General features: G+C 46.3%; 59 protein-coding genes (2 of these 59 cut by a window edge). 33 read left to right on the forward strand and 26 right to left on the reverse strand.

What is annotated here, in order from left to right:
• Both KNQ02_RS10060 and KNQ02_RS10065 read left to right on the forward strand, forming a co-directional pair.
• A protein-coding gene (locus tag KNQ02_RS10060; RefSeq protein WP_214808367.1) for a GGDEF domain-containing protein crosses the window boundary here: on the forward strand, positions 1–542 show its end. Its footprint begins 1,135 nt before the window's first position; only the last 542 of its 1,677 coding nucleotides appear in the window; the start codon falls outside the window, past its left edge; the stop codon is at positions 540–542.
• A gap of 15 nt (positions 543–557) precedes the next feature.
• Positions 558–1,334, forward strand: coding sequence for an alpha/beta hydrolase (locus KNQ02_RS10065; protein ID WP_088838138.1), 777 nt, complete (start codon positions 558–560; stop codon positions 1,332–1,334).
• 109 nt (positions 1,335–1,443) lie between these two features.
• Here KNQ02_RS10065 and trhO read toward each other — a convergent pair whose 3' ends face one another.
• The gene (gene trhO, locus KNQ02_RS10070) at positions 1,444–2,361 is read right to left on the reverse strand and encodes an oxygen-dependent tRNA uridine(34) hydroxylase TrhO (RefSeq protein ID WP_088838140.1); all 918 of its coding nucleotides are present in this window, start codon (positions 2,359–2,361) and stop codon (positions 1,444–1,446) included.
• A 239-nt stretch (positions 2,362–2,600) separates the two neighbouring features.
• Between trhO and KNQ02_RS10075 the strand changes: the two genes are divergently transcribed.
• Positions 2,601–3,245: a TVP38/TMEM64 family protein gene (locus KNQ02_RS10075; RefSeq protein ID WP_088838142.1), complete on the forward strand. Its 645-nt coding sequence runs from the start codon at positions 2,601–2,603 to the stop codon at positions 3,243–3,245.
• Between the two features lie 633 nt (positions 3,246–3,878).
• Positions 3,879–4,733 (forward strand): sulfite exporter TauE/SafE family protein, encoded by an 855-nt coding sequence (locus KNQ02_RS10080; protein WP_088838144.1) that lies wholly within the window; start codon positions 3,879–3,881, stop codon positions 4,731–4,733.
• A gap of 64 nt (positions 4,734–4,797) precedes the next feature.
• Here the strand turns inward: KNQ02_RS10080 and KNQ02_RS10085 are convergent, their stop codons facing one another.
• Entirely contained in the window at positions 4,798–6,174 is a 1,377-nt protein-coding gene (locus tag KNQ02_RS10085) for an alanine/glycine:cation symporter family protein (protein ID WP_088838145.1), read from the reverse strand.
• 162 nt (positions 6,175–6,336) lie between these two features.
• Here KNQ02_RS10085 and KNQ02_RS10090 point away from each other — a divergent pair, with 162 nt between their 5' ends.
• A complete protein-coding gene (locus KNQ02_RS10090; protein WP_029331984.1) occupies positions 6,337–7,554 on the forward strand; it encodes a PucR family transcriptional regulator in 1,218 nt (405 codons plus the stop codon).
• Between the two features lie 131 nt (positions 7,555–7,685).
• Complete coding sequence (gene ald, locus KNQ02_RS10095; protein ID WP_214808370.1) at positions 7,686–8,810, forward strand: alanine dehydrogenase; 1,125 nt, start codon at positions 7,686–7,688, stop codon at positions 8,808–8,810.
• Positions 8,811–8,922: 112 nt separating this feature from the next.
• On the opposite strand, the gene KNQ02_RS10100 is transcribed toward ald, so the two are convergent.
• Positions 8,923–9,570, reverse strand: coding sequence for a diacylglycerol/polyprenol kinase family protein (locus KNQ02_RS10100; RefSeq protein ID WP_214766390.1), 648 nt, complete (start codon positions 9,568–9,570; stop codon positions 8,923–8,925).
• A gap of 117 nt (positions 9,571–9,687) precedes the next feature.
• Here KNQ02_RS10100 and KNQ02_RS10105 point away from each other — a divergent pair, with 117 nt between their 5' ends.
• Positions 9,688–10,308: a DUF1836 domain-containing protein gene (locus KNQ02_RS10105; protein ID WP_088838149.1), complete on the forward strand. Its 621-nt coding sequence runs from the start codon at positions 9,688–9,690 to the stop codon at positions 10,306–10,308.
• Between the two features lie 43 nt (positions 10,309–10,351).
• On the opposite strand, the gene KNQ02_RS10110 is transcribed toward KNQ02_RS10105, so the two are convergent.
• Both KNQ02_RS10110 and KNQ02_RS10115 read right to left on the reverse strand, forming a co-directional pair.
• Positions 10,352–10,828, reverse strand: a complete 477-nt coding sequence (locus tag KNQ02_RS10110) for an LURP-one-related family protein (protein WP_088838151.1) — start codon at positions 10,826–10,828, stop codon at positions 10,352–10,354.
• Positions 10,829–10,999: 171 nt separating this feature from the next.
• A complete protein-coding gene (locus KNQ02_RS10115) occupies positions 11,000–11,524 on the reverse strand; it encodes a restriction endonuclease (protein ID WP_214808372.1) in 525 nt (174 codons plus the stop codon).
• Positions 11,525–11,715: 191 nt separating this feature from the next.
• Between KNQ02_RS10115 and KNQ02_RS10120 the strand changes: the two genes are divergently transcribed.
• From KNQ02_RS10120 to KNQ02_RS10130, 3 genes are read left to right on the forward strand one after another with little or no spacing between them, the layout of a single operon-like run.
• Complete coding sequence (locus KNQ02_RS10120) at positions 11,716–13,854, forward strand: PAS domain-containing sensor histidine kinase (protein ID WP_088838154.1); 2,139 nt, start codon at positions 11,716–11,718, stop codon at positions 13,852–13,854.
• On the forward strand, positions 13,851–14,936 hold the full coding sequence (locus KNQ02_RS10125) for an SDR family oxidoreductase (RefSeq protein WP_214808374.1): 1,086 nt from the start codon (positions 13,851–13,853) through the stop codon (positions 14,934–14,936). Before KNQ02_RS10120 ends, KNQ02_RS10125 begins: the two co-directional genes overlap by 4 nt.
• Positions 14,933–15,673: a sugar nucleotide-binding protein gene (locus KNQ02_RS10130; protein WP_159172973.1), complete on the forward strand. Its 741-nt coding sequence runs from the start codon at positions 14,933–14,935 to the stop codon at positions 15,671–15,673. The genes KNQ02_RS10125 and KNQ02_RS10130 overlap by 4 nt, the downstream gene beginning before the upstream one ends.
• A gap of 75 nt (positions 15,674–15,748) precedes the next feature.
• Here KNQ02_RS10130 and KNQ02_RS10135 read toward each other — a convergent pair whose 3' ends face one another.
• Positions 15,749–17,140, reverse strand: a complete 1,392-nt coding sequence (locus KNQ02_RS10135) for a TrkH family potassium uptake protein (RefSeq protein ID WP_214808376.1) — start codon at positions 17,138–17,140, stop codon at positions 15,749–15,751.
• 160 nt (positions 17,141–17,300) lie between these two features.
• Here KNQ02_RS10135 and KNQ02_RS10140 point away from each other — a divergent pair, with 160 nt between their 5' ends.
• The 3 genes from KNQ02_RS10140 (at position 17,301) to motB (ending at position 19,174) form a co-directional block, all read left to right on the forward strand.
• Positions 17,301–17,540 (forward strand): hypothetical protein, encoded by a 240-nt coding sequence (locus KNQ02_RS10140; RefSeq protein ID WP_029331998.1) that lies wholly within the window; start codon positions 17,301–17,303, stop codon positions 17,538–17,540.
• 100 nt (positions 17,541–17,640) lie between these two features.
• On the forward strand, positions 17,641–18,426 hold the full coding sequence (gene motA / locus KNQ02_RS10145; RefSeq protein ID WP_088838159.1) for a flagellar motor stator protein MotA: 786 nt from the start codon (positions 17,641–17,643) through the stop codon (positions 18,424–18,426).
• The gene (motB, locus tag KNQ02_RS10150; RefSeq protein WP_088838160.1) at positions 18,401–19,174 is read left to right on the forward strand and encodes a flagellar motor protein MotB; all 774 of its coding nucleotides are present in this window, start codon (positions 18,401–18,403) and stop codon (positions 19,172–19,174) included. The genes motA and motB overlap by 26 nt, the downstream gene beginning before the upstream one ends.
• Positions 19,175–19,767: 593 nt before the next feature.
• Here the strand turns inward: motB and KNQ02_RS10155 are convergent.
• From KNQ02_RS10155 to KNQ02_RS10180, 6 genes are all read right to left on the reverse strand, one after another.
• On the reverse strand, positions 19,768–20,301 hold the full coding sequence (locus KNQ02_RS10155) for a DUF420 domain-containing protein (RefSeq protein ID WP_088838161.1): 534 nt from the start codon (positions 20,299–20,301) through the stop codon (positions 19,768–19,770).
• Positions 20,302–20,304: 3 nt separating this feature from the next.
• Positions 20,305–21,732 (reverse strand): dihydrolipoyl dehydrogenase family protein, encoded by a 1,428-nt coding sequence (locus tag KNQ02_RS10160; RefSeq protein WP_029332004.1) that lies wholly within the window; start codon positions 21,730–21,732, stop codon positions 20,305–20,307.
• Positions 21,729–22,109 (reverse strand): DUF1499 domain-containing protein, encoded by a 381-nt coding sequence (locus KNQ02_RS10165; protein WP_088838162.1) that lies wholly within the window; start codon positions 22,107–22,109, stop codon positions 21,729–21,731. Before KNQ02_RS10165 ends, KNQ02_RS10160 begins: the two co-directional genes overlap by 4 nt.
• Before the next feature lie 99 nt (positions 22,110–22,208).
• Positions 22,209–23,594, reverse strand: coding sequence for a sensor histidine kinase (locus KNQ02_RS10170; protein ID WP_214766385.1), 1,386 nt, complete (start codon positions 23,592–23,594; stop codon positions 22,209–22,211).
• Positions 23,591–24,283 (reverse strand): response regulator transcription factor, encoded by a 693-nt coding sequence (locus KNQ02_RS10175; RefSeq protein WP_088838164.1) that lies wholly within the window; start codon positions 24,281–24,283, stop codon positions 23,591–23,593. The genes KNQ02_RS10170 and KNQ02_RS10175 overlap by 4 nt, the downstream gene beginning before the upstream one ends.
• A gap of 23 nt (positions 24,284–24,306) precedes the next feature.
• Positions 24,307–25,569: a hypothetical protein gene (locus KNQ02_RS10180; protein WP_214808378.1), complete on the reverse strand. Its 1,263-nt coding sequence runs from the start codon at positions 25,567–25,569 to the stop codon at positions 24,307–24,309.
• 126 nt (positions 25,570–25,695) lie between these two features.
• Here KNQ02_RS10180 and KNQ02_RS10185 point away from each other — a divergent pair, with 126 nt between their 5' ends.
• Positions 25,696–26,502 carry a Cof-type HAD-IIB family hydrolase gene (locus tag KNQ02_RS10185; protein ID WP_214808382.1) on the forward strand — a complete coding sequence of 269 codons (807 nt, stop codon included), beginning with the start codon at positions 25,696–25,698 and terminating at the stop codon, positions 26,500–26,502.
• Between the two features lie 156 nt (positions 26,503–26,658).
• On the opposite strand, the gene KNQ02_RS10190 is transcribed toward KNQ02_RS10185, so the two are convergent.
• Entirely contained in the window at positions 26,659–27,318 is a 660-nt protein-coding gene (locus tag KNQ02_RS10190; RefSeq protein ID WP_088838167.1) for a uracil-DNA glycosylase, read from the reverse strand.
• Between the two features lie 81 nt (positions 27,319–27,399).
• Between KNQ02_RS10190 and KNQ02_RS10195 the strand changes: the two genes are divergently transcribed.
• Positions 27,400–28,122, forward strand: coding sequence for a WecB/TagA/CpsF family glycosyltransferase (locus KNQ02_RS10195; protein ID WP_088838168.1), 723 nt, complete (start codon positions 27,400–27,402; stop codon positions 28,120–28,122).
• A 49-nt stretch (positions 28,123–28,171) separates the two neighbouring features.
• Here the strand turns inward: KNQ02_RS10195 and KNQ02_RS10200 are convergent, their stop codons facing one another.
• Both KNQ02_RS10200 and KNQ02_RS10205 read right to left on the reverse strand, forming a co-directional pair.
• A complete protein-coding gene (locus KNQ02_RS10200; protein ID WP_214808385.1) occupies positions 28,172–28,804 on the reverse strand; it encodes an NAD(P)H-dependent oxidoreductase in 633 nt (210 codons plus the stop codon).
• 171 nt (positions 28,805–28,975) lie between these two features.
• Positions 28,976–29,434 carry a MarR family winged helix-turn-helix transcriptional regulator gene (locus tag KNQ02_RS10205; RefSeq protein WP_088838529.1) on the reverse strand — a complete coding sequence of 153 codons (459 nt, stop codon included), beginning with the start codon at positions 29,432–29,434 and terminating at the stop codon, positions 28,976–28,978.
• Positions 29,435–29,604: 170 nt separating this feature from the next.
• Here KNQ02_RS10205 and KNQ02_RS10210 point away from each other — a divergent pair, with 170 nt between their 5' ends.
• Together KNQ02_RS10210 and KNQ02_RS10215 are read left to right on the forward strand one after the other, a co-directional pair.
• The gene (locus KNQ02_RS10210; protein WP_088838169.1) at positions 29,605–29,859 is read left to right on the forward strand and encodes a hypothetical protein; all 255 of its coding nucleotides are present in this window, start codon (positions 29,605–29,607) and stop codon (positions 29,857–29,859) included.
• 18 nt (positions 29,860–29,877) lie between these two features.
• Positions 29,878–30,849: a LacI family DNA-binding transcriptional regulator gene (locus KNQ02_RS10215; RefSeq protein ID WP_214808388.1), complete on the forward strand. Its 972-nt coding sequence runs from the start codon at positions 29,878–29,880 to the stop codon at positions 30,847–30,849.
• A 59-nt stretch (positions 30,850–30,908) separates the two neighbouring features.
• Here the strand turns inward: KNQ02_RS10215 and KNQ02_RS10220 are convergent, their stop codons facing one another.
• The 5 genes from KNQ02_RS10220 to cbpA all read right to left on the reverse strand — a co-directional run bounded on the left by KNQ02_RS10220 (position 30,909) and on the right by cbpA (position 37,191).
• A complete protein-coding gene (locus KNQ02_RS10220; protein WP_214808391.1) occupies positions 30,909–31,571 on the reverse strand; it encodes a C40 family peptidase in 663 nt (220 codons plus the stop codon).
• A gap of 232 nt (positions 31,572–31,803) precedes the next feature.
• The gene (locus tag KNQ02_RS10225) at positions 31,804–34,947 is read right to left on the reverse strand and encodes an efflux RND transporter permease subunit (RefSeq protein WP_088838172.1); all 3,144 of its coding nucleotides are present in this window, start codon (positions 34,945–34,947) and stop codon (positions 31,804–31,806) included.
• Between the two features lie 38 nt (positions 34,948–34,985).
• A complete protein-coding gene (locus tag KNQ02_RS10230; RefSeq protein ID WP_088838173.1) occupies positions 34,986–35,549 on the reverse strand; it encodes a TetR/AcrR family transcriptional regulator in 564 nt (187 codons plus the stop codon).
• 174 nt (positions 35,550–35,723) lie between these two features.
• Positions 35,724–36,488 carry a pyrroline-5-carboxylate reductase family protein gene (locus KNQ02_RS10235; protein WP_088838174.1) on the reverse strand — a complete coding sequence of 255 codons (765 nt, stop codon included), beginning with the start codon at positions 36,486–36,488 and terminating at the stop codon, positions 35,724–35,726.
• 64 nt (positions 36,489–36,552) lie between these two features.
• Complete coding sequence (gene cbpA, locus KNQ02_RS10240; RefSeq protein WP_088838175.1) at positions 36,553–37,191, reverse strand: cyclic di-AMP binding protein CbpA; 639 nt, start codon at positions 37,189–37,191, stop codon at positions 36,553–36,555.
• A gap of 335 nt (positions 37,192–37,526) precedes the next feature.
• Here cbpA and KNQ02_RS10245 point away from each other — a divergent pair, with 335 nt between their 5' ends.
• The 9 genes from KNQ02_RS10245 to queF all read left to right on the forward strand — a co-directional run bounded on the left by KNQ02_RS10245 (position 37,527) and on the right by queF (position 43,780).
• The gene (locus tag KNQ02_RS10245; protein WP_029332023.1) at positions 37,527–38,144 is read left to right on the forward strand and encodes a DUF47 domain-containing protein; all 618 of its coding nucleotides are present in this window, start codon (positions 37,527–37,529) and stop codon (positions 38,142–38,144) included.
• Positions 38,145–38,160: 16 nt separating this feature from the next.
• Positions 38,161–39,165, forward strand: coding sequence for an inorganic phosphate transporter (locus KNQ02_RS10250; RefSeq protein WP_088838176.1), 1,005 nt, complete (start codon positions 38,161–38,163; stop codon positions 39,163–39,165).
• A 132-nt stretch (positions 39,166–39,297) separates the two neighbouring features.
• Complete coding sequence (locus KNQ02_RS10255; protein ID WP_214808395.1) at positions 39,298–40,113, forward strand: bifunctional hydroxymethylpyrimidine kinase/phosphomethylpyrimidine kinase; 816 nt, start codon at positions 39,298–39,300, stop codon at positions 40,111–40,113.
• A 64-nt stretch (positions 40,114–40,177) separates the two neighbouring features.
• Positions 40,178–40,543 carry a YojF family protein gene (locus KNQ02_RS10260; RefSeq protein ID WP_088838178.1) on the forward strand — a complete coding sequence of 122 codons (366 nt, stop codon included), beginning with the start codon at positions 40,178–40,180 and terminating at the stop codon, positions 40,541–40,543.
• The gene (bshB2, locus tag KNQ02_RS10265) at positions 40,543–41,199 is read left to right on the forward strand and encodes a bacillithiol biosynthesis deacetylase BshB2 (protein ID WP_353048339.1); all 657 of its coding nucleotides are present in this window, start codon (positions 40,543–40,545) and stop codon (positions 41,197–41,199) included. The genes KNQ02_RS10260 and bshB2 overlap by 1 nt, the downstream gene beginning before the upstream one ends.
• A gap of 256 nt (positions 41,200–41,455) precedes the next feature.
• Entirely contained in the window at positions 41,456–42,124 is a 669-nt protein-coding gene (gene queC / locus KNQ02_RS10270; RefSeq protein WP_214808397.1) for a 7-cyano-7-deazaguanine synthase QueC, read from the forward strand.
• On the forward strand, positions 42,108–42,563 hold the full coding sequence (gene queD / locus KNQ02_RS10275; RefSeq protein WP_029332031.1) for a 6-carboxytetrahydropterin synthase QueD: 456 nt from the start codon (positions 42,108–42,110) through the stop codon (positions 42,561–42,563). Before queC ends, queD begins: the two co-directional genes overlap by 17 nt.
• The gene (queE, locus tag KNQ02_RS10280; RefSeq protein WP_088838181.1) at positions 42,560–43,276 is read left to right on the forward strand and encodes a 7-carboxy-7-deazaguanine synthase QueE; all 717 of its coding nucleotides are present in this window, start codon (positions 42,560–42,562) and stop codon (positions 43,274–43,276) included. Before queD ends, queE begins: the two co-directional genes overlap by 4 nt.
• Positions 43,277–43,291: 15 nt before the next feature.
• Positions 43,292–43,780 carry a preQ(1) synthase gene (gene queF, locus KNQ02_RS10285; protein WP_029332033.1) on the forward strand — a complete coding sequence of 163 codons (489 nt, stop codon included), beginning with the start codon at positions 43,292–43,294 and terminating at the stop codon, positions 43,778–43,780.
• Between the two features lie 90 nt (positions 43,781–43,870).
• Here the strand turns inward: queF and KNQ02_RS10290 are convergent, their stop codons facing one another.
• Positions 43,871–44,155 carry a helix-turn-helix domain-containing protein gene (locus KNQ02_RS10290; RefSeq protein WP_088838182.1) on the reverse strand — a complete coding sequence of 95 codons (285 nt, stop codon included), beginning with the start codon at positions 44,153–44,155 and terminating at the stop codon, positions 43,871–43,873.
• A 255-nt stretch (positions 44,156–44,410) separates the two neighbouring features.
• Between KNQ02_RS10290 and KNQ02_RS10295 the strand changes: the two genes are divergently transcribed.
• The 5 genes from KNQ02_RS10295 (at position 44,411) to KNQ02_RS10315 (ending at position 50,437) form a co-directional block, all read left to right on the forward strand.
• Positions 44,411–46,066, forward strand: coding sequence for a PTS transporter subunit IIBC (locus KNQ02_RS10295; RefSeq protein WP_088838183.1), 1,656 nt, complete (start codon positions 44,411–44,413; stop codon positions 46,064–46,066).
• Positions 46,067–46,158: 92 nt separating this feature from the next.
• A complete protein-coding gene (locus tag KNQ02_RS10300; protein ID WP_088838184.1) occupies positions 46,159–46,962 on the forward strand; it encodes an endonuclease/exonuclease/phosphatase family protein in 804 nt (267 codons plus the stop codon).
• Between the two features lie 175 nt (positions 46,963–47,137).
• Positions 47,138–48,550 (forward strand): sucrose-specific PTS transporter subunit IIBC, encoded by a 1,413-nt coding sequence (locus KNQ02_RS10305; protein WP_088838185.1) that lies wholly within the window; start codon positions 47,138–47,140, stop codon positions 48,548–48,550.
• 112 nt (positions 48,551–48,662) lie between these two features.
• Complete coding sequence (locus tag KNQ02_RS10310; RefSeq protein ID WP_255407450.1) at positions 48,663–49,502, forward strand: PRD domain-containing protein; 840 nt, start codon at positions 48,663–48,665, stop codon at positions 49,500–49,502.
• Positions 49,502–50,437, forward strand: coding sequence for a carbohydrate kinase family protein (locus tag KNQ02_RS10315; RefSeq protein WP_214808399.1), 936 nt, complete (start codon positions 49,502–49,504; stop codon positions 50,435–50,437). The genes KNQ02_RS10310 and KNQ02_RS10315 overlap by 1 nt, the downstream gene beginning before the upstream one ends.
• Before the next feature lie 55 nt (positions 50,438–50,492).
• On the opposite strand, the gene KNQ02_RS10320 is transcribed toward KNQ02_RS10315, so the two are convergent.
• The gene (locus tag KNQ02_RS10320) at positions 50,493–51,188 is read right to left on the reverse strand and encodes an alpha/beta hydrolase (RefSeq protein WP_214808403.1); all 696 of its coding nucleotides are present in this window, start codon (positions 51,186–51,188) and stop codon (positions 50,493–50,495) included.
• A 161-nt stretch (positions 51,189–51,349) separates the two neighbouring features.
• Between KNQ02_RS10320 and KNQ02_RS10325 the strand changes: the two genes are divergently transcribed.
• Positions 51,350–52,621 (forward strand): purine/pyrimidine permease, encoded by a 1,272-nt coding sequence (locus tag KNQ02_RS10325; RefSeq protein WP_029332042.1) that lies wholly within the window; start codon positions 51,350–51,352, stop codon positions 52,619–52,621.
• A gap of 61 nt (positions 52,622–52,682) precedes the next feature.
• Here KNQ02_RS10325 and KNQ02_RS10330 read toward each other — a convergent pair whose 3' ends face one another.
• From KNQ02_RS10330 to KNQ02_RS10345, 4 genes are all read right to left on the reverse strand, one after another.
• Positions 52,683–54,176: a peptide MFS transporter gene (locus tag KNQ02_RS10330; RefSeq protein ID WP_088838189.1), complete on the reverse strand. Its 1,494-nt coding sequence runs from the start codon at positions 54,174–54,176 to the stop codon at positions 52,683–52,685.
• 233 nt (positions 54,177–54,409) lie between these two features.
• Entirely contained in the window at positions 54,410–55,045 is a 636-nt protein-coding gene (locus KNQ02_RS10335; RefSeq protein ID WP_214805295.1) for an NAD-dependent epimerase/dehydratase family protein, read from the reverse strand.
• 14 nt (positions 55,046–55,059) lie between these two features.
• Entirely contained in the window at positions 55,060–56,268 is a 1,209-nt protein-coding gene (locus KNQ02_RS10340) for a glutathionylspermidine synthase family protein (RefSeq protein WP_214808407.1), read from the reverse strand.
• Positions 56,265–56,594, reverse strand: coding sequence for a hypothetical protein (locus KNQ02_RS10345; RefSeq protein ID WP_029332046.1), 330 nt, complete (start codon positions 56,592–56,594; stop codon positions 56,265–56,267). Before KNQ02_RS10345 ends, KNQ02_RS10340 begins: the two co-directional genes overlap by 4 nt.
• A gap of 144 nt (positions 56,595–56,738) precedes the next feature.
• On the opposite strand from KNQ02_RS10345, the gene KNQ02_RS10350 reads away from it, so the two are divergent.
• Positions 56,739–56,871 carry the start of a hypothetical protein gene (locus tag KNQ02_RS10350; protein ID WP_214766360.1) on the forward strand. The gene runs 314 nt beyond the window's last position, so only the first 133 of its 447 coding nucleotides appear in the window; the start codon lies at positions 56,739–56,741; the stop codon falls past the right edge of the window.

The raw sequence follows: 56,871 nt of genomic DNA on the forward strand, positions 1-56,871 counted from the left end.
TACTCGAGCGTTCCCAAGAAAACTTTCAATTGTATGCCGAAAGCCGGACGGATGCCTTGACCGATCTCCCGAACAGCCGTGCTTTTTATGAAGAGGGGGCACGCCAGTTTGCTTCCGAACACTTTCCGCTGTCGATCATCCTATTTGATATCGACCACTTTAAATACGTCAATGATACGTACGGACATAAAGTCGGAGATCTCGTCTTACGTGAGCTCGGAAGACGGATTAAATACGTCATCCACCGCAACGATTCCGTCTTCGCGGCACGTTATGGGGGGGAGGAATTCGTTGTTTTGATTGCGGATTGCTTACAAGACCAAGCAATCTCCATTGCTGAAGAAATTCGTCACACCGTTCTCGATCGCCCCTTCATTGTCGACGATCACCATCTCTCTATTACCGTCAGTCTTGGCGTCGATACAGTAGAACATCCTTACCAACGCACATTTGAAGAATCATTACGTCAGGCAGATCACGCACTGTATGTCGGCGGAAAACACAATGGTCGAAATTGTACAGCCCACTACGCTAATCTTTGAAAGGTTGTGTTTTACATGTCTATTACTGAAATTGAGTTATCGCTTCCGATGAATCAACAACGGCGGACATTGCGGATTTATCGTCCCCCTGAGGTCGCGCTTGATGTCGCCCTACCTGTCATCTATATGCATGACGGACAAAATGTCTTCAGTGGTGCGAGTGCTTCCTTCGGTAAAGGATGGGATGTTCATCTCGCCCTCCACGAAGTCGGTCTACAGGCAATGATCGTCGCCATCGATAGCCCGGATGACCCGATGGACCGGTACGATGAATATGCGCCTTGGACGGATGACGCGTTATTGATGCGAACCGCATATCCGTCACACCGGACGACGATCGGTGGAAACGGGAAAGCTTATATGGAATGGATTATCTATGACTTGAAACCGTACATCGATTCGCACTATGCGACGATTCCGACTGATACAACGATGATTGGCAGCTCGATGGGCGGCGTGATTTCCTTATATGGCCTATTTGCTTATCCGGAAGTCATCACGCGTGCCGCCGCCTTATCGACAGCCGGATGGGCGAACTTCTCTTCTTTACTTGAGTTCATCGAGCGAAGTCTCCCACTGTCTGACGCGCACCGTTGCTACATGGATATCGGGACAAAAGAAGTCAGCGGTCCGATGACGGAAGAAGATTATTTGCACACGAATGATGTCATCTCGGCGGCAGTACGTCAAAAAGTCGAGCAGATGCAATACACCGTCATCGCAGACGGTATTCACCATGAGACAGCGTGGGCGAAACGTATGCCGGACGTGCTCCGATTTCTCTTTTCATAAGAATTAAGTGTTAACGCATTTGAATCATCTGCGTGACACGTCTTTTTCAGTGGTACAACCTAAAAAGGATGATGTACGCTCTAACGAGCACACATCATCCTTTTTCATCTTATTTCACGAGCTCTTCAGTCAGTTCTTTTTCATAACGATTCCGCGGATGTTCCCGGCATTCGTCGGAACATGAACGCATTACTTTCGGTTCACATTCTTCACAGCAGAAATGCTGACGATTACATTCCGGGTTCGCACAATTAACATAACGTGTTTCTGCCTTACCACAGTAGTAACACTCGGATACGACAGTCGGATTGACTTCATTGACAGGTACTTGAACGCGTTCATCGAACACGTACAGCTCCCCTTCCCAGTCTTCTCCACGCGTGACTTCATCTTTTCCGTACATGACGACGCCACCTTTCAGATGGAAGATGTCGTCGCTGTTTTGACGTTTACGGAAATAAGCCGTGAACTTCTCACAACGTACGCCACCCGTACAATACGTCAAGACTTTTTTCCCTTCGAACAAATGCTCATTTTCATCGAGCCACTGTGGAAACTCACGTGACGCCGCAACGTCGACCTTGACGGCATTTTTGAAATGACCGAGATCGTATTCGTAGTTGTTTCGGACGTCTAAGATGACGACGTCTTCATTTTGCATCATCTCTTTCCACTCAGCAGGCTCAAGATAGGCTGCATTTTCTTTCGGGACATTAAACTCATCTTCAAAACGCCATGTGACGAGCTCTTTTTTGTAACGCACGAAGATTTTTTTGAAGGTATGCTCTTCGACTTCATCGATTTTAAATTCGATGTCGCTAAAGCGCGGATCCGCTAGTAAATCTTGCATGTACTGTTCTGTTTGTTCGACCGTTCCAGAAAGTGTTCCGTTGATACCTTCTGGTGCAATCAAGATTCTTCCTTTGATTCCGAGTTCCTTGCAGTATGCCAGGTGCTCTTTTGTTACTTGTTCCGCATTTTCAATCGGAACATACTTATAAAATAATAGTACGCGATAAGGTTTCATAATCCTCATTGGCCCCCATGTCAGTTTTTTGCAGTAAAACGAACGTTGGCGAACGAAGCGTCATAGCTAATAGCTAGCTGGGAACGCCTGCAAAACGCACCCATTTAAGTATAATACCAACTCCGATTCAATTGTACAATCGACAAATCCATGACACTTACATCGTAATTCAATTCCCTTTCTGATGCGGAAAGAGGTAAAATAGAAATCAGCAGTTTATTTTGTAAGGAGGATTCCGAATGCTCCAAACTATCCGTCAATGGATCGAGCACATGATTATATTTCTACAAGATCTTCCGGGTGGAGCTTCGACTGGATTGATTGCACCCTTCTTAGAATCACTATTCCCATTCCTCCCACTCGTCCTGATCATCTCCGCGAACGCGGCGACCTATGGTTTTTGGATGGGAGTGCTCGTATCTTGGGTCGGCAGCATGTTAGGTTCACTCGTCGTGTTTGCTTGTATCCGCTATTTATTTCGCCGTCCAGTCACCCGGTGGCTTGAAAATCATAAGGCAGCACAACACTGGATTGAACGCGTTCGTCACATGAGTCCGATTTCGCTCGGCTTTTTCTTTTCGCTCCCGTTCATGCCGGCCTTTATCATTACATCCATCTCGGCGATGATTCAGTTATCACTCCGTACGTATTTAATCGCAGCTGGCGCCGGACGCCTGATTGTCGTCATTTTGTTTTCTTTGATCGGCAAAGAGTGGTCCAGTTTTTTAGAAAGACCTGTTCGTCTACTGTTCCTTTTCTTGATCCTACTTACGATTTGGGGAATCAGTCGCGGTATGGAAGAATGGATTAAACGCCGGGCACTCGCACGTCGTACGAAAAACTTACGTGAACTAGAAAATGTAATTGAAGGTAAGAACAAATAAACAACTCTCTCAAAAACACATGACTTACCCAAGTGTTTAATTTATTTCACTATCCGGATGGAAGATCGCTTACATGTGATGTTCCATCTTTTTTTGGTTATGCCACCCTTCTTTATGAATCAGATGTTATTTTAGTTCATGATAGAATGATATTTGAACTACGCCTAAATCGACTTACGATTAAGACTAGGTCTTTTGAATCATTTTCATTCGCTATAATTATATAAAAATACTGTTCACACATTAGACATTATTGATGACGCTTACATTTAATTGGTAAGACCAATATTAGAATAATGTTCACGTTTCGACTCAATAAAATAGGATGGATTTTCCAACTTCTTCATTCCTATAATGAATCTATATTTACGATTCATCGACTCCTTAAGACGGGTATTCCTCTCGTCAGCAAGTCCGAGCATCGTCTCTCTTGCACCCTCGTTCAATGTCACCGGTATCATTGAGCGTACGTAATTTTTGTACCGGAATCGATGGAGCGGCATCTGTCACTCCATCAACAGAATAATCCCCTTAACGGCTCCTTCAACCCCCTTGAAGGAGCCGTTCCCTTTTACTTTCCGCTCCGCCCTTGCGATACTTAACGTACTATGGATTGTGAAGGGATGGACCTGCATGGAATTTTATTATTTTTTACCGCTTGGATTTTTTATTGGCATTATCTCTGGCTTCTTCGGAATCGGGGGCGGAATCATTTTGACGCCGCTCTTGTTGATTCTTGGATTTACCCCGAGTATCGCCATCGCGACAAGCCTCATGTTGACACTTGGTTCGACCGTTTCCGGAACACTCTCTCATCTTCGTCTAAAAAACGTTGTTTGGCGTGATAGTCTCGTCATCGGTGGTGTCGGGATTATCGGTTCGACGATTGCAACGCCCCTCGTCCTTCGACTCGAAGAAGTCAACGGGGCACACCTCGTCATCTCGATTGTTTACATTGCTTTACTACTCTATTTCGCGAATAAGTTCCTTCGTCCAAAGTCGACGAACGGTTCGCAAGACGGTTGGCGTAATCGTTACGTCGCTCTCGCCTTTACCGGTCTGTTCGCTGGTTTCGTATCGTCGCTACTCGGTGTCAGCGGAGGCTTCATCATCACGCCACTACTCGTCGGAATCGTCGGTTATGAACTGAAACGAGCGGTCGGGACAAGTATCGCCTCTGCCTTATTGATTGTCCTATCTGGACTCGTCAATTATACGGTGGCGAGTACGGATGTCGATTTGCTCGTCGGTGTCATGTTAATTATCGGCGCCTTACTCGGTGCACCGATTGGCGCCAAACAATTGGGACACTTCGAAAGTCCGTTCGTCAAAAAGTATTTAGGGATCTTTTACTTAACGGTCGCGACAAGCGTGCTGCTTGAAGTGTTAGGCTTTAATACAGCTTCGTTAATCGTCTTAGTGACCCTTAGCGTCGTCTTCTTAGTGACGTTACTTGTATACAGCCGTAAACGTTCAACATCCTCTTAACTGTTTCTCATACTAATAGCCGTCTCCCGTTAAAAAGGGGACGGCTATTTTTCTCTATTTCTTGTTAAGCAACTTTTCGAATCGTACCGGCTTCGTACTCTTTTGTATGATCAATGACGATTTTCGATAATAATAACATCCCGATTAAATTCGGAATCATCATCAGACCGTTCGCAATATCAGCGACCAGCCACAACAATTCTAAATTTGCGATTGCTCCATAACAGGCTGCTAATGCAAAGATGACTTGGTAGAGGCGATTGAATTTCGTCGCACCACTTAAATATTCAAGACATTTCTCACCATAGACATACCACCCGATAATCGTCGAATACCCAAAGAAGAAGACCGAGAAGGCAACCGTCCATTGACCCAGTGGTCCAAGTACACTGGCAAATGCGGCCGATGTAAGTGCCGCTCCTGTCAATGAGCCGTCATGTGTGACACCTGATAACGTCCCTCCCGTCGGATCCCAAAATCCAGTCGTCATTAAAACGAGTGCCGTCATCGTACAAACGATCAACGTCACGATAAACGTACTCGTCATCGAAATCAATCCTTGTTCTGCAGGTCGTTCACTTTTAGCAGACCCGGCAATTAAAGCAGCTGTTCCCAGTCCGGCTTCGTTCGTAAAAATACCACGTGCGACACCAACCTGCATGGCAACCATGATGGACACACCCGCAAATGCGCCGACTGGTGCCAGCGGCTGAAACGCATATTGTACAATCAGCCCTAACGCGGGAATGATTTGGTTCGCTTGAAGAACTAAAATAATGAGTGCCGCCACGATGTAGAGCAAACTCATCACCGGTACAAAAATCGTCGAGATTGAACTCACACGCTCAAGCCCACCACGAATCGAGAAATAGACCGCGACGGCTAGTACAACTCCAAAAGCAAGTAACGGGATGTGGAACGTCTGCTTCAATACCGTCGACATCGCATTCGCCTGGACCGTATTTCCGACGCCAAAAGAAGCAATCAGACCAAACAAGGCAAACGCAACCGCTAACGGCTTAAAACTTTTTCCAAGACCTTTCTCGATGTAGTACATCGGTCCACTGACAATTTCACCACGATCGTTTCGCTGACGAAATAAAATCGCTAACAGACTCTCGGCATACTTCGTCGCCATCCCGACGAGACCAATCACCCACATCCAAAAGATTGCACCTGGCCCCCCCATCGTCAAAGCGACGGCAATTCCGGCGATGTTCCCATTCCCGATTGTCGCAGCCAGTGACGTCATCAGCATTTGAAAGCTACTGATTTCCCCTTCACCATGCCCCGTTTTCGTCAATGCGAGTTGAAACGCTTGTTTTAACCGGCGAAACTGTAATCCTCGAAGACGAACCGTAAAATATAAGCCCGTCCCGACCAATAACACCATGCTCGGGATTCCCCAAATCCATGATGAAATCATGTGTAACACTTCCATCGCACTCCAAATCCTCTCTATCTCTATCTCAGTTGACTCTGCCGCTCACCTTAGCATATTTTTGTTTATTCCTACAATATAAATCGATTGTTTTTGTGGTTATACACAAACGGTTGTATACTAAACATAAGGAATACGATAGAGAAAGAAGGAACTTCATTTATGTTAGAAGCAACGTACCATTCCCTCGATGATTTAGCAGAAGCGATCGGCCTCGCACTTAATGCACCGATAACGATTGAAGACCGCAATCATCGTCTGCTCGCCTACAGTACGCATACGACTGATACAGATCCTGCCCGTGTCGCTACCATCATCGGCCGCCGTGTCCCTGAATCCGTCATCGATCAACTTTGGAAAGATGAGGTCATCCAAAGCTTAGCGGCTCAAGATGATCCACTCGTCATCACTGCCCGGACGAGCGTTGGTTTGAACGACCGCGTCGCCATTGCCATTAAACAAGATATGGAGATTCTCGGTTACATTTGGTCAATCGCTCGCAACACTCCCTTCACGGCTTCAGAGCTAGGCGATTTAAAGAAAGGTGCCATGCTTGCACAACGACAGTTGCTTGCAATCGACATGCAAAAAAAACGGCAAGAAGAACAGACGGAGCAATTCTTTTTTGAGTTACTCCATGAAGAGTTACCCGAAAGTGAAATCCTAAAGACGTTCTCAAAACTTCATCTCGCTCCGCCGGGAATCAGTCGCTTAATGGTCATCCGTTTCCCGGAAGCCATTACGCCGCGTCTAGCCGATCGCCTCCGTTATTTATTGACGATTCAACAGACGGTACGTCCCCTGCTGTATGCATACGACACGACAGATTTTATTTTGTGGATCAGCACAAACGATCGTGACATTCAGCATGAACGCATTCAGTTCGATGCTTTCATCCAGTCATTCCGCCAACTACTCGCCGAACGGTTTTCTTATACAGAATTTGTTGTATCGAGCAGTGAAGTTTTCACCGGCGTGCAGTCGATTCCAGAACGTTACGAAGAAGCAGGTATCGTCTTACGTCTCAAAGACGCCTATCCTTTCGAACTTCAAAATGTGACGCGATACGAGCGACTCGGACTATTCCAGTTATTACCTATCTTTTCAGAACGCCTACGGAGACGGACGGTTCGACTGGAAGAAATCGAACGTCTTCGCGCTTACGACTTGAAACACACAGCTTCTTTATGCGAAACGCTCGAGTGGTTTTTGCATTACGATGGAAACGTCAAACAAGTTGCCGCCCACCTTCACGTCCATCCGAATACGATCTTATACCGCATGCGGCGCATCGAAGAAGAAGCCGGCATTCGGATGGAATCATTACCTGAACGTTCGTTACTTTATCTTTACTTGAAAGCCGACCGTTACCTTTTGTGATTTCTCACAAATAATCCTCTTATTTTTTGAAAACACCGATAAAGTCGTACGCTTTCATTTCTCGTATACTGAGGGAGAAGTAAGTAGTTAAAGGGTTATTGGTTGTTCATTTGCGAAAGGGGATCGCTCTTATGATCATTGGAGTATTAAAAGAAATTAAAAACAACGAAAACCGTGTTGCGTTAACACCTGCCGGGGTAGCAGCGTTAACGATTCATGGACATCAAGTCATCGTCGAAACATCTGCTGGTATGGGGAGCGGCTTTACAAACGAAGAGTATATCGAAGTTGGTGCACAAATCATCGAAACAGCGGCAGAAGTTTGGGCGACTGCTGAGCTTGCGTTGAAGGTCAAAGAACCCATCGCTTCAGAATATCAATACTTCCGTCCCGACTTAACCTTGTTCACTTATCTACACCTTGCAGCGGAGCCAGAACTCACACGGGCACTTGTTGACTCGAAGATTACGGCAATCGCTTATGAAACGGTCGAAAAAAATCGGACATTGCCACTTCTGACACCAATGAGTGAAGTCGCTGGTCGGATGGCTTCACAAATCGGTGCACAGTTCCTTGAAAAACCGCATGGTGGAATGGGGATTCTACTTGCAGGCGTCCCTGGTGTTCGCCGCGGAAAAGTTACTGTCATCGGTGGTGGTGTCGTTGGGACGAACGCAGCAAAACTCGCAGTCGGTCTTGGTGCTGATGTGACAATCATCGACGTCAGCCCTGAGCGCCTTCGTCAACTTGATGATATTTTCGGTAACTCAATCAACACGTTGATTTCGAATCCGTATACGATTGCAGAAGCCGTCGCTGAAAGTGACCTCGTTATTGGTGCCGTCTTGATTCCAGGAGCGAAAGCACCGAAGCTCGTGACAGCAGAGATGGTTGAACGAATGAAACCAGGTGCTGTCATCGTCGATGTCGCGATTGACCAAGGCGGAATTTTCGAAACCGTTGACCGTATTTCGACACATGATAATCCAACGTATGAAAAATTCGGTGTTGTTCACTATGCCGTCGCGAATATGCCGGGTGCTGTTCCACGGACGTCGACACTCGCGCTTACGAACGCAACACTTCCTTACGTTCTCGAACTCGCGAACAAAGGCACACACCGTGCACTTGCTGAAAATACTTCGCTTGAAAAAGGTCTCAACGTCGCGCAAGGATTCGTGACGTACGAAGCAGTCGCGCGCGACCTCGGTTACACGTATAAATCCGTTGAAGATGTATTGCACCTTCACGCTTAATAGAAAACAGCAAAAAAGCAGCAGGTTTCTTCTTTATAGAAGAAATCCGCTGCTTTTTTGTTTTTACCTGAATCGCGCGACGTCTTACCGGTGAAGCAAGTAGCAACATCTATTAAAGCGCAAACGCAACGAGTGCACCGATTGAAAGCGGGATGAAAACATTATCTAAATCGCGATAGGACACGGCTTCAATCAAAGCAGCAATATTCGCAAGCAAAAAACCGTAACTGATTGCAATCCAAGCCGGTAATGCATATATAAGAAATGTGGAAGTCAGGACGAGGAACGAGAATAAAAACATCGCGATGCTTCCTTCAAATGATCGTTTAATCGCCCCACGTGTATAGAACGTCTTTCCGTAGCGTCGACCTACTAAAGCAGCCATTCCGTCGCCCCACGCGAGCACCATGCTGCCGGCGACGAGTGCCATTGGTTCTCGTTCAAAAAAGAGTCCGACTAGAATCAGTAAAGAAATCGGGTAGTAGACCGTCCCGTAAGATATGCGTTCCACTTGATTCATTTGACCCGTCCCGCGTTTTAAGGTCAGCAGATTAACGACCGTGAAAAATAATAACGGGACGATTGCAATGTACCAATGATCGATCCAGGCAAGCGCCAGAAAGACCCAATGCCCGACTGCGATATGAATCCATTTCCGAACCGTTTCCGGCTCTGCTCCGACGCGTCGACCAATCGCTTCCAACAAGAACAAGATGAGTCCAATGATGACGATTGTTCCAACAGCAGCAACCCATTCCATATGAATCCTCCTTCTTTTGCTCCATTCTATTGTACTTTGTCTGATTGCCGTTTGCTCTTTCGAACCTTCATTTGATAACATAAGGTCAAATGACGTCCTAGAGAGGAAGTATTCTGAATGTATGATGCTCAAGCCGTGCAAACGTTATCTAACTGCCTATCACATTTAAAAGAAGGAAAAGGGATCGGCACACTCGTTTCCGAGGATGAATCGGATCTTCCGAAAGTCATCCATCGCCTCAAACAATTTGATGCGACGAAAAATGGTTTATCGATTAACGAAATCGTCCATCTCGCGAATGCCTTAATTGGAGAACATATGTCTGCGACGACGATTCAAAACTGGACGAAGCGTGAAGTACGGGACATCATCGGTGTTCCGCATCGCGGGAAAAAATACTCGATCAATCAGGCAGCCATCATCTACTTACTTGATGACTTAAAGCATCTCTTTTCTTTAGAAGAAACACGTGAATTATTGACGATCGTTTTTAAGAACCCCAATATCGATGAAGATGATTTAATCAGTCCGCTCGACTTTTATCTCGTCTATACACAGCATGCAGAGACGAGTGGACCAATCGAACTGACGGAGAAGCGTCTGAGACGCTCTTTAGAGCGTATCCATGCCTATCGACCTGAGACGGTCCACGTCTTACAGCTCTGTCTGTACGCCCGTCGTATTTCGCACCTGACGCACGAAGCAAAACAGCGCCTCCAGCAAGTTTTACAATCTTGAAGTAAAAAGATGCCCTCCAGAATAAACTGAAGGACATCTTTTTTTATACAGCTGTAAGTGGTTTATAGTTGACGGAGTTCGTCAAGCTTTTTAAGACGGACAGCAGTTCATACATTGAGAGTTTGTCAGCATCTTTTACGAGACGATATTCATCGCCGTCTTGCAGCAATTCTGCGACGACTTCGCCTGCCGCACTTCGGACTGAGAATTTCCCTTTTGTCAGGTCGAAGGAAATGACATACGTGCCTCGTTCGTACACGTTATATTCACATTTCTTCGAGAAGAGTGAAAACTTCTCACGCATTTGACCTACCTCTTGACCATCATGGTTCATCACGACCCATTTCTTACATGTCGGGATGAACTTTCCAAACGCTACCCCTCTACCTTCACCATTCATTACTTGAACACGACCTGTCTCGTCGTGTTGAACCGCACCAATCATTTGGTGTGCTTCATCATAAATCGCGGCATGACCTTGCGAAAAAACGCAACCCTGCACATAGACAACTTTGCGCAACAGAAATTCTCCTCTCACTGCTAAAAAGTGCTGGTATTTCGTCCCCAGTATATTTAGACATCCTGAATAGTTTAACTTTCTTTATCTCTATGATATTTCGTTAACGAAAATGATTATTGCACCGTTTGAACAAATTGACAACCCCCTTTTGTCGACAATCATTCGACAACATCAGCGAAAGCCAATTTCTCGTGCAAACTCAAGCAATTCTTCTCGATCAATCAAGCGCACCCGATTCGGTTCTGCCAAGCGACATGCGGCGTCCGTATACGTCGAATTCGTCACGACCCATCCTTCATCCATGTCGTAAAAAGGTACTGCCGCGGCGACTTGTTGAACCGCCTCTAATCCAACCGGTCCACCATAACGTTTTGCTTGAATCGCTATTCTATACCCTTGTGCGTCTTCAATCAATAAATCCGCCCCAAAATCTCTTGAGGCCGGCGTCAGTTCAACGCGATAGCCGGCACCTTCAAATAGTTCGACGAGCCACTCTTCAAACTCCCTGCCTTCCATGCGATCAATTCGATTCGCAAGTGAAGGGGTAAAGAAGGAAAGTAATAAAAAAACGATACATCCTACTATACTGATTCCGACAATTAAAAGTTCCCAGGAACTCGAAAAAAAATAAGTTCCGGCGACTCCGATCACCGCGAACAGTAGTGCGATTATTCTGCGTTTCGTACGTATTTGCATGACTTGATTCTCCTTCACTCTGAGTTGATTCGAATTCAATCGGTTTCTTTAAAATTAATATACTAAATTCTCTTTCGGTTCGCTTCCTCGAAAGGAACGAACAACGCAGATGGAGAATAAGTGTTGAGAGAAGATTACGTTTTTTAATAATCATCATGCACCGGACTTTATTTTTTGAAAGGAGGTCGCTTATGACTGAACACTCATCCACATCCGCAGAAGCACTTATCCGTGCGACCTTACGTGCCGTCTCAGAACCGCTCGCTTTAGTGGATCGGATGGGCCGAATTAACTTTGTGAATGATACCTTTCACGCCCAATTCCCTACCGACTCCAATGACAAGTCACTGTTTTCACTTTTCTCACTCGACGAACAGTCTCTTCCATTATCTGATTCGGTCCACTTCCGGGTAATCCCTTACGAACTCATCGTCTCACCGATTGCGCAGACTTCCCTTTTCGTCGTTTCCGTTAAATCGCTCGCGATCGACCGCTTGCTCGAATCGACATTAGATGCTGCCCTACTCGTCACAGACGCAGACTTCCATATTACCGCGTTTAATGAAACAGCAGGTACCTTGTTCGGTTACGAAGAACACGAGCTGATCGGAAGATGTCCTGATGACTTACACGATCACGCAGAGTTTGATGAGCGGAAGCGACACTTGGAGCAGTTGAATTTAAAAGACTTATCTCCAGCCGATGTCTTATTGTTGCACGGGCGTGATGCGGAAAACGAATGGGTGTATCACCGTAAAGACGGCTCGACCTTCTATGGTCGATTGTATATGACCCGTCTAGCAGACGGACAATTTTTCTTGTTCATCGTTGATATGAGTGCCCAAAAACAAATTGAGTCACACCTGACGAAAAGTGAACGCCGTTTCCGTCTGTTTTCCGAATCAATCGTCGAAGCGGTCATCTTCCACGACCGTGGTACCATTCTCGACGCGAACCGAGCAGCTGAAGTGATTTTCCGTACAAAACTTGAACAAATCAAGGGACGCAATGCCCTGGATTTCATCCATCCTGACTTTCATGAAGAGGTCAGCCGGCGTATCGAACTCCACCGTAATGATCCGTACGAGGTCATCGGACAACGGGCAGACGGGACACCTGTCGAAATCGAAATTTTCCCGCGCGAAATCATGTACGAAAAAACACGGATGCGTGTCGCCGTCATTCGGGATATCAGTGAGCGTAAAAAAATCGAGAGCATGTTGGAACGTGAAAAAAATGCCATCATGCGTCAACGCGATATCACCCAATCGATTCTGCAAGCTTCAAACGAAGGGTTTTTACTGACAGAAGAAGATGGCAGCTTCATCTTCATGAACGTCAAAGCCCGAAAACTGCTCGATGTTCCAGGGATTGCACCAAGCAAGATTCAAGAGCGGATCAGTATGATTCCGAATCTCGATCTCGCGACCCGCTATGAGATGCTACAACAAGTCGAAGAACTCCTTGCCGGCAAGCATTCTGAACTGTCATTTCGGTTTACACTACAACGTCCGAATGAATCCAACCATCTTTACTTCGAGTTTTATGCGACTTCAATTAAGAAGGAACGTAGTCGCATCTCCCGTCATGGTTTTTTGTTCGTCTTCCGCGACCGGACAGAAGAGCAAAAAATGGACCAGGTCAAAGATGAACTCATCAGTACCGTATCGCATGAGCTCCGAACACCCCTCTCATCGATTCTCGGTTATTTGGAGTTGTTGCGCTATCGTAAGCTCACACCTGAAAAAATACAACGCTATGTCGAAATCATGCATGAAGAAGCCAAGCGGTTAACGACGCTCCTCAATGAATTTTTAGATATTCAACGGATGGAAGGCGGCAAACAACCGTACGATTTTAAATCATTCTCTTTACGTCAACTGCTCCTCGATACAACGGACGCTTTTGGTGAAACGGCCGAAACCCATCGCATCGTGCTTGATGTAAAGGAAGATCCTGTCATGATCGTCGCTGATGAAAATAAAATTAAACAAGTCGTTTTGAACTTACTCTCGAATGCAATCAAATATTCACCATCCGCCGACCACGTAACGGTCAGTCTACACACACAAGGCGAGCAAGCCATCATTACTGTGACTGATCACGGTCTCGGAATTCCTCAAAATGCATTCGATAAGCTTTTCACGAAATTTTACCGTGTCGATAATTCAGCCGTCCGTAAGATTGGCGGAACCGGCCTCGGTCTTGCGATCTGTAAAGAAATCATCGAATCACATGGTGGGGCGATTTCCGTCGAGTCGGAGCTCCATCAAGGGTCGACTTTCACGGTTGTACTCGATTTAGATTCAAGAAAGGATTATGCAAAATGAAACGGACTTATTTCATGACAGGATTCCCCGGATTCCTTGCTACCAAATTAATTGAACGTCTCGCTCTTGTGCCGGAACAAATTGACCGGTTTTATTTGCTTCATCTACCGAGCGAACGAACAAGTGCCTTAGCAAAAAAGGAATCGTTACTCGAACACACGTGTCTTGAAGAAGCACAACTCGTTTTATTAGAAGGTGATATCACAACACCCGGATTAGGATTGAACACAGAGACGAAGCAACGACTGTCGACTGAAGTGACGCATCTCTTTCACCTGGCAGCACTGTATGACTTGGCGACGACATTTGATATCGCTTTTCGAATTAACGTCATCGGAACATCGAACGTGACGCAGTTTGCTCATACGTTGCATTATCTTGAACGCTACATCTACTTCAGCACCGCCTATGTCTCCGGGCTCCGGACCGGGACGGTTCTTGAACAAAACCTCAAACATGCCGCATCATTCAAAAATGCGTACGAAGAAACGAAGTACCTGGCAGAAGTTCGCTTTCACGAAGAAGTCGGTTCACTTCCTTACACGATCATTCGTCCGGGAATCGTCGTCGGTCACTCCGAGACAGGGGAGACACCAAAGTGGGATGGGGTTTATTTCGTCTTGAACGCCCTGCGCCTGCTCAAGCAATTCGCCCCCCTTCCTTATGCAGGTAGAGTCAATGCACTCGTCAATCTCGTTCCGTATGATTATGTCATCGCTGCGACGACCTATTTAAGCCATGTACCAAGCGGCGTCCGTCAAACGTATCACCTGACGGATCCATTCCCACACGGCGCACGGACGATTTATGAAATGTTACACAGCGCCTACTACAATTGCGCTCCGCGGGGAGTCGTCCCGTTTCGCCTCGTGACGTCCCTGTTGACCCCGCGTATCGCTACGCGCTTACAGATGCAGCGGCAGACGCTTGATTACTTTGTTCACCCTGTTCACTACGATACGACGAACACACTTCGTGATTTAGACGGAACTGGTATTGTGTGTCCTGATCTTGCTGAGTTTCTTCCACGACTTGTCGATTACTATAAAATTCAACATCCCGAAATGGAGAAAACACAATGAATGCTCTTGTTACCGGTATGAATGGTACAGTCGCACCTGTACTTGCAGACGTCTTACGCATGCATCAGTATGAAGTTACAGCTTGGGATCGATCGGTTGTCTCGACGACTGATCCCGCAATCATGGAAGCTTTTATTGATCAGGTCCAACCTGATCTACTCTTACACATCGGAATGGGTTCTGCTGAATTTGCAGAATCATTGGCACGGCTATCTTTTGAGCGTAACATTCCCTTTCTCTTTACGAGCACGGCTTCTGTCTACGCAAATCATCAACAGGGACCGCATGATCCATCTGTACTTCCGGAAGCAGACGATGACTACGGTTTTTATAAACGAACATGCGAACGACTTATCCAAGCAGTCAATCCTGACGCCTACATCGTCCGGATCGGCTGGCAAATCGGTCAGGTTGCCGGATCAAATAATATGATTGATTATTTAGAACGACATGCCTCAACGGGTCCCATTCCGGCAAGTAAAAACTGGTATCCCGCTTGCTCTTTTTTGGAAGATACGGCGCAAACTCTCTATACAATCTTGACGACTCAAACACCTGGCCTTTATCTTGCCAATGGAAATTCGACCCATTCCTTCTTTGAAATCGCTACAGCATTAAATGTATACCACGGTTCGAAATGGAAAATCGAAGAAGATAATACAATCCAGCGTGATGATCGAATGAAGGATACTCGGGTGACCATTGCCCCAATCTCAGATCGATTATCATTTATGTAAGAAAAGTGCCTCGCCATTCGATGCGTTATCGAACGGTGAGGCACTTTTTAGGAGACATCTGCTACTGACAGCCAATCAACCAATCAGCATATTTTCTTTCGGATAACGAATCAAGCGATTGTGTTGCGTCGCGACCGTGAAGAGAATCGTCAAGGAACCGACACGTCCAAGCAACATCATGAACATGATTAGTCCTTTTCCAAAATCATTCAACTCTGATGTCACATTTAACGAAAGTCCGACCGTCCCGAATGCGGAAACCGTTTCGAAGAAGAGCCCTGTAAACGAGATATTCGGTTGCGACAGTGCCAAGAGCGTTGTGATGACACCGATGAATAAAATGCTGAAAATAGCAATCGCATAAGCTTTTGATACGGCCTGCGCCTGGACGGTCCGACGCATCAGGACCGTTTCTCGTTGTCCCCGTAGATACGTCCAGACGTTCTTTAAGATGACGGCTGCTGTCGTGACTTTAATGCCTGATCCCGTCGACGCCGACCCCGCTCCGATATACATCAAAACCATCATCAAACCGATCGAAAGTGGCACCATCGTCGTCAAATCAATCGTCTGGAACCCTGCCGTCCGGGTCGTCACGACTTGGAAGAAAACGATATGTAGTGCTTGAACGAACGAATAATTTTGAAGGGAACCGAGATGTGAGACCCACTCATACACCATCATCGCGACCGTCCCGATACCGTTGATGACGAGTAATGATAAAATCATTAATTTCGAGTGTAATGAAATTTTCTTGAAGCTGCGGTTAGCCGAAACATCAGCGATGACCGTGAAGCCCAATCCCCCAATCATCAATAGAGCAGAAATCGTAAAAATGAATGTCGTATCTTGTTGGAAGGACGTCAAACTGTCTCCCCATAACGCAAAACCGGCATTATTAAAGGCGGAGACCGCATGAAACAGACCATAATACAGTGATTTTGAGAGCGTATATTTGTATTGGATGAACAGATCGAGAGCAAGTAAGATCATCCCAATCAACTCCAGGATGACGGTCGTCAAGAGAATGTTCCGGACGAGTCGAATCGTTCCTCCCGGACTATCTAAGTTGAACATCTCTTGAATGATGATCCGCTGACGAATCCCGATTTTTCGACCTGTGACACTAAGTAGAACAAGTGCAATCGTCATGAATCCGAGACCACCGATTTGAATTAAAATCATTAAAATCAGTTGCCCCCACAAATTATAGGACTCTGCAATGTTAATCGGCGAAAGCCCCGTCACCGTCGCAGCCGATGTCGCGACGAACAGACAATCAATTAATGCAACGTGGCTATCGCTTTGTTGAAACCAGGGGATCCACAACAATAATCCTCCGAGCAAAATCGTCAATGTGAATCCAGTCGCGATGAAACGGGCTGGTTTATCAAATAATTGATGATACGTTCGTTCTCCAAAATCTCCAAATTTCGCTAAACGTGTATGTCTTTTATGCGAAAACATGCGTTGACTCCTCCTAGATGAGATTACTCAATTGCATTTATCATACTCTCTCGAAAACATTAGTTCTATCGAAATTTGCAATCAACTAAACGTTTTCGTTTTTTTTTGGTAAAATAGATAAAAGCAGACGTGTTAACTTTAAAGGAGGTTGAGGGAAACAGTGGACCCTAGGACGGCTGACCATTCGATTGAGGATGTCTCGCGAAGGCTAGAACGACAATCACAATGGATGCCCGCACAGTTATATTATCAGTTCGAGGAATTATTATCGTTACATCTGGAACAACCGATTCTAAATGAATTGTATAATGTATTAAAAAAATACGACGTATTAACCGATATAGAGCGTGACGAACGAAACGAAAGCATTCAATTGCTAATCGACGAAAACGGCGCTTAATTCTCGGTTTTTGGATTTCCGAGCAGAAGATGCGTCTTCTGCTCTTTTTATTTTTTCGTTCACGACCCTAACAACATGTGGAAAGGTGGCACAATTAACAATGGATATCGTGTCGATAATCGGTATTATTCTTGGACTCATCACGCTCGTCGGAGGAATGATTCTAAAAGGTGCTCCTCCAATCGCCTTACTGAACCCTGCGGCACTCGTCATCATCTTCGCAGGTACAGCAGCAGCCATCATGATTTCCTTCCCGAAGGAACGGCTCAAATTGATTCCAGCCCTGTTCAAAGTCATCTTCTTCGAACAAAATTTAATGACCAAACAAAATCTCATGCTTCAATTTTTGACACTATCGACGCAAGCGCGTAAAGAAGGTCTCTTATCGCTCGAAACAGCGATTGAAGAAGTCGACAACGCGTTCATGAAACGTGGTGTCATGATGGTCATCGATGGTCAACCTTCTGAATATGTGGAAGATGTCATGACACGCGACCTCGAAAACATGACAGAACGCCATCATGCGAACGCGAACATTTTCACACAAGCTGGTACATATGCTCCGACCCTCGGTGTTTTAGGGGCCGTCATCGGTCTAGTCGCCGCCCTATCCGATCTGTCGGATATCGAGAAGCTCGGACACGCAATCTCGGGTGCCTTCATCGCCACATTATTCGGGATTTTCACCGGCTATGTTTTATGGTTTCCATTCGCGACGAAACTCAAACAAAAATCAGCAAATGAAATTCAACTCTATGAAATGATCATTGAAGGAATTCTTTCGATTCAAAACGGGGAATCTCCAAAAAACTTGGAGGATAAGCTACTCGTGTATCTGACGCCGAAGGAGCGTGAAACTTATGAAGCGGAAAAAGAAGCCGCATGATGAACACATCTCGGAAGGTTGGCTGATTCCGTATGCCGATCTTTTGACTCTGTTACTTGCGCTTTTCATCGTCCTTTTTGCTTCGAGTAACGTCGATGCCGTCAAACTAAAAGCGATGTCTCAATCATTCAGTTCCGTCTTCAACGGTGGCTCCGGCATGATTACCAATAGCTCGCTCGCGACTTCACAAGAAGAAGAGGACGAAAAAAAGACGGATGCTCGGACGAAAGCACAAAGTTTTGAAATCTCAGAGCTCGAAAAAATTAAAGCCCAAGCGTCCGACTATATCAAAAAAGAAAAGCTCGAAAAAGATATTAAAGTCGAAATCACGAATGAAGGTCTCGTCTTCACGATTCGAGATCGCGCTCTATTTTCTCCTGCGCAAGCTGAAGTCAAAGGCGAAGCCATCCAAATTGCTCAAGGGATGAGTAACTTACTCGTCAAATCTGGACAACGTCAAATTCAAGTGTCTGGTCATACAGATAACATCCCCATTCGTACGGCACAATACCCGTCGAACTGGGAACTCAGTACGGAACGCGCCATCAGTTTCATGCGTGCGTTGCAAAAAAATCCAAAGTTAGAACCAAAACGGTTCACCGTCACCGGATACGGCGAATACCAACCCATCGCTTCGAATCAAACAGAAAGTGGACGGAGTCAAAATCGGCGCGTCGAAGTCCTCGTCCGTCCGTTACTTGATATCAAAGCAGCGAATTTGCTAGATGAAACAACGGTCAAACCGTAAGAAACAACTAATTTCGAAGATGAAGATATACACGAAGGGATTGCCATCTAACATCGATGCGCAATCCCTTTAGACTGTAAAAACCTTTTTATGAAGCGTGAACATGCTGCAGGGTCGCGACCGATTGCTTTTCGCGGTTCTAAAACGATTCGAGACGGATTACGCTCTAAATCGTCTGCATGCCCGGTTTGCCGTCACGGTATTACCTAAAGAGCGTCACGTTTCGTTGACTCCTACGGGAAAAAGTGCGTTGAAAACGCACTTTCAGAGGCAGGCAAGACCCTACTCGTTGTCCGCTAGGATCAAGGAGCAATGGCTTGCGCCTCGCCCGAGGAAAGCAACGAAAAAAGACGCTTAATGTCACGATAGCACGTTGTCTACAGTCTAAAGGGATTGCCATCTAACATTGATGAGCAATCCCTTTAGACTGTAAAAACCTTTTTATGAAGCGTGAACATGCTGCAGGAATAATGTCAATTTTCTCGCCTTGTCTTCAAAGAAGCAATTCACATTGCACTAAGTGAGGAACAAAAAAAGTGAGTCCCAAACACAGACAAGCTGCGTGAAGACCCACTTAACTCGAACATTCATTTTTAGTAATATGGACGAATCATGATGTAGACGATGACACCCGTCAGACTGACATACAGCCAGAGCGGCATCGTAAAACGTGTCCATTTTTTATGTTTCTCGAAATTTTGATTGAGCGCATGTGCGAGCGACATCAAGACGAGCGGCACGATAACCGCTGCCAAAATGATATGCGAAATCAAAATAAAGAAATAGACCGGGCGAACGAATCCTTCGCCGCCAAACTTCGTCGACTCACTCACGGCGTGATACGTCACGTAAGAAACTAAAAAGAGTGTCGTCGTCGTCATGGCACCACCGATGAAACGACGGTGATTGATCCGGTTTCCACGACGAATCGAAATCCATGCTCCAAGTAGGAGCATGAACGTAAAACTGTTAAAAATCGCATTGAAAAACGGTAACAACGTCCAATCAAAGCCATCACTCACCTGAAGCGGTGGCGCGAAAAAAAGTAAGGCGACAAGTAAGTTGATGACGAGCGTCAAAATAATGACGACCGGCACAAAATTACGCCGTTTAGCAGGTTCTTGCATGAATCATTCTCCTTGTTTCCAGTCAAAGTATCGTTTCAACCATTTCGGCAATGGACCATCAAAGAGACGCTCACGCCAGTAAAGATCAGCCGCACGTTGCACAGCCGCACCACGAATCGGATACGGGTGGACGACACGTGACAATTGACCGACTTTATCTTTACGAGCCATCGCATAAACGACTTCTTGCATCCACTCGCCAGCTTGCTCCCCAATCGCATGAGCACCAATTAGTTTACCACGTTTGTTCGCAATCAATTTGACGCGACCTTCTGTCCGACCATTGATGACGAAACGATCGACTTCATCGAGGCCTGTTTGATAAACCTTGATTTCGTCATATTTTTCGCGTGCTTCTTCTTCGGTCAATCCAAGATGGAACAGCTCAGGCGTCGTGAATGTGACCCACGGGACGGCACGGTAATCGGGCTTCGTCCGTAAACCGAACAAGGCGTTCGTAACGACCGTCTTACCTTCAAGACCCGCGACGTGTGTGAATGGTAACGATTGAATCGTATCACCGACAGCAAAGATGTGCCGTTGACTCGTCCGAAGTGATGCGTCGACTTGCACGTACCCTTTTTGCACATCAACACCGGCGCGATCGAGGCGTAAGGCTTCAATCCGCGGTTTACGTCCGACAGCGACGAGTACGGCATCCGTTTCGATGACACGTGATTCTCCATCCGTTTCGACCGTGACTTCAATCCCACCTGACGCTTTTCGAACTTGCGTCACCGTCGTGTTCAGATGCAACACAAGCTCTTGCTCAATTTGGCGTTGCAAGACTTCAACCATGCCTTTATCTTCTTTCGGCATCAGTGATTTTGCACCTTCAATGACCGTCACTTCTGTTCCAAGATGCGCGTAGGCTTGCGACAGCTCCATCCCGATTGCGCCGCCCCCGATGACGAGCAGACGTTCTGGACGCTCCGTCTGTTCAAAAATCGTTTCGTTCGTCAAATACGGAACCGTATCAAGACCATCGATTGGCGGAATGATTGGTTGCGAGCCTGTCGAGATTGCAAATTTTTCCCCGACAACAAGTTGTCCTGCTACCTCGACTTCGTTTGCACTGAGGAAACTCGCTTCACCGATATAGACATCTACGCCTAAGTCTTCGAACCGTTTTGTTCCGTCATGTGATTGAATGATGTTTCGTGCCCGGTCGACGCTCGCTTTCGTTTTCGAGTAGACCGCGTCACCATTTAATGTGACATTATATTTTTCAGCAGTCTGCTTCATGACATAGACATCGTGTGCTGCTTCAATCAACGCTTTTGACGGGACACACCCGTAGTGTAAACAATCTCCACCGAGATGCGTATGACGTTCAATCAAAGCGACGTGCGCACCAAGACTTGCAGCACCAGCTGCAATAGTCATGCCTGCTGCTCCACCACCGATAACAACGAGTTGATAACTTTTCATTGTGACTCCTCCTTCTGATAACGGTTAACGATATCTTCCATCCGCTTTCGATTGACGCCCCAGTCGGAGTAACCGACGCGTGAGGCAGACCGGAAATGAACAAGATGAGTCGACTGATCAAAATAAAATTCGACATCATCCTTAAAGTGGAAAAACTTACTCGAGAAGACAGCATGGATATAGTCTGGTGTTTCTTTCACGATTTTAACTCGATCGAGACTTTGCAAAATCCGCATGACTTGGAATTTCGAATCTTTCATCGTACCTTTGAACGGTAATGGGTCCATCTTTAACGCTTGTTGATCCGTTTGTGTCGATACTGCGTTCGGTTTTCCATTTAGCAGACTTAATGCTCCATTTGAGACGCCAAGTGCCATGTCTGATTCCTCCGTTTCATTTCTTGAAAAAAAATAAATACTATTCCCATTTTACTTTACCAGTTCGATTTCGAAAGCGCTTCTCATTCGACTCCCCTGTTATGCTTTCGTCACTGGAAGCAAGATTGTCGCGATAGCACCACCTTCTGGTTGATTATCGATAAATAGTTTTCCTTCATGTGCTTCAACGAGTTCACGGCAAATCGATAGACCCAGCCCGGTCCCACCTTTTCCTTTTTGGACTTGATAAAATTTCTCCGTGACATGACGTAAATGTTCTTTCGGGATTCCTGGTCCTTCGTCACTAAAGGATAAAAAGAGCACACGTTCTGAACGGACGAGACGGATTGTAATTTCGCCACCTACGGGCGAAAAACGAATCGCATTATCTAAGAGGTTCAAGAAGACTTGTTTCAGTCGATTCTCGTCGTAGAGACCGATGACTTGTGCTGGTAACTTCCGCACGATAGTGACTTCTTTTTCTTCGACCTTTTGACGCAGTTGAGCCGTGACGGCTTCGATGATTTCCGTCAAGTTGACTTCCTGACGGTATAAGACGAGGCGACTCGTCTCAAGCTTCGAAAAGTCGAGTAACTGTTCAACGAGTGAAATCAGTCGTTCCGTCTCCGAGTGGATGATGCCCATACCGAGCGAGGCTTCTTCCGGTAGACGCTCTTTCTCTGCGAGCAATGTTTCACTCCATCCTTTGATTGAAGTCAGCGGTGTCCGTAACTCATGTGATATCCCAGAAATAAATTCATCTTTCAACGTTTCTTGTTGCTTGATCTGTTGTCCCATGTAGTTGATCGTCCGCGCGAGTTCTCCCAGTTCGAACGTATAGGCCTCATTCACTTTAACGTCGTAATGTTGCTTTGCAATTTGATCTGACGCCCCGATGACTTCTTGAATCGGTCGGACGATGGAGGAGACGAGTCGGGAAGAATAAATATAGGCGAGCCCCCAAATGAGGATTCCGAGCAAAAGGATTGCTAAACAAATCTCCATAACCCGTTGATCGATTTGATTGAGTGACGTCGTATAGCGTAACGCCCCTGTCGTCTGTCCGAAAGAGACGACGGGTTCTGTCACTTCAAGCAGATGTTCATCCGTTGCAACATCATCATAACGCTTCGTTATTGTTTCCCCAGCTTGGAGTTGTGTAATCTCTTCGTTCACTAATTTTCGTTTTGAGATGAAGCCAGTCGACGAATAGCGGGGGACGCCCTTCGCATCCAGCACCTCAATCTCAGCATCTTCATACGCATAGGAATCGAGGACGTCATGAATCGTCGCATCTGAATCCATGTAGTCATATGCCAAGCCACTATTTGCGAATAGGACAGCGCTCGCATTCGCATGCCGCTTCAAGACGTCTGTCGCCGTCACATAATAATAGTTATAGGTCACAAACGATAAAATCCCGATGACGAGCAGAACGGTCACCGTAATAATCGTCATGAACCGCATCAATATCTGTCGTTTCATTTTTCGTTACGCCACTTGTAGCCATGCCCCCACAACGTTTCGATAAACTGTGGTTCAGCCGGGTTTTCTTCAATTTTTTGACGAAGACGACGAATGTTGACATCGACGGTTTTTCGATCGCCGAAATAGTTTTCTCCCCAGACGGCATCAAGCAATTCATCCCGTGACATGACTTGATCTTCATTTTTAATGAAATGACAAAGTAAATCGTACTCTGTCGGCGTCACTTCGACATCGACGCCTCCTTTTTGGACACGCTTCGCGCCAAGATCAATCCGGAATGGTCCTGAAATCAGCTCGCGTGGTTGCTTCCGACGACGTAACGTTTCGACGCGTCGTAACAACGATTGAATCCGAGCCAGTAATTCGGCCGGGCTAAACGGCTTCGCGATGTAATCGTCCGCCCCGACACTGAGCCCCATGACTTTGTCTTCCTCACGTGTCCGCGCTGTCAACATGATGATCCCGACGACTTCATCTTGCGCCCGTGCTTGCTCGCATACAGCAAATCCATCGACTTCAGGCATCATGATATCGAGTAACATAATATCGAATGTCTCTTGTTTAAATTGTTCTAACGCTTCTCGTCCATTTTCCGCTTCACTCACTTCATACCCTGCCCGTTTTAAATTAATGACGATGAAACTTCGAATCGCGTGTTCATCCTCAGCCACTAATATTTTTGTCATGTTCGCTTCCTCCTACTTCGACTCTATTCGACGAGCGTTACGTTCGCTGCGTACTCTTCATATGATTTTGTGACATTCACGACATAAACGTAGTCAATGCCTTCTTTGATTTTCTTTTTTTGCGGACTGGCAATGTACTGATTTTTCGGAATCACTTCGATTTCGAAATCGATTCCGTTCGTCTCCTGATTGATGAAGCGGATCCGATTATCTTTTTTATCAATCGTCTCTCGCGTCGCCCAGCGCGCCGGGAAGCGCATGACGAAATTGTATTCTAAATCGATGTATTGTTCTTCTCGGAGTTCAAATCCCGATTCGAGAAAAGGCGACACGTCCAAGCCGTTCCATGTGTAATAGGCCGTGATACGCGGTTTATCCTCACCAATCGGACCACTGCTGTTTTTTGGTGTGTACTGGTGTGCAAACTCTACGATTCCATCTTTATCAACGTCTTTCGGATACGTATACATCGGTTCGATGATTTCTGCTTGATCGCCGAATGTATGCTGCACAAGCCGACCTTCGTCCAGTTGAAACAGCGCCACATGCATCGCGGCATCACGTGTAAAAGAAATGAGCAATCCTCTTTTTTTAGACACATCAATCGAATCAACTTCAAACAAATCATGATCCGCGAACAAGTCACCCTCTTTTGTCGTCAAAGACATCGCCTGGCGATCAGATGGATTTAACACATCCTTGTAGTACATCACTTTTGCCGGTCGCCCTTTTTTCAAAAGAAGCATATCTTGTTGCTGATCTTGATTTAAGTCAGCAATCGTGACTCGATCGTATGTATCTACCTTCGTAATGTCTGCCGTTGGTTGAAGGAGATTTTTTAAGAGATAAACCGTGTTCGTCTCAAGGTTCGATATACCAATCACTAATTGATTAGACGTTTTCATCGGATTCAACACAACATGCAGTTGGTCGATTGCCTTTCCTTCTGCAATCGGTCGTCGTACCTTTAATGACCAACTCTCTTGTTTACGCTCGTGAACCAATAAATGAATTTGGAAGTCTCCGTTCACTTCAGTCCGATAAAAGGTGACCGCTTCTTGATGACCGTCCTGATTCAGGTCGATCAATTCATATAACCGTGATATCGACTGGTTTCGGGGGGCGATGATTTCTGCTCGTTCCGGGAGGTCGTGCTCAATTTTTTCCTTTAATGCAGTCTCCCATTTCGGTAGGGCCGGATGCTGTAGTAAGGTCGCAGGGTGCGGCAGGCTCAGGCCACATCCTGCTAAATATAGGGTCGATAAAATAATGGCAACATATCTCATAGTGGTTGAATCCTTTCCATTCGTGCTCTAATCAAACTGTATCATACTCTTCCTAAGGAGAGTATATTGTCGAATAGGAGGCAACTTGATACGATAGAACAGATAATTGAAAGGGGCTTACACTGAATGGCTTACGAAATGATTGTGCTCGATCTTGATGATACATTGTTGACGAGCGACCATACGATTTCCAAAAAAACGAAACAGGCACTACTCGACGTACAACGTCGCGGAAAAAAAGTCGTCCTCGCGAGCGGACGACCTACTTATGCGATGACTGATTTAGCGAAGGAACTTGAACTTGAACGTTACGGAAGTTTCATCCTTAGTTTCAACGGTGCATCCATCATCAACTGTCAGACAAACGAATCACTGTTTTCGAGTACACTCAGCCCGGAAACGGTTCATGGGCTTTACGATTTAAGTCGTCGTGAAGGCATCTATATCCATACGTACGTCGGTCACGAAATTTTTACGGAGACACCGAACGAGTATACGACGCTTGAAGGTCAATTGACGGGGATGGACGTCATCACGGTACCGAACTTTAAAGCTTCCGTAACAGAGCCGGTCGTAAAATGTCTGATGCTTGCTGAAGAACAACGCTTAGCGGAAGTCGAACAACAACTCCAAGTCGAACTTGCGGGTCAACTCGCAGTCGCACGTTCTAAACCTTTCTTCCTTGAGTTCACAGAAGCTGGTGTGACGAAAGGTACGAGTTTGGAACTTCTCGCTCGTCACCTCGGTATTAAACAAGCAGACGTCATCGCCTGCGGGGACGGCAACAACGACTTATCGATGATTGAATGGGCAGGCCTCGGTGTTGCGATGGCAAATGCTGCCGATACCGTCAAAGAGCGCGCTCAGCATATGACGGCTTCAAACGATGAAGACGGCATCGCACTCGTCATCGAACAATTCATGATGGATTGAGTTTTCAGATGACGATGTGATAACTACAAAAAAGCCGAATGCCTTCCCGCACTCAAAAGGGGGAAATCATTCGGCTTTTTTAGTGAACCTCCTACCCAAAACAGAATTCCCTGTTCGTTTATCAACCGTCTAATCCTGGTTAGGATATTTTCCGTTTCATGAGATACACCAATCAATCGGTTGGCGCCCTTGTTCTTCAAGCCACTGATTGACACGCGAATAAGGCCGACTCCCAAAAAAACCACGGTTCGCCGATAACGGACTCGGATGGACCGACTCCACTATCAGATGACGCGAGGTATCAATTAATACTTTCTTACTTTTTGCATGATTTCCCCAAAGAATAAACGCAATCGGTTCCTCCTGTGCACTGAGTACTTCGATTACTCGGTCAGTAAAGGGCTCCCAGCCCTTTTTAGCATGAGATCCAGCCTTCCCATCTTCGACCGTCAACGATGTATTCAAGAGGAACACCCCTTGATCCGACCACTTTTCGAGATTTCCGGTCGTTGGTTGCGTGCATCCTAAATCGGTTACAAGTTCTTTATACATGTTTCGTAACGACGGTGGAATCTTGACCCCGTCGTTCACGGAAAAGCTTAATCCGTTCGCTTGATTAGGTCCATGATAAGGATCCTGTCCTAAAATGACGCATCGAACGGCTGACGGTGCGACCGCATCAAACGCATGAAAAATCCGATCCTTCTCCGGATAAACTGTTGTCTCTTGATAGGCCGATTGAACGAACGACCAAAGTTGTTGAAAATATTCTTTTTCTTTTTCTTCTTTTAAAATTGTTTGCCAAGCAGGATGCATACAACTTCACTCCTTTTTCGGTCTTAGGACCCTGTTTGTTTAGATGGGTTCTGCTATGATGGAAAATGAGGTGGATTAACAATGATTCAAACAACAGAACTATTCGGGTTACCGTTCGTCAATGCCACACCATCGACATGGTATACCCATATTAAAACAGTCTTACACGACAATGAAAAAGCTTTTCTTGTGACGGCAAATCCTGAGCTCGTTCTCCGCTCTTTACGTGATCCGGAATACAACGTCATCTTGAAAAAAGCGACTTTCATCACACCAGACGGCATCGGTGTGACTGCCGCCAGTAAACGTCTAGGCAACCCGTTGCAGGCGACGCTTCCTGGAATTGAAACGGCACGGGAATTGTTGCGAACGGCTGACAATTTACACAAACGTGTCTTCTTACTCGGAGGTCGACCGGAAGTCATGAAATCGTTGATTAAACAATTATCGATCCGTTTTCCGAATATCCAGTTCGTCGGGACATTTCATGGATTCGGTAAGGATCAGGAAGCTGCCGACGCCATTCGCTCTGCACAGGCTGATTTAATCCTTGTCGCGCTCGGAGCACCCAAGCAGGAGCAATGGATTGCTTCCGTTTATGATCTCGTCGATCGCGGCATCTTCATCGGGGTCGGTGGTGCCTTCGATGTTTGGTCCGGTCATAGCAAACGAGCCCCTAAAGTGTTCCGCAAACTAAAACTAGAATGGCTTTACCGTATTTCGACACACCCTCGCGGTTTCGAGAAACTGAAGGACCTCGTTTTGTTTGCATTGCTTGTTCTACGTAAAAAATCACACATCTAATCAAAAAAATCCCTTCGTCCAGTCATTCGGACGAAGGGATTTTTTTAACTTACGCGTTGACCGTTGAGAACGCACGACCTATTTCTTTCGCTTTTGCGATTGCTTCTTCTTTGATTTCTTCTGCTTTTTCTGGGTTCATCGCCATACCTTCGATGAAGAGCGCGTCGTATTCAGTCACACCTGTGAATGCGAGTGCTTGACGGAGATAATCGTCACCGAAGTTCAAACCAGAACCTGTGTAAACGCCGCCTGTTGCTTGGATGTGGAGTGCTTTTTTACCTTCCATCAATCCTTTTGGACCTTCAGCTGTGTAGGCAAATGTTTTTCCAGCAAGAAGAACGCTGTCGATGTACATTTTGAGACGTGCCGGGAATGAGAAGTTCCACATTGGTGTAACGAAAACATATTCGTCAGCTGCCATGAACTGCTCGAGGTGTTTCGTCATTGTCCCGACTTTAGCGATTTCGACTTCTGAAAGCTCTTCACCTGTCGCGAATTTGCCCCATGCACTTAATACGTCTGTATCGATTTCTTGGACGTCTTCGCTGTAGAGGTTAAGTACTTCTACTTCTGCATTCGGGTTTGCTGCTTTATAGCTTTCAAGGAACGCTTCACCTGTTTGAAGGCTGAACGAATGTTCCGTAGATTTTGGGTTTACAGTTACATAAAGTAATTTAGTCATTTTTATTTCCCCTTTTTATTTAAAGTAATTTATGTAACTAAACATACCAACATCATTTTCATTTGTCAATTCGTTTGATTTCAAAGTATTAACTCTATGAAAAGACAAACAAAAAAGATGAAATCTCACCTTTCGGTGACATTCCATCTAGATTGAATGGATCGGCTGGCATTACGCTTTTTCAGAATGCGTATAATTATCTGCCCGGTACCCGACTCGTTTAAGTTGATCAATCAATTGTTCTTTTTCGCTAACCGTCAAGTCGCTGAATAAGTCCATCAAAAATGCTTCATGTTTCGGGAACGTTTCTTCCATCAACGCTTGACCTGCCTCAGTCAACGTACCGAATGTGACGCGACGGTCTGTCGGGCAAGATTTGCGTGCTAGTAGTCCACGATTTTCAAGTTTATCTACTACGTAAGTGACACTTCCACTCGTCAATAAAATCTTGTCGCCGATTTGCTGGAGCGGTGTATCGCCTTTATGATACAACAACTCAAGCACACCAAATTCTGAAGGATTCAATTGATGGGTCTTGATGTCTGCTTTTACTTGTTCCGTCACAGCATGCATCGTTCGCGATAAGACTACGAGCAATTTTAGTGCTAGTTTCGAATCTGTCGCTTCCATTTTACGTTCGCCCCTCTTTATCTTGATTCGCAAATAATCATAGTCCTCTTTTTTACATTGGTCAATTGCGGTCAAAATCCTCATGCCTTCTTCCTCTTGAAATTGTTCTTGCCGTGGAACGCGTTCCATAGTCTATCGTCATGGTATACACTACTAAGGAGGTCTTCTATATGTCGCTTCATACACGACTAAAACGTCTCTACAAATGGAACGTCGCCTTCGAACTTGCGATTGAGCAGCTCGGGACGCCAACCGGTTATTACCTTTGCAAACATACCTTGATTGAACAATATCCCCATTTAACACCGGCTGAAAAAATGAAGCTTCTCGAAAGAATTACGGAGCAAATCGAACGCTCTGATTCGTCGTCCGGACCGATCACGAAGCAACACTGGATTCAACTCGAACAACAACTATCTAGCTAAGGATAGGAGGGATTTTGAATGACGAACATTCGTGACTTGGCTCACGAAGCAAACGTTTCCGTGACGACGGTTTCACGCGTCCTCAACGATCATCCTTATGTCGCTGAAGAAAAACGGCGTGCCGTCAAAGAAGCCATTTTAAAGCTCGGCTACATCAGAAATCAGACAGCTGTCCATCTCTCGACTGGACGGACGAAAACGATTGGCGTCATGTTACCGTTCGTCGACCATCCCTATCATGCCGCGATTCTTCAAGGAATCGCTAAAAGTGCCTTCGAGGACGCCTATCGCTTTTTAACGTGGCAAACGAACTATTTCGAAGAACATGAACGAACTGTTTTACGCGCGCTTGCGCAACGTGAAGTCGATGGCTTAATCATCGTCTCACACAGTCTTGCCGTCTCTGAAATTCTTTCGTACGAACAATACGGTCCAATTGTCTTTTGCGAGTTGCATGAATATGTCTCATCCGTCTATATCAATCATTACACTGCGTTTTGTAAAGGCTTGACGGCACTCCAGCAACTCGGTCACCACCAGATCGGTATTTGCCTTGGACGGGCTGATAGTACGAATAGCCGCGCCCGCAAGCAAGCCTATCACGACCTCGTCGAACCTAATTCGAATGATTGGGTGTATGAGCAAACGTTGACGATTGAAGATGGTACCCGCGTCGCCGAACATTGGCTCAGTCAGAAACAGCGCCCTTCCGCTATCATGACGACGAGTGACCACGTCGCTGCCGGACTGATCATCGCGCTCAGAAAACGAGGGTACCGTATCCCGGAGGACCTATCTGTTATCGGGTTCGATGGCAGTGACCTCGCAGAAGTGCTCGATTTGACAACTATCGCGATTCCTTATGGGTTAATTGGTCAACAAGCTTTTTCGCTCGTAACGCGTGATGTCGCAAAACAACCGTTACAAATCGAAATCCCGGCAACCCTTCGGATGGGGAATACTGCGGCACAGCTTCCCTTTGCTGATTGAGAATGAGAACTAAAACACCCGCTTCTTGTCTCGCACAAGAGCGGGTGTTTGTCTTGTTCTTATAAAGTTCCTGCCGCGACGTAACGCGATCCCCAATACCCACCGCGGAATGATTCTTTGACGACTTGACCATAATACGAGTTAGCATTGATCATCGTCAAACCATCGACTGCAATACCGACGTGCTGGATGCCACTGCCATGCGTGAAGAACACGAGATCCCCGGCTGCTGGTGCCGTCCGTTTCGTTGCTGCATATTGTGAGGCTGCCGTACGTGGTAAAGATTTACCGAGCGCACGGTAAACGTAACTTGTGAATCCAGAACAATCAAAGCTCGTCGGACCCGTTGCACCAAAGACATATGGACGTCCTTTTAACCCTTCAGCGACAGATACAATCGTCGCACCTGTTTTTGAGAGTCCCGCTGTTGCTTTTTTATTGTAGCTCTTCGTGTACATCGCAGCGATGTACGCTGTCTTACCTTGATAACGCAACCGATACCAGTTGTTTGAGGTTTTGCTCGTGACAGTGACTGACTGGCCGAGCTTCAGCTGACCGAGTTTCTTCCCACTGACCGTGGCTTTCGAACGGATATTCAACACATCGACTGAAACGACTACTTTTTTTACCGATGCTGCTTTGGTTGCTTGTGGGACGGAACTCCAACTGCTAACGACTAATGTCACGAGTATAAATAAACGGATCCAGAGCGATACTTTCATCTTTTACTAATCCCCTTTTAAGTAAAGTTGACGGTTATGTAAAACGAATTAAATTGTCAGATAATTTCTGTTTTTATCCTATCATTTTGATTCCATCGCTCGTGTTACAGTTTATTGACAGGAATGCCTCCCTGTAATACTTTTGTAACAAAATAAAAAAAACAGGTTATAGAACGGCTTTATGAAGCCATTCTATAATTCCTGTTTCAGAGAAGTTTTTGTTTGAAATCAATTAATCGATTGACTTCTTTTTCCGAAAACGTGCTAAGAACTCATAGACAATCGGGACGATGAGAAGTGTGAGTAACGTCGAACTCGTTAACCCACCAATGACCGTGACCCCAAGTCCTTTCGAAATCAACGCGCCGCCTTCTAGACCGAGGGCGAGTGGTGATAAGGCACCAATTGTTGCGAGTGCCGTCATCAAGATAGGACGAAGTCGTGTGCCTGCTGCATCGAGCAGGGCCTCACGTGTCGCTAGACCTTCATTTTCCTTATGAATGACACGGTCAATCAAGACGATTGCATTCGTGACAACGATTCCGATCAACATCAAGGCTCCGATTAGTGATGAAACCGAGATCGTTTCGCCAGTAATCAAGAGGGCGAGTAAACCACCGATGATTGCGAACGGAAGTGAGAACAAGATGACGAGCGGCGTCAATGCTCCACCGAATGTCACGACAAGAACGAGATAGACGATCGCGACTGCTGCTGCCATCGCAAGACCAAGTTGTGTGAACGATTCTTGAATCTGCTCCGTCACCCCACCGACTTTGTAAGAAACACCTGTCGGAAGGTCAATTGTTTTGACAGCATCGTCAATTGCTTGTGATGCTTCCGTCGCTTTATCTGTTTTCAGTTCTGCCGTCACGGTTGCGACGAGTTTCCCGTCTCGTTCATTTAACGAGTCCGGTGTCGTGCCTTTTTTGACAGAGACGAAATCAGATAACTTTTTAACACCGAGCGGCGTCGTGATATCGGCTTCTTCTAAATCATCAATCGAGTCGTACGTCGTTTGTTCGTTTGGTACGATGACGTCCAATTCTTTCCCGTCTACTTTTATAGTAGAAAGTGGTTTTTCGACGCCTTGCACGTTAGCGATTCCTTGCGCGAGTTGGGCTGTCGACACACCGAACTCGGCAGCTTTTTGTTGGTCGACTTCAAACGTGTACTGCGTATATGAATCTTTTAAGTCGGTCGTTACCTTCCGAACGTATTTTGATTCACCTTCGATTGCTTTAACGAACTTCGGTGTGATCGTTTCTAGATCTTCGATTGAATTCGCGAAGACTGAATACGAAACACCAGATGAACCGGCACCACCACTGAAGTCTTGTTCTTTCCATTCTCCAGTCGGGATGGCTTCATTCAAGTCTTTCACTGCCTGTTGTTTCACGTCTGCGAATTCCTCTGTATCTGGATCATACTGGGCGATGAAGACCGCTTGTTTCGTATTTCCCGGATTAAGTGGATTTTCGCCTCCTACCGTGAACTGGAGATTGTCGATATTCTTTTGTTTATCAAAATAAGCTTCAGCTTGATCCGCTGCCTCAAGCGAGTCATCAAGCGTTTGACCTGGTTCCGGATTATACGTCACATAAAACGTTTTTTCACTCTCTTGATTCAAGAAGTTGACCCCAATCGCCGGTACGAGAGCAAAGCTTCCGACAAGCATTAAGACTGCAAGACCGAAGACGATTAATTTATGGTTCAAGGACCAGTTCAACACGCCACGGTACCAGCTCGCTAATTTCCCGCCATCTTCTTTTTCCGGTTTCGGTGCTTTCCCACGTTTGAACAGTGAGTCAGCAAACATCGGTACGACTGTTACGGCAACAATCAGCGATGCGAATAATGCAAAGACAACTGTCAGTGCGAACGGCAGGAACAGTTCACCAACAAATCCTGTTACGAACCCGAGTGGTAAGAAAACAGCAATCGTCACGATTGTTGATGATGCAACCGGAATGAACACTTCACGTGTTGCATCGATGATTAAGGCTTTACCTTTAAGTTTTTCGCCGGGATCCGTTAAGCGACGATAAATATTTTCGATGACGACGATCGAATCATCGACGACACGACCGATTGCGACCGTCATCGCACCAAGTGTCATGATGTTCAACGAGATATCCATCTGTTTCAAGACAAGAATCGCCATCAGTAACGACAACGGAATCGAAATGACTGCAATGATTGTCGATTTAAAGTTGCGTAAAAATAAAAGGATGATGATGATCGCAAATAATGCACCAATCAAGGCTTTACTGATCATCGTTGAGACAGACTCTTCAATCGGTTTTCCTTGGTCGAGTGTGACTGACGTTTTGACCGATCCGTTTTCTTTTTCAAAATCTTGAATCGTTTCTTTGACGGCAGTGACGACATCGACGGTATTCGCATCCTGTGATTTCGTCACTTGAATTCCGATTGAACGTTCACCGTTCGACCGCGAAATCGATTCTTCGATTCCTTTATCTTCTACTTTTGCGAGCTCAGACAATTTAACAGTCGGGACTTGTGTTGGTGTTGGCGCTTGTCCTTCTGTTGGTGCTTGTCCTTCTGTTGGCGCTTGTGGCGTCGTCGGAGCTTGTGAAGGAGCTGCCGGTGTATCGCTTGCTGCCTGTTGCGGCGTATAAGGCAAACGAAGATTTTTTAATTCCGTGACCGTCGTAGCTTTTCCATCAAGCACAACAGCTTGCTCTTTGTCACCAAGCTCGTATAAGCCGAGTGCTAAACGCGAATCATTCGCTTGAATCAGTTGCTTGACGTTATCTTCTGTCAATCCATATTGCTGTAGCTTTTCATCATCGAATCGAATTTCAATCCGACGAATCTCTTGCCCAGCGATTTGAACCGTTTGAGCGCCTTCGATCCCTTCAAGTTTCGGTTGAAGTTCTGTCTCGACGAGCTTCGTCAACTCGGAGAGTGAACGTTTTTCGTCTGATACTGCGAAACCGACAACGGGGAAAGCATCGAATGAAATCCGTGAGACATTTGGTTCTTGCGCGCCTTCTGGTAATTCAACATTCGCTAATGCTTCTTTGACTTGTTGTTCTGCTTCATCCATATCCGTACTGAAGCTGTAGTCGATTTGTAGATTTGAGGCGTTTTGGAAAGATGTCGATCGGACCGTCTCGACGCCTCCTAGATTTTCGACCTTACTTTCGAGTTCTCGACTGACTTCATCAAGGACTTGTTCAGGCGTCGCCCCTGGATAAATCGTCGTTACCGAAACAGTCGGTGTCGTAATGTCTGGTAGCGTTTCGAGTTTCATCGTCGTTCCTGCATAAATCCCAGCGACGGTGATGATGATCGTCAGCAACCAAAGAGCAAATTTATTATTCACTGAAAATTGAATGATACGCTTCATGGTAATTATTCGCCTTCTCTCTGTTTTTTATTTCATATTTACTCTTTATCTGAAGCTTGGTCGATTTCGCGCGCTCGTTTTAATAGACGCTCGACCAATTGTTGACGCTCTGCTTTTGACGGCTGAGCGAACTTAAAGTGCTCCGACATTTTCAACCCATCTAATACGAATCGAATCATCATCGCTTCGACCGGATCAGCGCTCTCCATCAATTGATTAAAGAACTGATTAACTTGCTTTTTTCGTTCTTCGACAAACGCTTCATTTTCTTTCAAGAACGATAACAAAAACAAGACCGTATCGATATCCAAGTGAAACTCTTCCTCGTGATTCGCTTGTAACGTGACAAACGCTTCCATCTGACCTAAACCTTGATCCAGATATTCTTGATACTGCTTAAACTGACGGGATTCTTGTTCTTCAATCACACCCATCAGCAACTCTTCTTTAGAAGCGAAATGATACAATAAGCCACCCTTAGAAACATTCGCTTGTTTCGCGACTTCTTCTAACGTCAATTGCGGAAACCCACGGCTCATCATGACTTGAACAGTCGCGTCAGTGATTCGCCGTCTCGTTTCTAACGCTTTCGCACTAACCATACGTTACCTCCTTTCTTTTACTATACCGTCCAGACGGTTTATTTCTTCACTATACGAATTTTCATTTGATAATGCAACCGTCAATGCATGTTTCACGTGAAACGTTTTCAATTTTTACGAAAAAAGACACATTCTCGTCTGAACCGTGACGGAATATGCCTAAAGTCGTTCGATTTACGCTTCGCGTGCACTCTCACTTAATGCCGCTCGCATTATTTTCTTCAATTCATGCGTACGTAACACTTGAACCCCACGATCAGTTGGTCCACCCTCCGCCGCGACATCATCAATCAATGCCTCAGTCGGTCGATCGTCTTGAAGCAAAAGTTCGGCCGACCCTTTCATTGCTTGGGCGATGATCCGTCGCGCTTGTTGTGCTTCAAATCCGGCTTCCGTCAAAACAGGAGTCATCGCACCTACGATTTCATAGAAGAAAGCCGGACTGCAGCCAGCAGCAGCCATTAAGAACGGCATAGTCGTTTCATCCGTTTCTACCACCTCACCGACGCGTAGAAAAAGTTCCGTCGCCAATTGTTTTTGTTCCATCGCTACTTGATGACCGAACCAAAGCCCTGTCATCCCTGTCCGAAAAGCGACCGGTGTATTCGGCATCGCACAGACTGCACCGCAACCTGATATCTGTTCAATTTCATCCGGTGTGATATGTGCTGCGACAGAAACAAGCAGTTGATTCGTCCACTCATGACGCTCTACGTATTCCAGTACGCCGTCAGGTTGCATGGCTAAGACGACGATATCGAATGACTCGATATTCTCTTCTTCAATGATTTGAACACCATGTTCATTAGCGAGCTCTGATAAACGCTTACGATCTGCACGATTCGTCATCGTAATTGATTCGGGCGCAATTCCTGAATCAATCCATCCTTTGACCAACGATTCACTCATCGATCCTGCACCAACCATTAAAATGTTCATAACGTTCCTCCCACAACAAAAAAGGACCTGTTGTGCCAGGTCCTTTTCGTATTTTCCTTTTTAATTATACACGAAGTTCCAAGTCTTCGACAGCGACGACACGAAGCCCTTTTTCGTTCAATTTCTTCACGATTTTATTTTTTGTTTTCTCATCACAATCAAGCGGAAGGGTAATGAGAACACGACGCATGACACTACTTTTGGCATCAAGTGTCATGAGACTAGCAACCGTCGAGTATTTGTTGACGATTTTTGCGATTTTTTCAAGAGCACCTTTTTGTTCACTCAGTGCGATCGTCAACACGTAACTTCCTGAATCACGATTCCATGCCTCTTCCAACATCCCAAGCATTTTCCCGTGCGGTAAAATACCAAAGAATTGACCGTCATCATTTAGTACGGCGATGTATGGTAATTCTTTGATCGAAAAGAAGACTTCAAAGAAATTGCTTGCTGTATAGATGAATTTTGATGTGTTCTTAATGAGTGTCATGACATTGTCATCTAAACTGCCACCATTCATCCCATGGCGATAAATATGCATTTTATAGATATTTCCTTTAAATTCTTGACCTGACTGGTCGAGTACAGGTACGCAACGATATCCTGTATCTTCTAACGTCTTTAACGCTTCACGAAGCGTTGCCGTCTCTGAAATCTTGATACATTGGTGTTTTGGTATACATAAACTTTGCACGAGCATACAAAACGTCCTCCTCTATTTCACTTTGTGTTGTAACCTACTTCTTTATCCTTTGTACTTATTCGTTCTGTTATACATTTTTCCTGCTTCTCTTCTATTCCCTACTATTACAATAACAAAAACACAGATAAAACCCATTGAATACAAAGAAAATAGTCTTGAAAAATCTTTATCCAGATTATTTATTAATTTATCAACCCTATTAACTTTAAGTTTTATTAAGTTTTCGTAAACGCGGTACATAGTTGTATTCTTTTACAATAACGTCTGATACAATCGAACTCGTGAAGTTACTTCACTATTCTATTCTTGTTCTTAATATGGAGGCAGAAGAAATGTTTAGTAAAAAACAAGATCCATTCGCAGTGAAATTATCCGAGATTGCCGGACACTTGCAACAGACGTCTCAGTTTTTCGTTGATTTTAAAATCAATGGTATTGCGGACGTTAAAGAATTCGCGCATAAAGTCAAAGACTTTGAAACTGCTGGTGACGACTTGATGCACCAATTGATCATCGACTTGAACAATGCATTCATCACACCGATTGATCGCGAAGACTTGCTTGCACTCGCGAACTCACTGGATGATGTACTCGATGGATTTGAAGAATGTTCCGCGATTTTTGAGATTTATAACATCGTCCGTGCCGACGAACATATGATTAAATTCGTCGATGAGATTCATATCGCCGTCAACGAACTCGCTTTAGCGATGGACCTTCTTGTCGCACGTAAGCTTCAACCGATGCGTGAACATGTCATCAAAGTAAAAGAACAAGAAACGATTTGTGACGACTTACGTCGTAAATCAATCAAAGCATTGTTCGCGACTGAAACTGATCCAATTAAAATCATTCAATATAAAGAAATCTATGAATCGCTCGAATCAATCGCCGATTACTGCCAGGACGCAGCAAACGTCATTGAAACGATCATCATGAAAAACGCATAAGTGAGGAGCTAACGAGATGGATAGTCTGTTTATCATCACCGCTATAATCGTGATTCTCGCACTTGGCTTCGATTTCATTAATGGTTTCCACGATACGGCGAACTCGATCGCGACTTCAGTGTCGACTCGTGCATTGAAACCACGTCACGCCATTATCCTTGCTGCGACGATGAACTTTTTAGGGGCAATCACATTTACTGGAGTCGCTAAGACGATTTCCGGGGACATTGTTGACCCGTCAACACTAGAACACGGAAGTTATGTCGTCATCGCTGCTCTCCTCTCTGCGATTGCTTGGAATCTATTGACGTGGTACTTCGGTATTCCGTCCAGTTCTTCGCATACGTTGATTGGTTCGATTGCCGGTGCTGCGGTTGCTTCAGTCGGATTCGGCGGTATTGAAACAAAAGGCTTCTTAAAAATCGTCCAAGCCTTATTGATTTCGCCAATCCTTGCTTTTACACTCGGTTTTCTCGTCTACGGCATTTTTAAAGTAGTTTTCAAAAAAGGGAACTTGGCGAAGACGAATCGTCGCTTCCGTCATATGCAGATTGCGACTGCAGCCCTTCAATCATATACACACGGAACGAATGATGCGCAAAAAGCGATGGGGATCATCACCCTCGCCCTGATTTCTTCTGGTTTTCAGACCGATCATGATGTGGCCCTTTGGGTAAAACTCTCTTGTGCCATCGCGATGGGACTCGGGACGTCTGTCGGTGGATGGCGGATCATCAAAACAGTTGGTGGTCAAATCATGAAAATTCGTCCTGTCAACGGCGTAGCGGCTGACTTGACGTCTGCTGCCATCATCTTTGGTGCGACGGCGATTCACCTTCCTGTATCAACAACGCATGTGATTTCCTCTGCCATCATGGGTGTCGGAACATCGCATCGTAAAAAAGGCGTTAAATGGGGTACGGCTAAACGAATGCTGATCACATGGGTCATCACATTACCGATTTCGATGGCATTCGCCGCTCTGATTTATACGATTCTTGATTTTCTTTTCATTAAATAGTCTCGTCCCCCACTCGTTCATTTGAGGTGGGGGTTTTACTTACACTTCATAAGTTGCCGCAGTTGTCGCTCTGGTCATAATTCGCTATGATGAGAAAAAGAAGTAGCGCTATTTTATTAGGAGGAATTCCAAATGACAAAACGTAAAGCATTAACGATTGCTGGTTCTGACACGAGTGGCGGAGCCGGTATCCAAGCAGACTTAAAAACGTTTCAAGAACTTGAAGTCTACGGCATGAACGCGCTGACAGTCATCGTCGCGCAAGATCCTGATCAGGCTTGGCACCATGCGGTTTATCCAATCGATGCAGAACTCGTCCGGACACAAATCCATACAGTCCTCGGAGGAATCGGTGTCGATGCAATGAAAACGGGGATGCTTCCGACTGTCGAAATCATCGAAGTCATTGCTGAAAAAATTAAAGCATCAGGCGTTAAAAACGTCGTCATCGATCCGGTCATGGTCTGTAAGGGTGAAGATGAAGTACTCAACCCGGATACAGCGAATGCCTTACGTGACACTTTGACACCGCTCGCGACAGTCGTCACACCGAACGTTTTCGAAGCGGGACAATTGTCTGGTCTTGGAAAAACACCTTCGACGATTGACGAGATGAAACTTGCAGCAGCACGGATTCATGAAAAAGGTGCACAATATGTCCTCGTTAAAGGTGGCAGCAAGATTGATCACCCTCGAGCAGTTGACGTGCTTTATGATGGGAAAGAGTTTATCCTAATTGAGGATGAACGCATTGAGACACCATATACGCACGGGGCAGGATGTACGTATTCTGCAGCGATTACAGCAGAACTCGCTAAAGGCGCTTCGGTCGAAGAAGCTGTCCGAACTGCCAAATCGTTTATCACAGCAGCGATTCGTAACTCATTCCGTTTGAATGAATATGTCGGTCCGACTGATCATGCTGCACATCGTACAGTTAAGTCTTAACACGTTCAGGAAGTCCGCGCAGTGATTCGCGGGCTTCTTTCTGTATTCGAAGGGAGAGATACTATTGCAAACACTTGATTTAAAGGTCGTTCAACAGTACATTGACGATCATGCGAACACACCACTTTACGTCCATGTCGAAACAACGAACGGTGCGTATGCGACGCACCAAGACCCGACGTTCCACAGTGCGGGGATGTTTTTCCGCAATGCGGAAATCACATACGAACGCGGCTTGATCACAGGAAACGGTCCATACCGGATTGGTCTTAAACTTGCCCACGGATGGCTATACGGTGAAGGATTAACCGATTATGAATTCGCGGGAGAGCAACTCTTGATCGCAGGACATGATGTCGAAGGCCGCCTCGCGATTGCTTTTGAGCTCAGTCCGACACCATTCGCTCAAGGCGCAGAGGAGGTAGAATGATGGCTTACAATGAACACGATCACCTGCTCGTCATCTTCCCTCACCCGGACGATGAAGCATTCAGCTCGGCCGGGACAATCATCGAGCATGCAACGAACCGCGGACCTGTCACGTACGCCTGTTTGACGCTCGGTGAAATGGGACGCAACATGGGACGTCCCGTCTTTACGAACCGGGAACAACTCGCGACGATCCGCAAACGTGAATTAATCGCAGCAGCTGAAAAAATGCAGATTACCGATCTTCAAATGTGGGGATTACGGGATAAGACGGTCGAATTCGAAGATGAAGCAGCACTCGCTGAACGGATTGGACAGTTGATTCAAAAAACACGTCCGACTCGCGTGATTTCATTTTATCCGGGCTATGCCGTCCATCCGGACCACGAAGCAACAGCACGTGCTGTCGTTCGTGCCCTTCGCGCAATCGACGAAGCCGATCGTCCTGAATTTCTTGCCGTCGCTTTTGCGAACAACACAAAAGACGAACTTGGCGAAGGTACGTTCATTCATGATGTCAGTGCATATACGGATCAAAAAGTTGCTGCACTTGAAGCCCACGCTTCTCAAACAGGTGGACTGATGAAGGTCATTTCGGAAGACTCGAACATCCGGGACCTCCTTGTCAAAGAACGCTATTACCACTATCCATTATAATGAAGAACCTCGAAACGACTCCGACGTCGTTCGAGGTTTTTTTCGTAGAACAAAAGATTCACACGACTCAAGACGCTGACTCTGCGCGCTTTTCCCTGCAGGCGTCACAGGAGGCTGAATCTTTTGAAACCCGCAACGATCAACGCGAGAAAGAGTCGACTTTTTTTCTCCCGTCTGCTAGTGTGAATAGTTGAGACTGTGTCTCCGGAGTTCGTAACCTCCTCCGTCACAAAAACTAGGAATGGAAGTGTAAACTATGAAAAATGAACGTGCTCTTGTCGTCTTCAGCGGCGGCCAAGACTCGACGACTTGTCTGTTTCAGGCACTCGCGAACTATTCCGAAGTCGAAGTCGTTACCTTCAACTACGGACAGCGTCATGCCGAGGAACTCGAAGTCGCGCGAACGATCGCAGCAGAACTTGGTGTCAAACACCATGAGCTCGATCTCTCACTCCTCAGTCAACTCACAAGCAATTCGTTGACCGATCACACTCAAACAATCACGACGAACGAAGATGGACTTCCTTCTACATTCGTAGATGGCCGAAACCATCTGTTCTTATCTTTCGCAGCCGTCCTTGCTAAGGGACGTGGCATCCGCCATATCATCACGGGTGTATGCGAAACTGATTTCTCCGGATACCCGGATTGTCGTGACTCCTTCATCAAGTCACTTAACGTGACACTCAACCTCGCGATGGATTATCCATTCGTCATTCACACGCCACTGATGTGGCTCGATAAAAAAGAAACATGGGCGCTAGCCGATTCGCTAGATGCTTTTGATTTCGTCCGTGAACGGACACTGACGTGTTACAACGGCATTATCGGAGAGGGTTGCGGCGACTGCCCAGCTTGTGAATTACGGAAAAAAGGCTTAGACGCCTACATCGAGGAGGGAACTACCCATGAAATTCAACTATGAAGCACCTGAAACTGTCGAGCGCCCGACCGGCGACTCGCTCATCTATACAAAATCACGCGTCATGATCGTCAAAAAATTGACGTTTGATGCTGCCCATCACCTGTATGACTACGATGGAAAATGCCGTGCTTTGCATGGGCATACGTATCACGTCGATCTCGGAATCAGTGGATTCCTGGACCACCGCGGGATGACACTTGACTTTGGTGACCTGAAAAAGATCTTCAAAGAACATCTCGAACCGTTGCTCGACCACCGTTATTTAAACGAATCGCTTCCCTATATGAATACGACGGCTGAAAACATGTCGGCCTGGATTTTTGAAACGCTCGGACAGCATTTACCGGACGAACGCGGTCTTCGTGTCGAATTCGTCAAGTTATATGAGACACCGACTGCATTCGCTGAAGTCCGTCGCGAATGGATGAATGAAGCATGAGTCAACTGAAAAAAATACCAAAGATTCCTGTGCTTGAAATTTTTGGTCCAACGTTTCAAGGAGAAGGTCGTTCGATCGGACAAAAAACAATGTTCGTCCGGACAGGCGGATGCGACTATTCATGTGCCTGGTGTGATTCTGCCTTTACCTGGGACGGATCAGAAAAACCGGACCTTCTGACGGCAGAAGATATCCTGACGCGTCTCGATGCGCTCGGCTCGTATGGGCACGTGACGATTTCCGGGGGGAATCCATTGCTCCACGCATCGATCGGTACGCTCGTCGACGCCTTGAAGGTACGTGGCATCACGATGTCCGTCGAAACACAAGGTTCGTATTGGCAAAACTGGTTACTCGATATCGAAGACGTCACCATCAGTCCGAAGCCGCCATCAAGCGGCATGACGGTCGATTACGATCGGCTCGACGTCTTCTTCAAACGTCTCCCTGAACTGCAACGTGCTGTCAAAATCGTCATCTTCGACGAAGCGGACCTCGACTTCGCAGCAGCGATTTCTGAACGATATGCGTTAAAAACACTGTATCTATCACTCGGTAATCCGGATCCGGCGGAAGAAGGTACGATTGCTCCGCGGATGTTGTCCGACTTAAAAACTTTATGGGAACGCGTTGCGCAAGATGAACGATTTAATCATGCCCGTGTTCTACCACAACTGCACGCCCTCGTTTTCGCGAACGATCGTGGCGTTTAAAAAGGAGTTCTATTCATGCGCCCAGAAGATTTAAACGACTTATCTCTACTCGGTCAAAAGGCCGTCCCTTATATTTTTGAATATCAACCGGAAGTCCTTGAGGCGTTCCCGAACCGTCACCCGGAGAACGACTACTTCGTTAAGTTCAATGCGCCGGAATTCACGAGCCTTTGCCCAATCACGAATCAACCGGACTTTGCGACCATCTATATTTCGTACATTCCTGACGAAAAACTCGTCGAGTCGAAATCATTGAAGCTTTACCTCTTCAGCTATCGTAATCACGGGGATTTCCATGAGAACTGCATCAATGTCATCGGAAAAGACCTCGTCAAATTGATGGAGCCGCGCTACCTTGAAGTCTGGGGGAAATTTACACCACGCGGTGGCATCTCGATTGATCCGTATTATAACTACGGAAAACCCGGTACAAAATACGAAAGAATGGCAGAACACCGTTTGTTCAACCATGATCTTTATCCAGAAACGGTCGATAACCGTTAATCCGAAAACCATCAAAAAAAGCCAAATTCCTGACGTGATCATTTCACGAGAATTTGGCTTTTCTTCTATCTAATCGACTGTGTATGAACGTCAGCTCGATGGTAAATCCACGATTTTTTCTCGTTCTGCCTGAGCATGAATCGCTTCTGCTGACCAAATATGTCGTAAGAGGTGCTCATAAGGAACGCCCAGCGCCTTCGCTAAGCGATCAATCATCGAAACGGACGGATGCGCGATACTTGACTCAATCCGTTGAATCATCTCAAACGTTGTTTCCGTCATAAGCGCAAGCTTTTCTTGGTCGATGTTCTGTCGCTCACGTAATGTTTGGATACGCTCTCCATAATTCGCAAGTGGATTCATCGCTTGATTCATGAGTTTTCAGTCTCCTTTATCGTCTCCCAGCTACTCCTACCCGATGCTACTTTTAGTTTATTCCCGCTTTTCATTTTCAAAACACATTTTAGTTTAATGTTTTTCACTATATGAAATATAATTTCAAATTATTCATTAAAAAAGACTAGCTTTTTAAAAGGTTATCGCTTACAATTTTAAATGCAAACGGTTGCATTAATCGCTTACATATTTGCACAATAAAGAGAAAATAGTCTGTCTGAGGAGTGAGAAAACATGCGTAAAACAATTTCATTCGACTTTTGGCAAAAGCTCGGAAAAGCTTTAATGGTTGTCATTGCAGTTATGCCAGCTGCCGGAATAATGATTTCAATCGGAAAATTAATCGGGATGTACGGTGGCGATATCACCATTGTGCAAACGATTGCAAGAATTGTTGAAGATCTCGGTTGGGCCATCATTACGAATCTCCACGTCCTCTTCGCCGTCGCGATCGGTGGTTCATGGGCTAAAGAACGTGCCGGTGGTGCCTTTGCCGCATTACTCGCGTTCATTTTAGTCAACCGCGTAACGGGTGCAATCTTCGGTGTCAATTCAACGATGCTCGCTGATCCGAAAGCAACGGTTAGTTCGTTACTCGGATCTGACTTGATCGTAAAAGATTATTTCACTTCTGTACTCGGTGCACCCGCTCTTAATATGGGCGTTTTCGTCGGAATCATTTCTGGTTTCCTCGGTGCCGTTCTCTTTAATAAATTCTATAACTTCAGCAAATTACCAGATGCACTGGCCTTTTTCAACGGCAAACGGTTCGTCCCATTCGTCGTCATCGGTGGTTCCGTCGTCGCAGCATTTGTTTTATCGCTCGTCTGGCCGTTCGTCCAAGGCCTCCTAAACGATTTCGGTCGTTGGATTGCGACGTCACGTGATACAGCCCCAATCATCGCCCCATTCGTTTACGGAACGCTCGAACGTCTCCTACTGCCATTCGGTCTTCACCATATGTTGACTGTGCCGATGAACTATACGGAACTCGGCGGAACGTATAAAATTCTGACGGGTGCTGCACAAGGCTCGACAGTAGCAGGGCAAGATCCACTTTGGCTCGCCTGGGTGACCGATCTCGTCAACTTAAAGCAAGCCGGTAACACACAAGGCTATAACGACTTACTCAACAGCGTCGTTCCTGCCCGCTTCAAAGAAGGACAGGTCGTCACGTCACTTGCTTCTTTGATTGGTGTCGCAGTCGCGATGTATATGTCGGTCGACGAAGATAAAAAGAAAGCATACAAACCCGTCTTCCTGTCTGCCGGTCTCGCTGTGTTCTTGACAGGTGTCACGGAGCCAATCGAATTCATGTTCATGTTCATCGCACCTGTCCTGTACGTCGTCTACGCTGTCTTGACGGGTGTCGCGTTCGCACTTGCTGACGTCATGCACCTTCGGATCCATGCATTCGGGGCAATTGAACTCTTGACCCGGATTCCATTGATCGCGAAAGCTGGTCTGATCGGTGATTTGTTACGTTTCATCGGAGTCTGCGTGTTCTTCTTCTTCCTCAACTTCTTTACGTTCCGCTTTGTCATCAAGAAGTTTAACTACGCGACACCAGGTCGTAACGGAAACTACCTCGATGACATCGTCGTCAAAGAGGACGGGACAAGTGAAGTCGCTGCAACTGTCGTCGCTGACGGTTCGCAAGCAGCACGCATCATCGAACTGCTCGGTGGTCAACAAAACATCGAAGACGTCGATGCCTGCATGACACGTTTACGCGTCACGGTCAAAGATCCAAGCCTCGTCGCAAAAGAACAAGACTGGAAAGCGAATGGCGCACTTGGTCTTATCCTAAAAAATAACGGCGTGCAAGCCATCTATGGTCCGAAAGCGGATGTCTTGAAGTCTGATATCCAAGATCGGATCGGCGCATAAACCAGACGAATTAGGGTAAATAAAAAAAGGTGGAGCTCATCCGTGAGTTTCACCTTTCTTTATTCAGAATCAACACTCAGGAGGAACGACAGATGCGCCTACTCACACTCAATTGCCATTCCTGGCAAGAAGAACACCAGCTTGAAAAAATCAATCAAATCGTCGCTCAAATCATCCAACAGGATTATGATGTCGTCGCCTTACAAGAAGTAAGCCAATTAATGGATACACCAATCGTTTATGGTGCAATCCGTGAAGATAATTTCGCCTACATGATTCAACAAGCACTTAAAGAACGTGGGCATGACTATGAATTCGTTTGGGACTTCTCGCACATCGGATACGATGCGTACGAAGAGGGACTCGCCCTCTTGACGAAACATCCGATTTTGAAATCCGATTCGTACTATGTCAGCCGAAGCCAAGATACGATGGACTGGAAGTCACGCAAAATCGTCCGCGCGACGATTGATGTCGATGGAACCCAAATTACGTTCAACTCTTGTCATCTCGGTTGGTGGGAAGATGCCGACGAACCGTTCAGCGAGCAGTTCAATCATTTGATTGCTCGGATGGATCCACTCGAATGGACCTTCTTCTTAGGTGACTTCAACAATGATGCCTTCGAACGGGAGACCGGTTACGATTATATGGTTGAACGGGGTCTCCATGACCTGTTCCTTCTAGCGGAAGAGACGGTTGGTGTCGAAACCGTCGAAGGTAAGATTGACGGTTGGGAAGAGAACCACCATGGCTTACGGATTGATTTAGTGCTCTCGAATCGCAAAATTGATGTCGCGCGTGTCGGTGTGACGTTTGACGGAGTACTGGCGCCAATCGTTTCCGATCACTTTGGTGTCGAAGTCGATATCGCGATTCAAAAAGATCCAATTTGACTGTTGACAACGCTTTCTTTTTTGCTTTATGATAAAGCCAACAAGCAAATAGTGCGGATTGTGACAGTACGGCTGGCAAGACCGATGCAACACCTAGAACGTTTAGGTGTTGTTCGGTCTTGCCTTTTTTTGTGGGCTGACCAGTCGCACACCTTTCCTAAAAGGAGGAATTCAAATGGATTACAAAAAAACAGCTGCGCAGGTCCTTACCCTTGTCGGTGGTCGTGAAAATATCATCACAGCAGCGCATTGTGCGACACGTCTCCGTCTCGTTCTTCATGACGAATCGAAGGTCGATCAAGCGGCACTCGAAGATCTTGACGGCGTCAGTGGTGCTTTCTCGAGTTCAGGTCAATATCAAATCATTTTTGGGACCGGGACCGTCAACAAAGTATTCGCGGAGTTCGCTCCCCTCGCTGGTGTCAACGTCAATGGTGAAGAATCAGTCGACGTGAAGAAAGCAGCTTCCCAAAAATTAAATCCGTTCGCGCGCCTTGCCCGGTCGCTTTCAAATGTCTTCGTACCATTGATTCCGGCAATCGTCGCCGCCGGTCTGTTGATGGGCTTACTCGGAATGATTAAAGCCTTCGGTTGGGTCGACGGGGCTTCACCGATCGTCCAACTGCTTGACATGTTCTCGTCTTCCGCTTTCATCATCTTACCGATTTTGATCGGTTTCTCTGCCGCGCGTGAGTTCGGTGCCAATCCATATCTCGGTGCGGTCATCGGTGGAATCATGACGCACCCTTCTCTGCTCAACCCTTGGACACTCGGAAACAGTGAACCGGAAGTGATGCACTTCCTTGGGATGAACATCGAACTGATTGGTTATCAGGGGACGGTCTTCCCTGTCCTCTTAACGGTTTGGGTCATGGCGAAAATTGAGCAGCAAGTCCGTAAACGGACACCGGAAACACTTGATTTGTTAGTCACACCGTTCGTGACGATTCTCGTCACAGGATTCCTTGCCCTCATCGTCATCGGACCACTTGGTACATTGCTCGGTAAAGGGATTTCATTCGTACTCGTCTTCTTCTATGAACAATTCTCGGTCGTCGCCGGTCTCTTGTTCGGTGGTCTCTACTCAACGATTGTCATCACAGGAATGCACCATAGTTTCCATGCGATTGAAGCGGGACTGCTTGCTGATAAGAGCATCGGGAAAAACTTCCTGTTACCTATCTGGTCGATGGCGAACGTCGCGCAAGGCGGAGCCGGTCTTGCTGTCTACTTCATGACGAAAAACGTTAAATTAAAAACGCTCGCTTTACCCTCTGCCTTCTCAGCATTTCTTGGTATTACGGAACCGATTATCTACGGGGTGAATCTTCGACTCGGTAAACCGTTCATCGGTGGTGCGATCGGTGGCGCAATCGGCGGTGGCTACGTCGTCTTGACGCAAGTCGCTGCAAACGCTTATGGTTTGACGGGCATACCGATGATTGCAATCGTCGCTCCACTTGGTGCTTCGAACTTAATCAACTACCTTGTCGGTTTTGCGATTGCTGTCGCGACAGCGTTCATCGCGACTGTCATCCTCATGCGTCTTGATGCACGAAAACAAAAACAAACCGATTTAGCCGCTTAAGTAAAAAAGACATGCGACCCTCACGAGTATACTCGTCGGGTCGCATTTGTCGGTTTTGTTCTGAGCACCGTTACCCGTATAATAAAGGGAGAAGGGAGGAGTCAGGCTGATTATTCATAAAGTACTCAACAACAATGCCATCGTCACAAAAGAACAAGGACAAGAACGCATCATCATGGGACCGGGGATCGCTTTCGGTAAAAAGAAAAAAGATCCCGTCGATCCCTCGAAAATCGAAAAGATGTTCATTCCCTCGTTCGAAAATGCTGAACTGTTTAAAGAAATCTTAACGACGACCCCATTAGAAATCATTGATTTGTCCGAACAAATCATTTCTTATGCGGAAGGCGAACTTCAGACACCTTTTCATGATTATATCCATGTCAGTCTGACGGATCACCTCGCCCATGCCGTTCGCTTAGCACGTGAAAATCTTGTCGTCCACAATCGGCTCGCGGAAGAAATTCGCTTGTTATATACAGCCGAGTACAAAATCGGAGCATGGGCGGTTGCGCAAATCGAACAGACACTTGCTGTTGTATTACCAAAGGAGGAAGCCGCGAACATCGCACTTCACCTCTTTAACGCCCGCCAACAGCATCCGAATATGGCGACGGCACTACAAACTGCTACTCTGTTGAACGAATTACGTGAACAAATCGAGAGTTTCTTTGGTCAAACGATCGAAACGACTTCCATGACGTATTACCGATTCTTCACACATATGAAACTTGTCCTCGCCCGGATTGAGCAGGGACAGACACTCCACGATATGGATGATGTCATTTTATCTGCTGTCAAAACACGTTACGCGGATGCGTTTCGTTGTGCAGAAAGTATGGCCGCTTGGCTCGAACAGGAATTAAAAACGACCGTCCCCGACTCTGAAGTTGGCTATATGGCACTTCATGTCGAACGGATTCGACCGGATTTAGAAAGGAGCGAACTATGATGAAAATTTTTAGTCTTGGAGAAGCATTAATCGATTTGATTCCACTCGATGACAGCAATACGACGTTCCAAAAAAATCCCGGCGGTGCTCCCGCCAATGTCGCCGTCGGACTTGCCCGCCTTGGCGCCGACAGTTATTTTCTCGGTGCTGTCGGGGATGACTCGATGGGGCATTTCTTGAAAGATACACTCCACCACTATGGGGTCAAGACGGATCACATCGTTCTTGACGCAACGAATAAAACGGGGCTTGTCCTCGTCACAAATGCTAAAAACGGCGAACGGTCCTTTGAATTCATCAACACGTATCGTGCCGATATGAGCTTTCATGAACAAGATGTTCCGGACGCACTGGCGGAAGCCGATTTACTTCACATTGGTTCGATTTCCTTAATCTCCGGTGATGCCGTCGCAGCAACACGTCGTGCCATCGCGCTCGCAAAAGAGCATCAGGTCCCGATTTCTTACGACCCGAACCTCCGCGAATCGTTATGGTCGAATCTCGATGTCGCCCGGACGACGATTCAGTCCGTCCTGCCTGACGCGCAAATCGTTAAGTTAGCAGAAGAGGAATTGACCTTCTTGACCGGCCAAACGAACCTGGATGAAGGGGCAGCCGAACTGCTCGCTGAATACCCGATTCAGTTGCTCGCTGTCACACGGGGCAGCGAGGGATCCTTACTCTATACGAATCGTGCGATGGCAGAGATCAACGCGATTTCGGTGGATGCCGTCGATACGACCGGAGCAGGTGACGCTTTTATGTCTGGTTTGCTACACCAGTGTGCGACGCGGTCCTTTGCATTCGATTGGGATGAAGATGAACTGCAAGACATCGGGCGGTTTGCCGCGATTTCTGGCGGGCTTGCCGCGTCCGTCAAAGGGGCGATGGCTGCTTTACCGACACTCGACGAGGTATCACGTCGTCTCGACTAAAACGTAAAAAACCTTTCCGTCTAGCTTCGTAAAATGGCTAGACGGAAAGGCTTTTTTAATTCGATGAAAGGAATGACTCAATTGCTTCAATCGCCTCATCTTGTTGTACTTTTGGTGTTAATGGACTCGTGTTGTCGCCCTTTTGTGCGCCGTACATCCCGAAATTCGCGTGATTGCCCTCTTCGATGAAATGGAATGTCGCGTCCGATCGAAGATTTTTTTTACTTGCTTCGATGTCCGCTACAGGTAAGACGCCATCCCGTCCGCCATAGACCGTCAAGGACGGTGTATCGATGGTATCAATCGGATAGGACGCGAGAAAGATGATTCCTTTAATCTTCGAATTATCCTCAAGTACCGTCGAAGCGGCACTTCCACCTAACGAATGTCCCATCACATACCATCGTTTGATTTTCGGATGTGCATCGATAATCGGTAAGGCCGCGTTTGCGTCGAGTAATGCGATATTAAATGGTAATTTCGGGATGACGACGAAATGTCCGTTCTTCGCTAACTGACTCCCGATATAACTGTAGGCACCCGGATCGACCTTCGCCCCTTGATAAAACACAAATCCGACTTCACTCTCCGGATCACCAAACTGATAATCCTGTCCGATCTGTTGTTCAACATATGTGTTTGCTTCTTTTGACGGATCATAATCAAATTGCGCCCAGACCATGAAGGCTCCGATGACAAGCCCGATGAGTATGATGAAACCGATGCTGATTCGCTTGAGCCACTTTTTCATATTCATTCCTCCCTCTTAACTCCTACCCCATCTCATGTGAAAAATCACATATGAAAATTATTTTCTAAATTTTCAGTCAATGTAAGCGTATCTATCGCTTTTTCAATAATTGGTTTAAGATGAAAAAAGTATCGTTTCTTTTGAAAGGGGAATCATTTGTTTTGCCACGTACCGTAGTCTCCACGATTCAGTGGTTTTTGTTTATTATCTGTACTAACATCGCCCCGCCACTCGCCATTGCCGCATCGTTTGAACTATCGAGCGCGGACACATTGGCTTTCCTATCTCGTTGTCTGTTCGTTTTTGCGATTTTAAGCTTATTCCAAGTGTTCCTCGGTCATCGTCTACCGATCATGGAAGGACCGGCCGGGATTTGGTGGGGTGTCTTCGCCCTCTACTCCTCAATCGGCATTACATTGTACGGGAGTTACTCGAACACACTCCAATCACTTGGTTTTCTCCTCATCTTAAGTGGCATCATCTGTATCATTTTGACAGTAACGGGTATTTTACGACGACTCGTTCCCTTGTTCACGCCACAAGTCATCGGCGTTTATATGCTCCTGTTGTCTGCCCAACTGTCGGGCTCCGTCATGAAAGGGCTACTCAACCTGGAAAACGGTAAGATTCAAGTGTTACCTGCCGTCATTTCCGTATTGACCGTCATCATCTCACTTTATCTCGAACGTAGCGATCGTTTGCGTCAGTATGCCTTACTCATCACGCTGCTCGTCGGTTGGAGCATGTTTGCCTTGATCGGACGCGCCGAGATGCCGAGCTTCGATGGTCCATTCTTTACTCTTCCTGATTTATTCCCGTTCGGCGGAATTCATCTGGACTGGACCCTTCTCCCGACAGCCTTAATCATTTCTTTACTGTTGATGACGAACGTGCTCGCGAACATCAAAGTCATCGAGCGCATCATCAGTGCGAAACGTGGCGAACACGTCAAAGGACAAGTCGGAACAGCCGGTGTCACGGCCGGTGTCGGACAGATTTTTGCCGGTATGTTCGGTACGGTCGGTCCCGTCGCGATTTCCGGAACAGCCGGATTCATCGCTTCGACGGATAACACGGATCGTAAATCGTTTGCGATTGCGAACGTCATTTGCTTATTCTTAAGTATCGTCACGCCATTCGTCGGTTTGATTGCAAAAATTCCTGTTGCCGTCGGTTATGCGATGGTTGCCCCGATTGTTGCCGGGATGGCTATCATCGGCGTCACGGAAGCAGCACGCGACTTAAATCGGCAAACGGCAATGATTACGGTCGGGTTACCGGTCCTCGTCGGAATCGGTGCCTTACTCTTACCAAAAGGTGCGACAGCCGATCTCCCTCCACTCGTCACGACACTGATGTCGAACGGACTGGTGCTCGGGACGCTTGTTGCCCTGTTCGCAGAATCATTACGCCATATTCGGACAAATGACTAACAAAAAGACAGGTAACTCGGAAAAAGAATCCGAGTTCCTGCCTTTTTTTGTGGATTCGAGCTTAGCGAATACCACGCATATATTTTTGGAGCCTTGGTGCAAAAGCAAACAAGAGAAGTCCGAGTGCAATCGCGACGACACCTGTAATTCCGAAGTACGCGACTTCTGTTTCTTTCCCGTAATATTTAACGATCTGTGCATTGACGGCTTGTCCCGTTGCATTCGTTAAGAACCAAAGACTCATTGTCTGTGCCGAGAAAGCCGCTGGTGCCAGTTTCGTCGTTGCCGATAAACCGACTGGTGATAGTAACAACTCACCAATCACGACGAGGAAGAAACTGAGTGCGAGCCAGAGCGGACTAACGATTGTGTCTGTACCAAACAATAGTCCAGGCAACATCATGACGATGAACGAAAGTCCTGCGAAAATCAGACCGAACGAGAATTTTTGCATCGTCGTCGGCTGACGATCACCGAGTCGGACCCAAAAGCTTGCAAAGACTGGTGCAAGCACGATGATGAACAATGGATTCAATGACTGGAAGAACGCAGGCTGAATCTCAAAGCCTAAGAAAGATAAGTCTGTCCGTTCATCTGCAAAGATTGATAAGACATATGACCCTTGCTCTTGAATCGCCCAGAAAACAGCTGCTGCGATAAAGAGTGGGATGTAGGCGAATAAACGCGAACGCTCATCATCTGTAATTTTCGGACTGCGTAACATGAATGTGAAATACGCAATCGGAATCAAGATTCCGAGGAACGTCACCATCAACGTAAAGCGGTCGATCGTTAGTAAACCTGTCAATGCGGCAATCGTTCCGAGAACTGCTAGCGCAATGACGACAACTGTCGCAATTTTAAAGAAACGTTTCCGTTCCTCGCCTTCTAGCGGATTCAAGACGTATGTTCCGGCTTGACCTAAATTCTTTTTCTTCGTCAATATGAACACAACAAGACCGGCGAACATCCCGACCGCAGCGAGTGCGAAACCAGCATGGTATCCTGCCGTATCTGAAACTTTACCGACGACGAGTGGTGCTAAAAATGCACCGGCATTGATTCCCATATAGAAGATACTGAATCCAGCATCACGGCGGTTATCCGTTTTGCTGTACAAATCTCCGACGATGTTCGATACGTTCGGTTTTAAGAATCCCGTCCCGATGACGATTAAGCCCATCGAGATGAATAATGCCGTGATTCCGGCTGGTAGAGCTAACACGATATGTCCAAGCATGATGAGAATACCACCATAAAAGACGGTCCGTGATGTCCCTAACAGACGGTCGGAGACCCATCCTCCGATGATTCCCGACATATAGACAAGTGAACCATATACGGCCATGATGGAAGCGGCAGTCGTTTTATCAATTCCGAGTCCACCGTTCGCAACAGAGTCGTACATGTAGAATATAAGGATGGCGCGCATCCCGTAGTAGGAGAATCGTTCCCAGAACTCTGTGAAGAAGAGTGTGAACAATCCTTTCGGGTTTCCGAAGAACCCTTTTTGCGGAACAGTCTTGTAGACCTGATCGCGATCAAAATCTGCCATAATGAAGGCTCCTTTCGTCTACCATTGTATTCGTGCATAATCTAAAACCTTTTTTCCCGCTTTCCCCAAATGATAAGCGTCTCGTAATCGATTAAAAGATTTACACGTTTTTAACTGAATTGTCTCACTTCTTTTTATATAGGAGACAGCACCTTATCATTCAACCGTAAATCATTTGACTAGTCAAATATTAATTTTAAGCAAAAAAAAAGAGCGTAACGGAATCCGTTCGCTCATTTTTGCATGTCTTTTGATTCAACGATGGTAATACCCGGGGGCGCATGGAGTGTTTGCTCCATCATCGCTTTCGCTACTTTACTCGCTTCGATTGGGGCATAAGGACTCCGTTTTAATAACGGGCGAAGAACCGTCGAGACACGAGCCGCCGCCTGTTCGCCAAACCGGAACTCTTCTCGCTCCCCTAACAAGAGCGATGGACGGAAAATCAATAAAGCTTCGTAGCCAAGAACCCGTAGTCCGTTCTCTGTGTCTCCTTTGACACGATTGTAGAACGTTTTTGCATTCGGATGTGCGCCGAGCGCTGAAATGAGCGCGAAGCGTGTCGCCCCTAAATCGAGCAATTCACGTCCGACTTCAATCGGATACGTGTAGTCGACCTGACGAAATGCTGCTTGTGACCCCGCTTGTTTAATCGTCGTTCCGAGCGCGCAGTAGACGTGATCCACCGTCGGCAATTCGATTTCCGTCACGCGATCAAAGTCAATCACCCATTCTTCCAGCTTTTGATGAAACCGGTTCATGGGTCGACGAACGAGCACATGAACTTCCTCATACGCATCATTCGCTAATAATTGATCGACTAACTCTTGTCCAACTAAACCGCTTGCTCCTAAAATGGCTGCTTTCATCTTGTCTCCTCCTCTCAATCTTGCAATCGCCCAATCGGTAAAAAGTAAGAACGATTTCCGGTGATTCGTTCGCCTGCTCGGACAGCAATCGCACTTGCCCGACCACCGAGGACGAACACGCCAAACATATAGGCCACTTCCACTCCATTACTAAGTACATGCGTCGGCAATGCTTGATACTGTTGATAAACCGATGCTTGGTCACTAAAGGAACGCTGTTCATTCGATAACAGGATACGACCATCTGCTTGATAGATCGTTACCGTATCACCTTCTCTGCCAAAAACCGGTTTCTCGACAAAGGCGTGTCGCTGTTCAAGAAATACATCTGGTTCAAGATACGTTGGTAAAAAATAACGTTCTATGATTTGATGATCACGTCCTGTTAAATAAGCGTGGTCTGCTTCATGCAGTGCCCAAATCACTGCAAGAACGGACTTTGCTTGCATCAGAAACGCCGATGGTGGATTGATGATCTCGAGCAAACCTTGTTCGACGAGTTGTAACAATAAGACACCGAGTTCACGTCCCGTGTCATCGCGATCGAGAAGCGCCATTTCAATCGGAAAGGTCTGACGGTATAAAATATCAATCCGTCGTCCGTCCTGGTCGTACAATCCATCTTCCGGTCGAATTTCAAGGGCGTTAAGCGGACAATACGCTGCCCCGTCCACGAACCCTTGCAAGTACTCTGTCGTCAGACGATCCTCGATATTGTCCCCATGTGACGTAAAGACGACATGCGGGCGTTGCTGCGTTCGATGTGTCGCTGCTGCGACGGCGCGACGGACGCTTGTCGCTAATTTCGCCGCTTCATCCGGGTTCACTGCCATCATGTGGCGTTTTTGCGCAATCCGGTCATTGACGTCAAACGATTCTTTAATGAACGTCGGCGTATCGGCATTCCACTCCATGACGGAAATCCGATCATCCGTCACGATGAAGTCGAGCCGACTGATGATTGATAAGGGGCGCATCGTCTCTAGACGGAGAAAGGGAAGTGCTTGTTTTGGATACCCGAGCTCGAGTAACGCATCATCCTCCATCGTTCGTAGAATCGGTGCGACTTTCTCAAAAATCAGATACACGTCTCGAGCAGCTACCCGTAAGCGCTCCAGCGTCCGCGACGAAACCGTTAAAACATCAGTCAACGCATAGATTTCACCATCCAATTCATCCCAAAACGACTCAATGTCACCATATAAATCCTCTCGTTCACTCATCCGCCAAAGAAACCAGACGACGATCCCGTCCCGAATCCTTTTGTCTTCGCATTATAACTTTTGACTGCGTTCGACTTCGGCGTATAGCCTTTCGTCCGCATCGCACTATGCATCAAGGCACGGGATGCAAAATAACTGCCTCCCCAGTAATAAAAACCAGAATGGGTCGATGTTGCATCATCACAATACCAGACGCCTTCTTCATTATCATATTCATAATCGTCACAATCCGGATCATCCGGACGTTCGGCTTGCGCATCGTCTGCACCGCAACCACTGAGTGTCGTTCCAATCAAAAGCGTCGCCGCAAGTGATGCTTGTTTCATCCATCTCACGATTCATACCCCTTTCTTAACAATTTGTTATTCTAAGTATACGCTTTTTCTCTTAAAAAAGTTTCCTTGTCGTACCGGAACTTTTTTCTGATCGTCCGAGTAGAACATATCATGCCGTTACAAGGAGGAATCACGATGTCACTTGCTTATTATGTCGAAGATCAAGATGAATATAAGTCGATTTATCAATACAGTCGTTTCGCAATCGAACCGGATGAAATCATCGCTCATCAATTATGTGAATTTCATATCATCGAGGGCCAACTGT

Source organism: Exiguobacterium sp. s102 (assembly GCF_018618635.1).
Lineage (GTDB): Bacteria > Bacillota > Bacilli > Exiguobacteriales > Exiguobacteriaceae > Exiguobacterium_A > Exiguobacterium_A oxidotolerans.

What these genes read in the sequence shown, in the direction of transcription:
- KNQ02_RS10065 (WP_088838138.1), top strand. Translation starts at nt 558, where the DNA reads ATGTCTATTACTGAAATTGAGTTATCGCTTCCGATGAATCAACAACGG.
- trhO (WP_088838140.1), bottom strand. Translation starts at nt 2,361, where the DNA reads ATGAAACCTTATCGCGTACTATTATTTTATAAGTATGTTCCGATTGAA.
- KNQ02_RS10075 (WP_088838142.1), top strand. Translation starts at nt 2,601, where the DNA reads ATGCTCCAAACTATCCGTCAATGGATCGAGCACATGATTATATTTCTA.
- KNQ02_RS10080 (WP_088838144.1), top strand. Translation starts at nt 3,879, where the DNA reads ATGGAATTTTATTATTTTTTACCGCTTGGATTTTTTATTGGCATTATC.
- KNQ02_RS10085 (WP_088838145.1), bottom strand. Translation starts at nt 6,174, where the DNA reads ATGGAAGTGTTACACATGATTTCATCATGGATTTGGGGAATCCCGAGC.
- KNQ02_RS10090 (WP_029331984.1), top strand. Translation starts at nt 6,337, where the DNA reads ATGTTAGAAGCAACGTACCATTCCCTCGATGATTTAGCAGAAGCGATC.
- ald (WP_214808370.1), top strand. Translation starts at nt 7,686, where the DNA reads ATGATCATTGGAGTATTAAAAGAAATTAAAAACAACGAAAACCGTGTT.
- KNQ02_RS10100 (WP_214766390.1), bottom strand. Translation starts at nt 9,570, where the DNA reads ATGGAATGGGTTGCTGCTGTTGGAACAATCGTCATCATTGGACTCATC.
- KNQ02_RS10105 (WP_088838149.1), top strand. Translation starts at nt 9,688, where the DNA reads ATGTATGATGCTCAAGCCGTGCAAACGTTATCTAACTGCCTATCACAT.
- KNQ02_RS10115 (WP_214808372.1), bottom strand. Translation starts at nt 11,524, where the DNA reads ATGCAAATACGTACGAAACGCAGAATAATCGCACTACTGTTCGCGGTG.
- KNQ02_RS10120 (WP_088838154.1), top strand. Translation starts at nt 11,716, where the DNA reads ATGACTGAACACTCATCCACATCCGCAGAAGCACTTATCCGTGCGACC.
- KNQ02_RS10125 (WP_214808374.1), top strand. Translation starts at nt 13,851, where the DNA reads ATGAAACGGACTTATTTCATGACAGGATTCCCCGGATTCCTTGCTACC.
- KNQ02_RS10130 (WP_159172973.1), top strand. Translation starts at nt 14,933, where the DNA reads ATGAATGCTCTTGTTACCGGTATGAATGGTACAGTCGCACCTGTACTT.
- KNQ02_RS10135 (WP_214808376.1), bottom strand. Translation starts at nt 17,140, where the DNA reads ATGTTTTCGCATAAAAGACATACACGTTTAGCGAAATTTGGAGATTTT.
- motA (WP_088838159.1), top strand. Translation starts at nt 17,641, where the DNA reads ATGGATATCGTGTCGATAATCGGTATTATTCTTGGACTCATCACGCTC.
- motB (WP_088838160.1), top strand. Translation starts at nt 18,401, where the DNA reads ATGAAGCGGAAAAAGAAGCCGCATGATGAACACATCTCGGAAGGTTGG.
- KNQ02_RS10155 (WP_088838161.1), bottom strand. Translation starts at nt 20,301, where the DNA reads ATGCAAGAACCTGCTAAACGGCGTAATTTTGTGCCGGTCGTCATTATT.
- KNQ02_RS10160 (WP_029332004.1), bottom strand. Translation starts at nt 21,732, where the DNA reads ATGAAAAGTTATCAACTCGTTGTTATCGGTGGTGGAGCAGCAGGCATG.
- KNQ02_RS10165 (WP_088838162.1), bottom strand. Translation starts at nt 22,109, where the DNA reads ATGGCACTTGGCGTCTCAAATGGAGCATTAAGTCTGCTAAATGGAAAA.
- KNQ02_RS10170 (WP_214766385.1), bottom strand. Translation starts at nt 23,594, where the DNA reads ATGAAACGACAGATATTGATGCGGTTCATGACGATTATTACGGTGACC.
- KNQ02_RS10175 (WP_088838164.1), bottom strand. Translation starts at nt 24,283, where the DNA reads ATGACAAAAATATTAGTGGCTGAGGATGAACACGCGATTCGAAGTTTC.
- KNQ02_RS10180 (WP_214808378.1), bottom strand. Translation starts at nt 25,569, where the DNA reads ATGAGATATGTTGCCATTATTTTATCGACCCTATATTTAGCAGGATGT.
- KNQ02_RS10185 (WP_214808382.1), top strand. Translation starts at nt 25,696, where the DNA reads ATGGCTTACGAAATGATTGTGCTCGATCTTGATGATACATTGTTGACG.
- KNQ02_RS10190 (WP_088838167.1), bottom strand. Translation starts at nt 27,318, where the DNA reads ATGCATCCTGCTTGGCAAACAATTTTAAAAGAAGAAAAAGAAAAAGAA.
- KNQ02_RS10195 (WP_088838168.1), top strand. Translation starts at nt 27,400, where the DNA reads ATGATTCAAACAACAGAACTATTCGGGTTACCGTTCGTCAATGCCACA.
- KNQ02_RS10200 (WP_214808385.1), bottom strand. Translation starts at nt 28,804, where the DNA reads ATGACTAAATTACTTTATGTAACTGTAAACCCAAAATCTACGGAACAT.
- KNQ02_RS10205 (WP_088838529.1), bottom strand. Translation starts at nt 29,434, where the DNA reads ATGGAAGCGACAGATTCGAAACTAGCACTAAAATTGCTCGTAGTCTTA.
- KNQ02_RS10210 (WP_088838169.1), top strand. Translation starts at nt 29,605, where the DNA reads ATGTCGCTTCATACACGACTAAAACGTCTCTACAAATGGAACGTCGCC.
- KNQ02_RS10215 (WP_214808388.1), top strand. Translation starts at nt 29,878, where the DNA reads ATGACGAACATTCGTGACTTGGCTCACGAAGCAAACGTTTCCGTGACG.
- KNQ02_RS10220 (WP_214808391.1), bottom strand. Translation starts at nt 31,571, where the DNA reads ATGAAAGTATCGCTCTGGATCCGTTTATTTATACTCGTGACATTAGTC.
- KNQ02_RS10225 (WP_088838172.1), bottom strand. Translation starts at nt 34,947, where the DNA reads ATGAAGCGTATCATTCAATTTTCAGTGAATAATAAATTTGCTCTTTGG.
- KNQ02_RS10230 (WP_088838173.1), bottom strand. Translation starts at nt 35,549, where the DNA reads ATGGTTAGTGCGAAAGCGTTAGAAACGAGACGGCGAATCACTGACGCG.
- KNQ02_RS10235 (WP_088838174.1), bottom strand. Translation starts at nt 36,488, where the DNA reads ATGAACATTTTAATGGTTGGTGCAGGATCGATGAGTGAATCGTTGGTC.
- cbpA (WP_088838175.1), bottom strand. Translation starts at nt 37,191, where the DNA reads ATGCTCGTGCAAAGTTTATGTATACCAAAACACCAATGTATCAAGATT.
- KNQ02_RS10245 (WP_029332023.1), top strand. Translation starts at nt 37,527, where the DNA reads ATGTTTAGTAAAAAACAAGATCCATTCGCAGTGAAATTATCCGAGATT.
- KNQ02_RS10250 (WP_088838176.1), top strand. Translation starts at nt 38,161, where the DNA reads ATGGATAGTCTGTTTATCATCACCGCTATAATCGTGATTCTCGCACTT.
- KNQ02_RS10255 (WP_214808395.1), top strand. Translation starts at nt 39,298, where the DNA reads ATGACAAAACGTAAAGCATTAACGATTGCTGGTTCTGACACGAGTGGC.
- bshB2 (WP_353048339.1), top strand. Translation starts at nt 40,543, where the DNA reads ATGGCTTACAATGAACACGATCACCTGCTCGTCATCTTCCCTCACCCG.
- queC (WP_214808397.1), top strand. Translation starts at nt 41,456, where the DNA reads ATGAAAAATGAACGTGCTCTTGTCGTCTTCAGCGGCGGCCAAGACTCG.
- queD (WP_029332031.1), top strand. Translation starts at nt 42,108, where the DNA reads ATGAAATTCAACTATGAAGCACCTGAAACTGTCGAGCGCCCGACCGGC.
- queE (WP_088838181.1), top strand. Translation starts at nt 42,560, where the DNA reads ATGAGTCAACTGAAAAAAATACCAAAGATTCCTGTGCTTGAAATTTTT.
- queF (WP_029332033.1), top strand. Translation starts at nt 43,292, where the DNA reads ATGCGCCCAGAAGATTTAAACGACTTATCTCTACTCGGTCAAAAGGCC.
- KNQ02_RS10290 (WP_088838182.1), bottom strand. Translation starts at nt 44,155, where the DNA reads ATGAATCAAGCGATGAATCCACTTGCGAATTATGGAGAGCGTATCCAA.
- KNQ02_RS10295 (WP_088838183.1), top strand. Translation starts at nt 44,411, where the DNA reads ATGCGTAAAACAATTTCATTCGACTTTTGGCAAAAGCTCGGAAAAGCT.
- KNQ02_RS10300 (WP_088838184.1), top strand. Translation starts at nt 46,159, where the DNA reads ATGCGCCTACTCACACTCAATTGCCATTCCTGGCAAGAAGAACACCAG.
- KNQ02_RS10305 (WP_088838185.1), top strand. Translation starts at nt 47,138, where the DNA reads ATGGATTACAAAAAAACAGCTGCGCAGGTCCTTACCCTTGTCGGTGGT.
- KNQ02_RS10315 (WP_214808399.1), top strand. Translation starts at nt 49,502, where the DNA reads ATGAAAATTTTTAGTCTTGGAGAAGCATTAATCGATTTGATTCCACTC.
- KNQ02_RS10320 (WP_214808403.1), bottom strand. Translation starts at nt 51,188, where the DNA reads ATGAAAAAGTGGCTCAAGCGAATCAGCATCGGTTTCATCATACTCATC.
- KNQ02_RS10330 (WP_088838189.1), bottom strand. Translation starts at nt 54,176, where the DNA reads ATGGCAGATTTTGATCGCGATCAGGTCTACAAGACTGTTCCGCAAAAA.
- KNQ02_RS10335 (WP_214805295.1), bottom strand. Translation starts at nt 55,045, where the DNA reads ATGAAAGCAGCCATTTTAGGAGCAAGCGGTTTAGTTGGACAAGAGTTA.
- KNQ02_RS10340 (WP_214808407.1), bottom strand. Translation starts at nt 56,268, where the DNA reads ATGAGTGAACGAGAGGATTTATATGGTGACATTGAGTCGTTTTGGGAT.
- KNQ02_RS10345 (WP_029332046.1), bottom strand. Translation starts at nt 56,594, where the DNA reads ATGAAACAAGCATCACTTGCGGCGACGCTTTTGATTGGAACGACACTC.